We start from the raw sequence: 57,671 nt of genomic DNA, 5'->3' as shown, positions 1-57,671 counted from the left end.
TTTTCCTGAAATGGCTTTCCAAAAATCTTTTGCATGTTTTTTATTTGTAGTGACTGAGACGCTATTTATACTTTCTAGCACGTGGACTTGCTCTGAACCAACAGGAGCTTTTGGTACAGAAGTCATCGAATCTGTTTTGTTCTCATCATACTGCATGATAACCGGTACTGTTTTTTCTTTCGCATCATCGTATCCTTCGCGAAGCAATTTGGTTAGATTAAATAAATCCATGTCAATTTGGTCAGCTGCTACATATTCCATTGCTTGTTGGGGAATCACATACGTTTCATTGTTAATTGTCATAATACGTGAACGATCTTCAATGCCATTTGTAGGCTTCACATCAATCACTGTTTTGCCGTCTCCAACACCTGTGACAGTGACTACATCACCTGTTAAAAGGGTAATGGTACGAGTTTCACCCTCTGAAATAAAACCAAGTTGCGGTTCTTGTTTCAGAGTTTCCTTCACGTTTTGATTCTCTTCCTCAGTAGCTAAAACTTTAGTCTCTGGAGATGTTTCTGCATGGGAGCTGAATGGAACAGATGATAATAATAGAGCAGCAGAGATGGTTAAACCTGCAGTTTTTGAAAGCTTTACTCTTCTTTTCTTCATTTGTATGTTTCCCCTCACAATTGTTAAACCGTTCTTTTCATCGATTTAAAAAGTTTAAAATCATAGTACTTCTTTATCAACACCCCTTTCTTTTCATTTAATAAACAATCGTTATAGCAATCTACAATACTACTGGTAATTAGTTTTTAGTTATTAAATTACTATAATCTAAGAATAGTATGACATATTGAATGCACTACCACTATGAAACAAAAGGACATAAAATGATGTTAAAAAGTTCTAATTTTAGTTGAACTAAAGTTCTATTAATTCTTCTTTTTCTAGAAAATAGAAAAAGGCGAGAAATCTTAATTCCTCACCAAATCCAGCTAAAGTGTTATAGCCAAAAATTTATATGTAATTTAGTATTAATGAAGGGTCTTTCTTAAAGCGTAACAATTTGATTTTTTACTGCAACAATGATCGCTTGTGAACGACTTTTCACATTCATTTTTTTAAATATTTTGTTTATATGAATCTTTACAGTCCGTTCACTAATATAAAGTTCTTCTGCAATTTCTTTATTGCTTACACCCTTGACTAATGCGGTTAAAACTTCTTTTTCACGTTGCGTTAAATCAATTATGAATTGTTGATTCCTTTGTTGGTTTAATAGTTTTTTCGTTAGAGATGGTTGAATGATTGATTCACCACTAAATACTACACGAATTCCTTCTATAACCTTTTCACCGGGACTATCCTTTAAAAGATAACCGTCCGCTCCTGCATGAAGTGCTGACATGAAATACTCATTATGGTCGTACATTGTTAATATTAAAACTTTACAATTGGGGTTATATTCTTTTATTTCTGATGTAATATCAATACCATTTTTATTAGGTAAATTAATATCCATCAAAACAACATCTGCTTGAGTTTGTTTAATCTTTGAAATAATATCTAGTCCAGAAATCGATTCACCAGCTACTCTCATATCAGATTCTAAATTAATGATTGTCCGTATTCCATCCCTTAGTAATGGATGGTCATCAACTAAAAGTACATTAATCACACCTTTTCCTCCTTTTAATTTTGTATTTTTAGTAAAATAATGGTTCCATTTCCAGGGGAACTTTCAATATCTAACATAGCTTCAATTCTCTCTGCTTGTTCCTGCATAAGTAAAATCCCCATATGTGGTTCATTTTGACTTTTTACAATTGCATCATATAAGGAAAAGCCTATACCATTATCCTTTATTTTTAAGAGGGTATTGTCCATCTCATATGAGAGATAAATATCAATTTTTTTCGCATTCGAATGCTTTATCGCATTTTGAACACTTTCCTGAAAAATATTATAAAGAACTTTTTCAACTAAAAACGAGGATTGAACCGTTTCGCCTTTTGTTTTAAAAGAAATTGAGATTGTGTGTGTTTTGACCAATTGATCTACCTTCATTTGAATAGCTTCTATCAAACCAATTCTTTCATCTACTGTAGGTCGTAGCTCAAAAATCGATTGTCGTAAGTCTTTTAAACTAGTACGTAGTTGTTCAACTGTGTGTCCAATTAATAAATTTTCATCTTTAGTTTTTTGATGATTAGCTCGTTGCGAGACTTCAAGCTGAAGTACTAAACCTGCTAGCGTTTGCGCCATCCCATCATGAATTTCACGTGCTATTCGATTCCGTTCTTCGAGAATAAGATTTTTTTTCTGTTCTGTAATGAGTAATTTATTTTTTAATAAACTTGATAATTGGTTACTAAAAGCAGTAATTGAATGAATCTCTTCTTGAAAGAAGTTATCCATTCCACTTTTCCCAACGAGTAGCACTCCTAAATATTCACCATCAAATAGTAAAGGTGAGATTAAACATGACTGAACGTTATAATTGAAAACAAAAATATTATGATTTTTTAAAGTAAGATTAGACAGAATCTGAATGTCAAAAATATTGTTAAAGAAATCTGTTTTTAACTCTTTTTTTTCATTAATCAGCCCGTCCCCTAAGAAATAAGTTAATTGATCGTTCTTTTTTACTAAAATTTCAAATGCAGTGCATGAAAGAAAAAGCTTTATTTGTTTTCTTAACCCTTCTAAATTACTTGCAGATACGATTTTATTAAGCTCAGTTGAGATCGTAACCAATGATTTCAATCTCATTCTCTCTTCAAGTACTTTAGAATAGGAACAACTAATCATTGAAAGTGCAGCTAATGGCATAAAGAAAAGCAAAGATAGTAATTGCTCTTTCCCATTAAAGCCAACAATGGCAATAAGCTGGATTACAATAAGATAAATCATTTCAAAGAACAAAACACTCACTACTTGGATGTATTTTTGCACCCATGCCTTTTTCGTGTATTTTTCTTGTTTAAGCAATAGTAGTAAATCAACTTGTATATTGTTAACGAGAAAATAAACTGTAGAAAATATAACAACTTTCCAAATATAGATTTGTCCATTATTTGTTGGTATGTTAGAAATCGGTATGTAATAATTTGTTACTGTATAAGTTATAAATAAACTTAGCATAAGCATAGCGGTATTAAATAGAACCATACTTGCTTTTCTTCGTTGATAGATCTGTATACATAAGTAAGTAATGAACCAACAAACGATTGTTAAATTAAGATTAAACGTAAAAACCATCGTAAAAGTGATTGAACAACTCACTGTGGTCGAAATTTTACCAAAGTTCATTGGAAATAGCTCGATTAGCGTAAAAAGAATCCATAAGGAAAAGAAAAGGAAACTATTCGTTATTTTTGAGAATGACAGAATAGAAGAAAATAATACTACGTATCCAGCCATTATAATTGTATAAAAATAAAAATTTAAGCTATTCCTCCTATATATATCGTTAAACATTGTTTCACCTCGATTGATATACTACAAACAGATAAAAAAGAAAAACCGCCACCAGCAAAATAGAGTTTAACCCCACTAGCCAATGTCGGTTGTGTTCTTTTATAAGAAACACAACAAAATTATAATTTAATTCAATCAATTTCGTAATTGATCTTAAGTTTTATCTATCTAAAACTTTTGTACTATTTTTGTTCATTTATACTTTTAATTGATGATTTCACACTTATGTTTAGTTCAATCATTAACAAATCTCGTATACCTTCAGATTAATTATGTTAAAATTTAGATTTAGTTTCAACCGGGTTAATGATGACTTGATTTAATAACCCAAGTCAAACGTTTTTATAAAATACGACATAAAACGACATAAATATTGAAGTAAATAACCCGGCTTTTACTCGTACAAAAATAACGTGTTTTAATCATTTCCTAAGAAGATTTCCTTAAAGTCCTCAAATAAAAAAAGAGGAATTTTCCTCTTTTTTAAAATTTCTGCCTAATATTTAGATTGTTCTCATCACATCAATTACTTTATCAATATCATTTTTCGCAATCCAGTAATGTGTGGCAAAACGCATCATACCATCTTCTTCTGGCGCAAAAGTGATGATTCCGTTCTCTTTAAAAATTTGTTCAATTTCATCAGGACTTCTTCTCATATTTGTCAATTGGAAGAATACTAAATTGATGTGAAGTTGCGATGTGTTAACATTAATTCCTTCGATTTCACTAAGTTTATTAGCTAAATATTGAGCATTTTCATGATCTTCGTGTAATCGTTTCGTCATTTTCTCTAATGCGATTAGACCAGCGGCAGCTAAAAATCCAGATTGTCTCCAGCCTCCACCGAGTAATTTACGCTTCTTTTTTGCTTTTTCAATAAATTCTTTACTACCAGCAAGTATTGAACCCACAGGTGCACAAAGTCCTTTTGATAAACAAAACATTACTGAATCACTATATTGAGATAATTCTTTAACATCCGTTTTTAAATAAGTAGCTGCATTAAATATTCTTGCGCCATCTAAATGAACAGGAATATTTGTATCTTTTGCTATGCTATAAACTTGCTTCATATAGTCGATATCTACTACAGATCCATTTGAATAAGCATTTTCTAAACAGATTAATGAGGTTTCTGGATAATGGATGTCATCAGGTCGGATCGAATGTTTAATTCGGTTAATATCCATCTTGCCATGAGTTGTTTGTAAAGTTCTTAAGTGAACTCCTGCAATAATTGAAGCAGCTCCTACTTCATGTTCGAAAATATGACAATCCTCTCCAAGAATGACTTCAGTACCTCGATCACAATGTGTAAACAAAGCAAGCTGGTTACCAAATGTTCCACTTGGTACAAATAAAGCAGCTTCTTTTCCAATTATAGAAGCAGCTAGAATTTCTAATTTTTGTACAGTTGGATCATCGCCATAAACATCATCGCCAACTTCGGCTAAAAACATGGCTTGTCTCATTTCATCTGTAGGGTTTGTTACAGTGTCACTTCTTAAATCAATAAACTTCATTTTCATTCCCCTTTTTTTACTATTTTCAGAATTATCTAAACTAGATTGATAGACGCATTGAGATTTAGTTTCTAATACAAGTATCCATCTCATTGTCGGAAATTAGCGGATAAATTTAGTCATTAAATGCTTTGTTTTTTTCAAATTCCTTTAAACCCATAAGCAAAAGCTTCTCAGTAATATCCTCAATTCCAGTATGATGAGCTAGCGCAATTTGTTTAATCTTTTCTTTTATTGAATCTTTCACAAAAATAGTTAGTTGTTCTTGATTACTCGTAAACACAATTAAACCTGGTCTAGTAGAAAGCTTGCCATCAATTAAACAGTTTTGTAAAATTTCAAAATCTTGTTCAATGTTGGAATCAAGATATGGTAGTTTAATTGGTTTTATTTCGACCTTAATTGAGTTGTCCTTAATATAAAGATTCATATTTTGATGTCCAATGTGTTTATAAAAAGAATCGATAATGCCAAAAATGGGAGCACTAATTGACTGAGGAATTGGAAATTGAAATGAAATCATACCTCTTTTCGTACTATGACTGGCTTTCTTCATTTCATAAGCTTTTCTAAAACCACGGCTTGTAAGTTCTTCTTTATTTAAAAGTTCACCCATGTTCGTTTTTGCTACGATTTCAGAGGTATCATTAAGCTCAATGATACGGGCTTTTTCGTTCGAGTTTGGAATTTCATATAGTCCAAATAAGTAAAATTCTAAGTCCTTAGTAAAAAAAGACTTTTTTCTTGATGCATTTTTTTGTGAGAATTTTAGATTTTCAATTTCTTCTTCTGGAATAAATACAGTTAGTCTACCTTTAAAATTTACTTTACTTGCGTTAATTTTCCCAGATTTTATATACTGATGGATTGTTGCTTTCGATACTCCTAATAAATTAGCTGTTTCAAGAACAGTTAGTCCTACCGGTTTTACCGTTTGGGACTTTAACTGATTAAGATCCTCTAAATAAAACCTCATTGTCCCATCGATTTGCCAATCTTCATAAACAAGATTGAGTTTCCTAGCCTTTACATAATTGTAAATCGTTTGTTTCGATACACCTAACAGCTCTACAGCCTCATTTGTTGTAACAATCTCTTTCATTTTTTGATCTTGTTCTAACATTTGGATTCTTCCTTTTTCATTGTTTTATAGCCTCATTATATCATAATTATTTCCAACAAATTGTTAAAAAGTAATTAAACAGATACAAATAAATCTATTTATTTATAAATTAATAATTATACGTAATTTGTTTTAAGTAGAATAATAGTGTATTTTTCAACCTTATTCATTCCATGCATTTTAATATTTATAAAATATTAAAGTTAATTATTTAGCTGGAAAAAATATTCGAATTAATACTATAAATAGAATGATTTATGTATAATAGATTATGAGGTGAGTAATATGTTAGTAAAATCAAGTCTACTTATTACAAATTCAGCGCATTTACCAAGTACGAATCTAAATGAATCCAACATAATTGAGTATTTAATAGATGAAACATACTTTCCTATTCTTCTACAAACTAAGTTTGAGAATGAAAAAAATCATCGGATGATCTATGAAGGTTTTTCTGATTTGGATATGATCTACTACTTTGTCCATCAAAGAAAAGATATTCAAAAATCGAAACAACGAAAAGATAGTACAAAGATGGAATACATACGAGAGTTAATGCAGTTTTTTCGATACTTGATGAAGAGTGAAGAATTTTTGCGTCAGGATGTAGAATCTTATATAGAAACTTCATTTTTCAAAAATTTAAAACAAAGACATATCGATTCATATCAACAATGGCTATCTACTTATCAATACGGTTCGAACAAGCAACAATATCGTGTTACAACTCTTTCAAGAAAACTTGTCATATTAAAAAGCTTTTTCAAGTTTTTATTTGATAGTCATTATGTTCAAGTACCTTTATATACTCGAATTTTGAATGCAAAAATTACAAAGGATGATTTACCAAATCGCGATTTAGAAGAAAGTGAAGTTAAAGCATTATTGAATTTTTATAATGGAAATATTTTAAAAACGACTATAATCAAATTATTAGCTACAACTGGCATGCGAATTCGGGAACTAGCAGAGGCAAATTGGGGTAAAGTTACAAAGGATTCAAACGGTTATTGGCTAGAGATTATTGGAAAAGGAAATAAAAAACGTGAAGTTAAATTATTAAATCATGTATTTGTAGATTTATGTAAACTAAGGAGTCGACGTGGTCTATCAAATCTAATATCAAAAACAGATTCAAGTCCATTGTTTCCAAATAAACTGAATCAACATTATTCGTTTAAATATTTATCAAAATATGTAATAGAAATGATAAAAGATTCAGAGTTACCTTTTGTAAAAGAACATAATCGATCGAACAATATTAGTCCTCACTTCTTTCGACATCATTATGCATGTCGTTCAATTGAAAAAGGTGCGAGCATTTATCAAGTTAGTCGAAGTTTAGGTCATGAAAGTATTCAAACAACTGAACTTTATTTAGCAAAAATGATGAATCGAACTCAAAATGCAAGTAATGTTTGGGATGATGAAATTTATTAATAAGAAAAACCCCATTTTTTAAAAAAGGGGTTTATTTTTATACTTTACGTTCAGTTTACATAATATTATTATAAAAAACTTATATGAAACAATTTAGGAAGTAGAAAAATAATAATTCGTGTTAAAAAGAATCAACTTTAAAGTCTTACTACTACCTCTGTTCCATCTTTTAATTTCGTATCTACAAGGATTAGTCCATTGTTTTTTGAAAGTCCCTCTAGTAACGGCTTCAAATCCTTTCTATCAATTTCAGGAAAGTTGAATTTGCTGCCATTTTTTTTAATTGCTTTATTTATTAATCGATTAAGCAAATTTGATGTGATGATCAAACTTGCTAAATTTAAAACCGCATAAGGAACAGGAATGGAGAATCGCTTTCCTTCTATTTTCACCTTGACCTTTAACATATTCTACTCAATCACGACGAAAACTTTATCACCGTTAGATGAAGTGATGTCAACGATTTGTCCGACCATTTCGTTTTCAATTGCTTCGATTAGCAGATCAATGTTAATATCTTTAACATATTTTTCAGCTTCAGGAATTTTTTCAGCAATATTAGTTCCTACTTTTAAAACAGCCTTCACAAGATTAATCGGTACATTTACATTCACATTATCTCCTACTTCAGAGTTCACACGAATCTTTAAGATTTTATTTCCATATGATTCTTTTTTCAAAGATACGCGTTCTGGCTGATCTTTATCTTGTAAAATATTAATTAATTCACTTGCTTTATCTTTATCAATCTTTCCTTCTTCTACCAAGGTTAAGATTCTAGAAATCTCATCTTTCATTATAAGTCCCCCTCTTTTAATAATTGAATGGCTTTCTCAGCCGTAATTTCGCCTTTTTCCAATAATGTTACAATTTTAGATTTATCTATTTCTGGTTTCTTTTGAGTGGAATACCCAAGGGTAGAGATAATTTCATCTAATTTTCCCCTGACAGTCGGATAAGAAATTCCTAGTTCCTTTTCGACCTCTTTAATATTTCCACGGCATTTAAGAAAAATCTCAATAAAATGAAGTTGTTCTTGGCCTAGAGCTGCTAATCTTGATACTTCAAATTCATTTTCAATCGTAGTCTGACAATGGTTACAATGTAGTTTAGTAATTTTAAGTGCCTTGCTACAAACAGGACAATTAGTGAGTAAAGGATACGACATACTGTTCTCCTTTCTTTATTTAATCATATCATACACTATATATTTAATTTTTCAAACAAAAATTTAAAATTATTTATAAAATTTTATAATTTTATTAAATTATTTAATGTTTACATTAAATAATTTGAATCACTGAACGAAAAAGTTTAATTATTATATAAATATTTAGCTTTTTATTCAATAATTCAATTTGTATATTAAATAATTTTATTTTTAGATCATAAAAGTAAAAAAAAGACCCTTTAAGGAGTCTTTCTAAAATCTTCTATGAGCTTTAAAGCATCATATTTTTAGTCTCTCTATTCTCTTTTATCGTTGACCAATACTCTCATTTCAATTAAAAATTCTTCTTTTTGATTCGGCGAATAATTATTATGTATTAATGACTCATAAATATCACTTTTAATTGTTATTTGATGTTTGTCTATATAATTAATAAGTCTTTGTAAGTTTGTAAAATAATCATTAGATGATACGCTTTTATAAGTTATGCAAATGTATCTTCCTTCGGGGATGGTTGAAAGCTCGGTATCTGGTAATAGTAGTGTAGTTTGTTTTTTTGTTAAAACGGGTGTAAATAAATATTGATATGTTACTTCACTAACATGTGTATAAGACTTATATGGGACAATGGCTCCATAACCATTGTTCCTAAAACCTTCTGTAGATGCAGCAAATTTCTTTAATTTACTATATGAAGCATTCAAAATATTTTTCGGATCGATCCCATTCGCTTTCGTCTGAATGATTTGCATTTCTTCTTCATACGAAAAAAACACTTCACCAAATTGTGGATAATCCTTTTGTTTTTGCAATCCCTTTTTTGCATTTGCGATGATTTTTTCAATTTCGATTAAAGAATCTATTTTTTCTCTTACAATTTTTTCTTGTTCTGTTAAAAAGGAAAAAAATTCATCTCTCTGTAGTCCCTGTACTTCTTTCATCTCTTCTAATGGAGTACCAATATATTTGAGAGATTTGATTAAATCGAGAAGATGAATTTGTGAGTCTTTGTAATATCGATAATTCGTGTCTGGATCGATATACGCTGGTTTAAATAAATTGATTTTATCATAATATCGGAGTGCTTTAATTGAAATATTAACTAACTTGGATACCTCACCTATTGAATAAAGTTTTTCCTTCACTTTAATCACCTCCACATTCTTATTTTAGCAAAAGAAGCATATTCTTTATTCGTAAATATAGAATACGCTTTTTTGATATATTATGCAGTTCGATATACTGGCATTTTCCAAGCAATTGTTAAACCAACACCACTTGCTAATAAGACTGTTGCAAAATAAAATGGATAGTTTAAGTCTATATCAAATAGGATTCCACCTATTATTGGTCCTATTACATTCCCAAAACTAGTAAACATTGAGTTCATCCCACCTACAAAGCCTTGTTCATTACCTGCAATTTTAGATAAATAGGTTGTAACAGCTGGACGCATTAAATCAAAGCCTAAAAATACTGTAATCGTCACTACTAAAATCATAAAATATGAGTTCACAATTGTCATCATAAACACTAGAATTGTAGAAAGGATTAGACTATATCGGATTAATCGAATTTCTCCCATCCATTTTGTTAATCGATCAAATAATGCTATTTGAGTAATCGCACCAACAATCCCACCTCCAGTAATCATGATTGCTATGTCTTTTGGTGTAAAACTAAATTTATGATTTGTGAATAATGAAAATAATGATTCAAAAGCTGACAAACCAAATTGTGAGATCAATATAACCATAAACGATATAAAATACATTGGAGCAAAAATACGTTTAAATCCTGGTTTTTGTCCTTTCTCCTCAATACAGTCTTGATTGCGTTCTGGCTCAGGAAGGACTGTAATAGATAAAACACCGGCTAAAATCGCCAATCCTGCTGCAGAGAAAAATGGTATGCGTGGACCATATTCTGCTAAAAATCCTCCAACACCTGGTCCTACAATAAAACCTGTTGAAATTGCAGCCGACATATATCCGAGTGCTTTTGCTCTTGTTTCAACCGTTGTAACATCTGCTATAAATGCTGTTACAGCTGGCATAATGAATGCCGCACTTATTCCGCCTAGCATACGTGAAATAAAAAGAACCTCAATCGTTTTACCCATTCCGAATAAAAACTCTGAGATACTAAAGATTAATAATCCCGTTATAATCATTTTTTTACGTCCGAATTGGTCTACCCAGCGACCTGCAATTGGTGAAAAAAATAATTGTGTAATAGCAAATGCAGCTACCATATAGCCCACAATTGTACCAGATATATTTAACTCATTCATAATTGAAGGTGTGACGGGAATAATTAACCCAATTCCTAAAAAAATAATGAATAAGTTCATTAATACTAAAGATAACATTATGTTTTGTTTTTTCATCTTAACTCAACTCCTTTTAAAGCTCTACAAAACATAATGTAAAGCCTCCTCCGAGGGGAGAGTCAATTGGTTTTTTTTTATTATTTTTGATTTTTTTATGAATTTGCTTTCAATTCTTTGCAATAGAAAAAGGAGCCTCTTTTAGAGAAGCTCATAGTTATTGGTACATTGTAATCATCTATTTAAAATCATTGATAGCCTTTAAAATGTTCAGTTATCTAATGGTATTCTTATTTAGCGTGTTGAGTTTTTTGAAACATTCCGAGAATGCTCGATGTGACAAAACCAAGGATTAGAGCGAAGGTTATATGTTGGTATAACCCAACAGTACCGTTTGCTCCCATACGATGCCAAATATCGTTAGGTAGCGTTTTCCAAATAAACCACAAGCATGATGTTACGATAACTGTAATAATTGGTATCGTGAGGCGTTTCCCAAGTGATGAAGCAATAAACATCATTAAAGCTAAACCAAGGATCGGTGTACTACCAAAAAACCATTGAAGTATATGAAAATCGATGTTTTCCATCCATATCCCTCCTCATTTTAATTGTATGAGGAGATATTGCTAAAAAGTAATGTTCCTGTTAGAAATTCAAATGGCATTTCTTTATTGTAGTAAATTATCAAAACATAAATAAAGTCAAGGCCAAATGGCCTTGACTTTATTTTACGATTACTTTTCCTACCATACCTACATTAAAATGGTACTTACATGTAAGATCATATGTATTTGCTTGTTTTGGTGACACTGAAATGGTTTTTTCAGTTCTTGGTTGAACTTCTACATCAATATTGAGCATTTTCACAGTAAAAGTATGTGGCTTACTCCCTTTATTTTTCAATAATAAAGTTGTTTTTGTACCATTCGGAATCGTAATGTTTTTCGGGTTAAAGTAATCATCATTTAACTCTACTACGATTGTTTGTGCTCGATTATTTGCATCTGAAACCTCAGATTCAGCAAAAGCTTTGAAATTACCTGGTGTTGCCATCAGCAAAATCGTTGCCATAAAAACAATAATTCCTGAGAACCAATTTTTTATTAACATTTGCATTCCCTCCTTTCCTAGCAATATTCTTTTCCATTTGATGGAATATTATCACGATTTTTTTTATTTAATCGATATAAAAAAACTGTCCTCTTATAGAAAACAGCTTTTCGTTTATTTCCAGTTATTGTTTTGCTTCCCACTTTGCGATTTCATTTCGAACGATTGGTGCAACTTCCTTACCTAATAGTTCGATTGCTTTCATTACGTCTGAATGTGGCATCGAACCAACTGGTACATGAAGCATAAATCTTGTAATACCTACATTTTTTCGAAGGTGAATGATTTTTTGTGCGACAGTCTCAGAATCTCCAACATAAAGTGCACCTTCAAAGCTTCGCGCCGCATCGAATGCAGCTCGGTCATATGTTCCCCAACCGCGTTCTTTTCCAAGCTTATTCATGACTTGTTGAGTTGATGGGAAAAATTTATTTGCAGCAGTCATTGTATCTTCTGCGATGAACCCATGTGAATGGGATGCAATCTTTAGTTTGTTTACATCATGACCGGCATGTGCTGCTGCTTTTTTATATAGCTCAACAAGTGGTGCGAACTGAATTGGTCGTCCACCTATAATTGCAAGAACTAGTGGAAGTCCTAATAGTCCAGCTCGAACGACAGACTCACTGTTTCCGCCACTTCCAATCCAAATTGGCAAAGGGTCCTGAACTGGACGTGGATAAATTCCTATATTGTTAATGGCTGGTCGGTGTTTACCACTCCATGTTACGAATTCAGATTTTTGCAAGGTTAACAGTAAATCCAGTTTTTCTTCAAAAAGCTCATCATAGTCGTTTAATTTATAGCCGAATAAAGGAAATGATTCGATGAATGAACCACGTCCCGCCATGATTTCCGCTCGACCATTCGAAATACCATCAAGCGTAGCAAAATCTTGAAATACTCGTACTGGATCTGCTGATGAAAGGACAGTTACGGCACTTGTTAGTCGAATGCGATTTGTATGTGATGCAGCTGCTGCTAATACGACTGCTGGAGATGATGCTGCAAAATCATTACGATGATGTTCCCCTACTCCAAATACATCTAATCCAACTTGATCTGCTAGAATAATCTCCTCAACCACTTCACGTAATCGTTCTGCATGGCTTATTACATTACCTGTAATAGCATCAGGCATTGTTTCTGCAAAAGTACTAATTCCTATTTCCATTTAACTATTCCTCCCAATTTCTATAATGTTAAAGAAAATTTTGAGTAGATTTATAAGGTTTTCGTTGCTATATTTATTAAGCAACTTAAATATACCTCAAATTCGAGATAATTTCTAACAAAGTAGTATAAAGCAATTAAATAGATCGTATTGCCATCATAAGTATGACCAGAAAAAATACATTTTCTGAATTTTAGGAGTATAATAGAGTATTAGAATTACTTCTATGTTCACCTTCAAAAACTCTAAAAAATTTTATCCAAAGTAGTGAGAAAGGAAGTTTAAGAATGAATAAAACTAAACCAACTGAAGTAACAGTTGATGGTTTCTTTAGACGTCAATTAAATCGTTTTTCTACACCATTTGGAAATAAACCAGGAGAAATCCCTATTGAAGCAGGTCGATATCGTCTCATTTGGTCAGCTGCTTGTCCATGGGCACATCGCTCTGTTATTGTACGAAAAGTTTTAGGCTTAGAAAATGCTATCAGTTTAGGTACCGTCAGTCCAATGCGTCCAAGATTGCCTCACGTGGATTGGGAATTTTCTTTGGATTCAGGAGGAGTTGATCCAATATTAGGCGTTCGCTATATGAGTGAAATCTATCATAAATCAGATCAAAACTATTCAGGACGTCCGACAGTACCCGCTATGATCGATATAAGCTCTGGCAAGGTTGCCAATAATGACTATTTTAGGCTAACAAATTATTTCGAAACGGTTTGGAAGCCGTACCATAAAAAGAATGCACCAGATTTATACCCAGTTTCCATTCGCCAGGAAATTGATGCGCTAAACGAAATCATATTCACTGATGTAAACAATGGTGTATACAAATGTGGTTTTGCACAATCTCAGAAAGCATATGAAGATGCTTATGAAACATTATTTAATCGATTAGATAAGCTAGAGCAGCGATTATCTAAACAACGTTTTTTATTTGGTGATAAAATTACTGATACTGATGTTAGGTTATATACAACACTTGTACGGTTCGATGCTGCTTATTTTACAGCCTTTAATACGAATCGAAATTTAATACGCGAGTTTAAAAACCTATGGAGCTATGTACGAGATTTATATCAAACACCAGGTTTTGGGGATACAACTGATTTTGATGCGATTAAACGACATTACCATTTATCGATTACCATTTCAACCGATAAGGAAGAACCAAAAATTTTACCAAAAGGTCCAGAACTTACGATTTGGAATTCGAAGCACAATCGCGAAGATTTAAGTGGACAAAAAGAAAAGTTCCTCATTCATTAAGGCATAAGGAGATGCAATTTTAATGGTAAAAATAGAAATTTGTAATGCTGAAAAAGAGATGTTTCAGTCAATTCGAGAACAAAGAATTAACGCTTATTATGAATACGTTAACCTGTTACCAGATAATCATTGGAATGCTTTAAAGAAGTCCCTCTCATCGAATGTTGATGAACATGAAGGTGTGGAAATAATTGTTGCCACGGTTTTAGGAAAAATTGTCGGTAGCGTCGCTTTATTCCCAGCCAAAATAAATGCCTATGGAGACTATATCGACGAACTTGATTATCCAGAAATCCGAATGCTTGCTGTAGAGTCAGACTGCCGTGGTCAAGGAGTTGCTTCTGCGCTAATTTCAGAATGTATTAATCGAACGAAAGAAAAAGGATTCGATGCAATCGGATTACATACCGGTGAATTTATGAAAAATGCCATAAGTTTATATGAAGGAATTGGATTTAAACGTTTACCAAAGTTTGACTTCGAACCAGCAAATGATGGGATTATCGTCAGAGCTTATCAGATGAAAATTTAAACCTTATTTATTACTCATAATTAAATTTAATTTTGTTCAGTAAAAGGGCTGTCCGAAGTTTTTTTAACTTCAAACAGCCCTTTAGCGGTTATCGTGATAAGAATTTCACCTATTTAATTTGTGTTATTTAATTAGAGATATCATCTTCACTTCAGAATACTATCTTAATAGGATTCTTTTTAATATAAATTTGGAGTGTATTAATTGTCAAAAATAGATGAATCAAACATTCTAATTGAGCCTTGGAACGAAGCAGATCTTAATTTACTTCTGTCATCGAATACGAATAATATGATGAAATATCTTGGTGGTCTAGAAAGTTTAAATCAAATTATGAGTCGCCACAAACATTATCTTGAAATGAGTCGAATAGGTACAGGACAAATGTTTGTTATCGTTTTGCTTCCATTCAGAACAAAAATAGGAACTGTTGGTTATTGGGATCGCATATGGGATGGTAAACTTATTTATGAAATTGGTTGGAGCATTTTACCACAATTTCAACGAAAAGGCATAGCAACAATTGCAGTAAAAAAAGCTATTAAGAAGGCCCAAAAAGAATCGAAGCATAAATATATTCACGCATTCCCTTCCGCTAATAACATTCCATCTAATAAATTATGCGAAAAATTAAATTTCAAGTTTATTAAAAAATGTAATTTTGAATATCCAATTGGTAAATTTATGATCTGTAATAATTGGCGACTAAAGACAAAGAAGAAAAAATGAAGTTAAGCCTAAAATGCTTAACTTTCTTTTTTTAAACCTAATTCACAATCCGACTTGTTAAGTCTGTCAAAAATTCTAGTATTCTCACAATTTTTTCAATATAATAAGTAGGGGATTTGTTTACACAAAAAAAGCCGATGCCAATAGATATTGGCTCAGCTTTATGTATATTTTATTCAAAATAAAATAATGAATCGTGAGAAGTATTTGTTTGATAGTAATTTACTAAATCTTCTACAGAGATTCCTCTAATTTCAGCGATATCATTAAAACTCATATCATAATGATATGACAGTTCATGTAAAGATAATGCAGGATTATTCGCTAATAATTCATAATCAGGTAAATTGTCAAATTGTTGTGACATACTCTTCACTTCCTTTTACAGTTTCTTACTATCCTTTCCTAAAATTTACAAATTTAGTCAAGATTCGCAAAAAGATTTGAAATGAAGATAAAATGGTTAGAAGTTTTGGCGTTTTGTTTTTATCTTATATGGGTTGGCAAACCTGGAAAGCTAAATCTGCAAATGTAACTACGAATTCGGAGCATTTTTCAGTAAAAAACAAATACTTTTTGCTACATCCGTTTCACTTCTAAATCCTCATGCAATTTTGGATACTATAGGCGTAATTGGAACAAATTCACTTCAATATGATGGAACTGAAAAAATTGCTTTTTCGGTAACTTGTATTGCAGTTTCGTGGATCTGGTTCTTGTCACTTGCTATAGCAGGAAGAACGGCAGGAAAAGTAAATTTATGTTGGTTATTAATAAAATATCAGCAATTATCATTTGGTGTATTGCAATTTACCCAATTAAAGGCATAATAAAAGGATAAAAAATGCAGGTTAAAGGAATAATCCTGAATCCTGCATTTTTATTTTTTCTACTAATTAGAAAAAGTGTAATGAAGACAATGTTAGAAAAGCTTCTATTAACCTCAATAATTTCTCTTTTTCTTCATTATTTAGCATTGAATTAGCTTTACGTATGAGGTTCATACCTTCTATCCAATCATTTTCATCTATTGGTACATATCCAGCTAATTGATACAATTGAATAACAGGAACACCGAGTGGTTCTGCCAACTTTCGAATAATTTCTGTTGACGGTATACCTCTTTTGCCATTTTCAATTTGTGAAATATATGAATGGGATACATTTGCTTTTGTTGCAAGACACTTTATTGATAGATTTTTTTGTAATCGTGACTGTCTAATAAATTCAGCAAATATTCTTGAACGATCCTCAACGTTTTGCTCTTTATAGATCATATCAAATTTTAGATTACTATTCATTTCGATCTGGGAAAGATTGAATACTTCTTCTGAGATATTTCGTAAAGGAGTTTTCAATTTTTCTGGTGCATTAATAATATAAGCACACCAAATTAAGTCTTCAGCATTTCCACCTGTTACTTTTGCTATCGCTCTAGTTAATTTTTCTTCAGGTGGAGTCAATTTCGCATTTTGTAATTTGCTTAAATAGCTCTTGTCTTTTGAAAAGCCCAACTTATTTAATTCTTTGGCTATATCAGTCAAACTTAAATTTGAGTTTTTTATATATTGCTTTAATAATTTATAGTACATGCTCACACCTTTTTCTTATTTTGCTCTATTTTTATTTTTATGTGTACAACATGGACTTTGACACTGTTGTGAAATGGGTTATTTTGGGAATTTTTTTATTCATGCGGAAGTACTTTGAATCCTAACCGTTTATTAGGCAAAAAGAACTAAACCCACTCTTTTAGCTGAGTGGGTTCCTTAAAATCTGATGATGTTTACGCTTCTTTCCCAATTACCTTAAATTATTTCGGTTACTCTATTTTGGAGAATTTCAATTAATTCTTCGTCCATAAACTGATAGTCATCAGCTATATCTAGATTGACAATCTTTTTATCATTGAGTATATCTCCGAATTTATCGCGAATTCTTCTTAAATGTTTTTTCTCCATTACAAAAATAATATCTGCCCAACCAATATGTCCCTCTGTCACTTTAATCCTGGCACCAGTTTCAGTCCCCGCTGATTTTGCTTGGTTGCCATTATATAAGTGAAAAATTTTTTCTGCTGTAGGACTTCTCCATTGATTTTTGCTACAAATGAATAATAATTTTATTGTTCTTCACACCTAACTATTAATTGTTTTTCACTAAATAAATATGAGCCAAGTGGTGTTCACTATGCCAAGCATATAAAGCTAAGATGAAATCTATACTAATATTGATTTTAAGCTCTGGGTGATAACAAGTTCGATTAAACTCTTCCTCTGTTAGTGATTCAAGTAAGACTACATAACGTTCGTGAATCCCTTCGATAATTTTTAAAGAACTATGAAAATCAAAATTCGAATCACTTAGTGTAATCCATGCATTTTCATCATAGGCTTTGATCGTAGGATTATCCTCAGTTAAAGCTAATTTAACTCGAATAAGACTATTCATATGGCTATCAGCAACATGATGAATAACTTGTTTTGGTGTCCAACCACCATCACGATAAGGTGTGTTTAATTGTTCTTCTGTTAGTGATGTGATTACTACTTTAAATTTAATTGGAGCATCTTTTAGTACTTTAATAAATTCTTTACGTTGGTCAGGAGTGTAGCTTAGTGGTAAGGTAAATCTGCCAATCGGATATTTTAAATTTTCCATTTCAAATCCCCCAATTATTAGCTATTTATAAAAAAACAACAAAGCCTTTCAAAGACTTTGTTGTTAAATTACGAATTAAAGTTTATTGAATGTTTCAGTTAATACTGGAACGATTTGTTTTTTACGAGATACAACACCTTTTAATAAAGCTGTGTTGTTTTCTAACGTTACATTGTATGCTTTTTCTACTGCATTCGTAGCAGTACCTTTTGCAACTGCGATTGAGTCATTTGTTAAAATATCAGTTACAACGAATAAGAATAAGTCTAATCCTTTATTTGAAACGATGCCTTCAAGTACATTTTCTAATTCTGCTTGACGAGAAAGTACGTCATTTGTATCAACTGCGTTTACTTGTGCAATTTCTACTTTATAGTTACCCATTTGGAATTCCTTCGCATCAAGTGAAACTAAAGACTCAATTGATTTATCAGCTAGGTTTGCACCAGCTTTTAACATTTCTAGACCATATTCCTCTGCATTTACACCTGCAATTTCTGCAAGTTCTTTTGCAGCAGCAACATCTTGATCAGTACAAGTTGGAGATTTGAATAATAATGTATCAGAAATAATTGCTGAAAGCATTAGTCCAGCAACTTCTTTCTTAATTTCGATATTATTTTCTTTATACAATTTGTTTAAAATTGTAGCAGTACATCCAACTGGCTCACAACGGTAGTATAAAGGATCGCTAGTTTCAAAATTAGCAATACGGTGATGATCGATAACCTCAAGTACACGAACTTGTTCGATATCATTAGCACTTTGTTGACGCTCATTATGGTCAACTAAAATGACATTATTTGTTTCAGCTGCAACTTTTTCTACTAATCGTGGTGCTTCAGATTTAAATGTATCAAGTGCAAATTGTGTTTCTGCACTTACTTCACCTAAACGAATAGCCTCAGCATTTTCACCTAATGCCTTTTTTAATTCTGCATATGCAATTGCAGAGCAAATTGTATCTGTGTCTGGGTTCTTGTGACCAAAAACTAGTACTTTTTCCATCAAAAATTCTCCTAACTATATCTTGTTTTTCATATGTATATGTATTTTAATGCCAGGAATTGGCTTTAATATAAAACGCTTCAATAATAATACCATATCAAAATAAAAAAAAATAGCCAAAATGGCTATTCTTTACAGTTTCAAGTCAAAGTCAAAAAAGCATGCCAATGAGACTAATTGAAAACGCTTAATTTACAGGTCACTAAGCCTATTCATCCTATTGCAAACAAGTAACAAGTCTTTTCAAATTACAGTCTAATTAATCTTCAGCATTTTTATATGACATTGCTTCCGTAATCGGTTCACTCTTTGGTAACCATTCGATTGGAATATCATCTGCTTTATTAAGATCTTCAAGTAATAATTCGTCAAAATTATTTTGATTTGAATCAATTGATTTGTTCTTTTTTGATTTGCTCATCTTTTATACCTCACTTTGTCCTTGATGATTTGCTTTAGTTTGTGTAAAAGACGGCTTAGTTAATACTTATTTTATGTTTTTTATGATAATTTCAGGTATGGATATATTTTTACGTGGTTTTATATTTTCAATAATGATTTCAGCTATATCGTCTGGATTCATCATTTTTGAAGTCTTATCTTCATCAAATATACCGGCCCAAAAGTCAGTATTCATTCCACCCATATATGCTGCAAATACTGAAATTGGTGTACCTGTTAATTCAACAACCAAACTTTCAGTAAAGCCTTTAACTCCGAACTTACTTGCGCAATAAACTGATTCTGTTGCTTTTCCAATTAAACCTGCTGTAGAAACAATATTGACGATTGTTCCACTATCTTGTTTTTTCATTTGTTTTAAAACCTCTTGTGAACAGAAAATAGTTCCCTTTAGGTTAATATCGATCATATTATGTACTGCTTCATCATTTAATTCTTCTGCAAGATCAAAAATTCCAACACCTGCATTATTAAATAATAAATCAACTTTTCCATATGTTTGAATGATTGTATCGAAAACTCTTTTTACATCTTCATGTTCTGAAACATCTACAGTATGTATTGAATAATTGTTAGGTAACTGTTTACCAATTTCTCTAAGTTTATTTTCAGTTCTTCCTAATAAACAAATGTGAGCTCCATTTTCAGAATACTTTTTAGCTAATGACGCTCCTAATCCACTTCCAGCGCCTGTGATGATAACAACTTGATTTCCCAATCTAAAACCAACTTTCTTTATAAAATATTTATCCGAATAATTTCATTATAGCTATTAAACCAAAACATGATACAATTGTAAAAGTGTTTGTTTAGGAGGTCGATAAATTGAATACTACTAAAACGGATAAAATATCACGCTTTTTCAAACTACTACTTCCGATTTTAATCACTCAAGTGACATTATTTTCGATGTCATTTTTTGATACAATCATGTCTGGTAATAGTAGTCCAGGGGATTTAGCAGGGGTTGCGATCGGTGTTAGTATTTGGACTCCAATCAGTACGGGGTTAACTGGCATTTTAGTCGCAATTACAACAATGGTAGCAAATTTAAATGGTGCAAAACAGGATGAAAAAATAACGCCCCTTGTTATGCAGGCACTTTATTTGGCTGGGATTATTGCAATTGTCATAATTATTATCGGTATATTTTCAATTCATCCAATCTTAAATCATATGAATCTTGATCCGAAAGTTCACCGTGTTGCTCTTCATTTCTTATTCGCATTATCATTTGGAATTTTACCTTTATTTCTATATACAGTCATTCGTCAGTTTATTGATGGTTTAGGTAAAACAAGAACTACTATGGTTATTACAGTTATTTCAGTACCAGTTAATGTTATTTTGAACTATTTCCTTATATTCGGTAAAGCTGGTCTTCCACGTTTAGGTGGCGTAGGTTCTGGAGTAGCGTCTGCAATAACGTATTGGATTATTTTTGGAATTGCTTTCTATATTATTAAAAGTAAAAAGCCATTTAGCAGCTTCAATCTATTTAAAAAACTTACTCCAATTTCATTTGCAACTTGGAAAAGTATTTTAAAATTAGGAGTTCCAATTGGACTTAGTATCTTTTTTGAAGTAAGTGTATTCTCGGTCGTAACATTATTATTAAGTGAGTTTGATACTGAAACGATTGCTGCACATACAGTAGCAATGAATTTTGCAAGTCTACTCTATATGGTTCCATTAAGTATTTCAATGGCTTTAACAATTACTGTCGGCTATGAAGTTGGTGCAAAAGAGTTTCAAAATGCAAAAGAATATAGCAAAATTGGTTTAGTAATGGCAGTTACAATTGCTTCATTTTTTGGGATCATCATCTATTTATTCCGATATGATGTAGCTGGATGGTATACAAATGACCCATCTGTACAAATTTTGGCAGGCGGATTCTTAATTTTTGCTGTCATGTTCCAACTATTCGATGCAATTGCTGCACCAATCCAAGGTGCATTAAGAGGATATAAAGATGTGAATGCCACGCTAATTATGATGATTTTAGCTTATTGGGTAATCGCATTACCAGTTGGGTATGCACTTTCTAATACGAATCTAGGTGCAAAAGGATATTGGGTTGGATTAATTGTCGGTTTAGGAGTGTCAGCACTAACATTATCTTTCCGATTAGTACAATTACAAATAAAAAAACTAAAGTTATCTGAAGCATAATAAAAAGGATGGGAAGCACGATTGCTAAATCCATCCTTTTTTGTATTTTACTCATCTTGTATTGTTATATTTGGATGATCATCATCAAATTGGTCAAGTAATTCACTAGGAATATGTTTTGGGATTACATCGGGTGGAAGTTCTCCATCCATACCTAAATAGTAATGTCGAATAGGCTTTAATTCTTCAGTTAATTCATAAACTAAAGGAATACTTGTTGGAATATTAAGCGAAGCAATTCCGTCAGATGAGACTTGATCTAAATATTGCACGATCCCCCTCAACGTATTTCCATGTGCAGATATAATAACTTTTTTACCTTCTTTCAAAGCTGGTGCAATTTCTTCATCCCAATATGTTAATACTCTTTTTTCTGTATCCTCCAGATTTTCAGTAAGTGGAAATTCATCTTTTAACAAGTTTTTATAACGAGGTTCATTTATTTCATATCTTGGATCATCCGGTTTTAGAGCAGGTGGTCTAACATTCATCGATCTTCGCCATATATTAACCTGTTCTTCACCATATTTTTGAGCTGTTTCAGATTTATTTAGCCCCTGAAGTGAACCGTAATGTCGTTCATTTAATCTCCATGTTTTATAAACAGGAATCCACATCATATCAATCTCTTTTAATATAATCCATAATGTACGAATTGCTCTTTTAAGAACTGATGTATAGGCAACATCAAATGTAAAACCGTTTTTCCTTAAAATGATACCAGCTTCTCTTGCCTCCGAAAGTCCGCTCTTCGTTAAATCAACATCTGTCCAACCTGTGAACCGATTTTCAACATTCCATAAACTTTGCCCGTGTCTGATTAATACAAGTTTAATCATATTGCTCTCCTTTAAAAATCAATTAAATATGATTTAGTTTGCTGAAATGTTCATAATTTGATTCACAATTGATTGGAAGGGCGAATTCTTATGTAATTAAATTTCTCGACTAAAAACTGCCATACTTCACCTAGTGGTTTGCATTTCTGCAATTTTAAACTCTTTTTCCACTATTTGTTTATTCGATTTATTTTTATTGAACTTAGTTCGATTGGGATATAAATCTTATTTTTAAGTACCATATTCCCCATTGAATCATATAGGTTTTCAATGAGTAAAACGAATAAATTATTCGTTGAACGTAATTCATGGTTTGAAGAAGGAAGGACTGACTCTGTAAACTTTATTTCAATTGTTGATGAATGGATTAAATTATAAATATCTTCTTCAAGTATTTTTAGTACACCCTGCTGGTCGCCTAAGTTCATTTGATAAAGGGATGCTGTCTCACTTGGGAACATTGTATAAGCATGGGCGACAATTTTATTTTTAGACTTGTACCATCGATTAAACCTGATCATCACTGCTGAATCTTTATTAAAAATCTTTTTAACATATTCATAATCATCCGAAAAACTAACTTCTAAATAAGCATCTACATCATCGATTGTTTCTGTACAACATTGATAAACTGAGTTATCTATTTTTTCTAATCCAACACTTCTTAAATTCACATTTTGTTTTATGAAGTTACCTTGTCCATGGATTGTTTCAATATAACCGTCCTCTTTTAGTAAACCCAATCCTTGTCTTAAGGTCATTCTGCTAACATTCATCATCTTAGATAGTTCTGGTTCAGAAGGAAGCTTACTTCCAATCGGATAGACTCCCTCATTAATTAATTTAAATAATTTTTCATAAACCCCTACGTATAGAGGTAATTTTTTTTTATTTTCAACGGACATAACAACACTCCTTATCAATATTATATCGAGTTATGAATTATTCGTAAACTTGTCTGTCAAAAGTGGTAACTGCAAACCTGATTATTTTTAAATACCTAAGTACGTTTAAGTTGCTATTGATTTATCTATTATGTTGAAATATAATTTAGTTGAAATAAAATAGACAACTACTTATACAACTATACTTCGTAGTATTAATTTATCGTTTTTTTGAATATGTTGTTTTGTTTTATTTTGTAAACGGAAACAAATAGGAAGAATGATAATGTTAAGAAATATTAACATGTGAAATGAGTAAGAATATAAGTTGTATGGATTAGTTAAATAAATTATTAGAATAGAAATGGAGAGAAAATAATATGACAACGCCACATAATACAGCCAAATCAGGAGAAATAGCAAAAACAGTCTTAATGCCAGGGGATCCATTACGTGCAAAATATATTGCAGAAACATATCTAGAAAACCCAGAGCAATTTAATACAGTACGTAATATGTTTGGCTATACAGGAACTTATAAAGGAAAACAAATATCAGTAATGGGATCTGGTATGGGCATGCCAAGTATAGGAATTTATTCATACGAATTATATAAATTTTATGATGTAGAAAATATTATCCGAGTTGGAAGTGCAGGAGCTTATACAGATAAACTAAACATTCACGATATTGTGCTTGTAGATAGTGCTTGGAGTCAATCTACATTTGCAAAGACTCAAGCAGGTGTAGAAAGTGACGTACAGTATCCTTGTGAAACATTAACAAACAAAATTGAAGAAACTGCAAAGCAGATTAATACTCCTATCGTTAAAGGCAGAATTCATTCTAGTGATGTTTTTTATTATGAAAGTTCAGTTCCAAATTTTGTTCATTTTTATAAAGAACATAATTGTATAGGTGTAGAAATGGAAAGTTTCGCCCTTTTCCATAATGCGAAAGTCTTAGGAAAGAAAGCAGCTTGTTTACTTACTATTTCAGATTCTTTAGTTACTCATGAAGAGATCAGTGCTGAAGCAAGACAAACTTCATTCGATCATATGATGAAACTAGCATTAGAAGCTTGTTTGTAAAATAAATAGATTTTTATTAAAAGTCTAAAAGTAAGTTTTAAATATACAAAAAAGTCGATTTCCGTTTTTGCGAAAATCGACTTTTTTATTCTAATGTTTCTATAGCATGTGAGAATTGAATAATATTTAAATCTAAATGTTTGACCACTTTTCACTAAACGATATTACTTATACTTCTTTATTTAATTGCTTTGCTCACTTTTAATTTTTTTCCTTTAACCGTCGCATTCTCCATGGCTTGTAAAACTAGTGACCCTTTTCCATTCAAAATATCAACGTATGACATCTGATCATGAATGGTTATTATGCCGATATCTTCTACTGTTACTCCTGGGATTTTTGCGATTGTTCCAACAAAATCAACAGCACGAATTTTCTTCTTTTTTCCGCCGCTGAAGTGAAGTTTCATAATACCTTGATTAATTCGAGCTGTTTTATTATTTCTTACTACTCGCCTGCTGTTAAGTTTTTCTTCGAAGATTGCTTTTTGACTAACAACCTCTTGATGACTTGGCGCTTCAATTGTAGGTATCTCAAAGCCGATGTAATTTTCAATTGCTTTAACGAACTTTCCTTCAAATTGTGTCGAAAACGTAATTGCTTTTCCTTTATTGCCGGCACGGCCGGTTCTTCCGGTACGGTGCACATAGCTCTCTTTTTCCATAGGAACGTCATAATTGATGACTAACGTTACATTATCAATATCAATACCTCTGGCTGCTACATCGGTAGCTACTAGATAGCGGAAGTTCCCTATTTTAAATCCTTCCATTACAGCAAATCGGTCTTCTTGTTCTAATCCTCCATGGAGTCTTTCACATGAATAATTAGCTTTTTCCAGTTCACTATACACAGAATCAACATTTTCTTTCGTTCGGCAAAAAATTAGGCAGCTATCAGGGTTTTCTACAACCGTGACGTCTTTAAGGAGTGAAATCTTATCTTCCTCTTTCACTTCTATTAAAAAATGTTCAATTGTATCGGCTGTTACACCAGTTGATTCAATCTCAACATGAACAGGATCTTTCATATATTTATGGCAGAGATTTTCAACATCTTTAGGTAAGGTTGCAGAAAAAACCATCGTTACCCGGTTTAAAGGCAGCTGGTTGATGATAGCTTCTACCTCATCGATAAAACCTTTATTAAGCATTTCATCAGCTTCATCTATGATAAGATATTTTATTTGATCTAGATCGAGGGTTTCTCGTTCAAGATGGTCCATAACCCTACCAGGTGTACCAACTACTACATGTGTTTTTTGTTCCAATTCTATCTTTTGTTTAGTAAACGGTTCTTTACCATATACGGCCACCGCTTTTATCCGTTTAAATCTTCCAATATTCGTAATATCTTCACGGACTTGAGCTGCAAGCTCTCTAGTTGGAGTTAGAATTAAAGCCTGTGGTTTCTTTTCTTCCCATTCGATCATTTCGCAAACAGGAATACTATAAGCTGCCGTTTTGCCGCTTCCTGTTTGTGATTTTACGACTAAATCTTGATTTTCCATTGCCAGTGGTATTACTTCACTCTGAACTTCAGTTGGAGCTTCATATTTTAATACAGCAAGAGCTCTTTTAATTTCATCACTTAGATGATAGTCCGCATAACTTCTATTAGTCATTTCTTAACCTCGTTTTTGTTTTTTTCGATATATGTATAGAATTCTCCCTAAAAAAAATCATATTCATTAATTGAATACGATTCATTATACTTGAAAATTGTAAGATAAAACCGTTTTTATTTTCATTTTTAAAAATAATAGATTATATTGGCAGGAAATTTAAGGATTAAAGATATAAAAATAAAAAAAGAGTTACAAAATTAACTCTTTCGTTAAACTAATTATATGTAAATATCTTGCGGTTATCCCACACTATACCGGAATTAAACGTTATACAGAAAACATCATTAAACTATTGAGCTGACTGTGTAGAAACCTGCCATGTAACACCAAATTTATCGGTTACTTGTCCGTATAAAGGACTCCAAAAAGTTTCATGCAATGATATGATCACTTTTCCACCATCTTGTAATTTACCGAATACTTCTTTCGTTGTTTCAACGTCACTAATTAAAATAGCTAAAGTGGTTTGGTCACCAATTTGATAAGGTAGACCTGTAAATGTGTCAGAAATCATTAAATCTGTTGAACCAACTTTGAGATGTGCATGTAAGATACGATTTTTTTCTTCATCAGATAGATTTGTATTTTCTTCCCCTGGCATATCGCCAAATTTCTGAAGGACAAGAGTCTTTGTATTAAATGCATATTCATAAAATGAAACAGCTTCCTGTCCATTCCCATTCAATATTAAATAAGGGTTAATACCTAAAATCATTAGAAACACCTCTTTTAAATAATTTTGAACTAATCACTTCTTATCTCTAATTTAGTTTTTACAAGTTGGTCACGATTTAGCTCCCATTTAATAATTTCATCTTCAAATCATTCATTCCTTCAAATTTTAAAAAAGATTTTTTAGAAAATGACTAATCGGTTTCAATAGAGTATTTCTTATTTTATTTTTTCCAAGTTTGCTCGGTTATAAATACAAGTAAACTTATAAAATACTAGTTTTTTCAGAATATTCATTTTATAATATTAAAAATGTATTTTTAAAAATTACCCCTCTTATCATACTTAGAAATTAATTTAAATTATCAAATGGTTGAAAAAAAGTGCTATTTAATCGATTCTTTTAAAAATCTACCCATTAGTATTGTATTATAAAATCTTCCATCAGAAAGTACCTTATCGTTTTTTAAAACACCTTCAACTTCAAACCCTAATTTTTTATAAAGTTTAATTGCTTTTTCATTTGTTTCTAAAACACTCAAATTCATTTTATGGAGATCATTAGCATCTGCCCAAGAAATTGATCGTTTTAAAAGATTTTTACCGATTCCGTATCCCCAAAATTCTTTTAAGACGCAAACTCCAAACTCTACTTTATGAGAAAGTCTTTTTAATTGATTACCTTCACATCTAGAAAAACCTATTATTTTCCCTTCAACTTCAGCTACTAAAAATAAATTATTAATCGTTTCTGAATCAGAGATAATTAATTGTTCAAAGCCTTTCGGATCAATAAATGCTTCTCCTGCTTCTCGGTCTAGATTTTCTGTCTCCCCGTCAATTTGTACTCTCAAACTAGCTAGTTGTTTAGCGTCAGTTAGAACTGCATGTCTAATAATATATTGAAGGTTATTTATCGTAAATTTCTGAGATTGTATTTTCATTATATACTCCTTAAACTTGTATTCTTTATTTTAGGATTATTTGTGTACTACTTTTATTAGAGTGGATAACACTCATTAATAAGAAAGTTTATTGATTCAAACTAAAAGAGATCATCCTAATGTTAATATTAAACGTTTTTAGTCGAAACTATATTAATATGAAAGAGGTGTATCAAAAGTGGAATTTAGAAGTAGTGGAAGGCTTTCCAATTTTTTAGTTGCAATCTTATTTACGATTAGTATGATTTCTTTTATCTTTTATGTACAAAGTCATGGATTTCCTAATACGATTAAGTCATATATGATTATGACAACGGTATGCTTAATCTTTCTAGCTTATATTGGCTATACTCGTAGCATGGTTATTAGAATAAACGATCACGGTGTTACATACGAACATTGGGGTTTTAAGCGAACGATACCCGCTCATCACATAACACGTGTTAATTTACAATATCGCTATAAAGAAACACCATCACATAGTGCTTATCTAGTAATTAACCATCCTGAAGAATCTATTTTCATTCCATCTATGATGTTTCAAGGTCAAATCGAACGAATAACGAGAGAAATCCGAGATAGAATGATTTACTAATTAAATCTATTTAAAAGAACTGAAGTGAAGCTTCAGTTCTTTGTACTTAAGAAGATTTCTTAGTAAAATTATCGCTTTACTGCATCTACAATGATTGACGGAAACAGCACTTTTTCTCCGTGATTTCTAGGATCATATTTTTTTGAACGGAAAATAACACCATCCTTGCCATCCCATTCTTTAAAATGAAATTTTCCTTCTTCATCACAATATTCAAGTAGTTTTACTTCGAAACCCGCTGTTTCAAACATATTAACTAGTGTTTTATAGTTATAGACAATTTTATGGCTTGCGGCAGGGTGATCTTTTGGTCCTGGTCCACCAACTTTAACAATACTTTGATAAGTTTCGTCTTGAAAAAATGCATCTGGGACTGCACAACGAATATAGCCCGATGGTTTTAAAAAATCATAACAAATTTTAGCAGCTTTTAAACCTTCAGCATATGTAAGGTGTTCCCAAACATGTTCAGCTAATATCGCTGTAATAGAATTTTTCTCAAATTTATTTTCCCAAGTTGACTTAACTAATAAATTAAGTTCTTCTTCCTGAGTTAGAATCCATGTTGGATTATTGTTATATTCACCTGCTCCAATTACAACTTTTAATTCATCTTGTTTAATCACTAGTAGATTCACCTCATTTAAATTATGATCGATAAGTAGTGTTCTACAAAAGCTTCATGATTTCCTTCTATAAAACGTAGGAAAATGTCAAAATTTAGAAATATAGATTATTTAAGATAATCTTCTTTAATTAAGACTTCATAAATTCTATAGATTCTTCTACTTTTATCTTGGGTATAATAATTCCAGTAAATGGAGGCGATATCAAATGACTATCGATCGAATTTGTACGATTGGACCAGCAAGTTTTGATAAAAAAATACTGTCTGAATTGATTGAGCATGGCATGACAATCGCGAGACTAAATTTTTCACACGGAACACATGAAAGTCATCACAATGTGATTGAACTAATTAAATCCATTAGAAAAGAGACAGGAAAAGAAATTAAAATTTTAGGAGACCTCCAAGGTCCAAAAATTCGATTAGGAAAAATTGAAGGGGAAAAAATAAATCTTGAACCTAATCAAACATTTACTCTTGTAATTGATGAGATTACAGGTGATCGTAATCAAGCAAGTGTTGATTATAAAGGGTTAATAAATGATGTGAAACAAGGAGATCGTATTTTAATTAATGATGGTGCAGTGGAGTTATACGTTGAAAATATAGAACAAAATAAGATTGTCACTTCTGTGAAAACTGGTGGCGAAATTTCTTCACATAAAGGAGTAAATTTACCTGGAGTCGTTACAAGTTTACCTGCTATTACGGAAAAGGACCAAAAAGACATCGAATTCATTTTGCAAGAAGGTTTAGATTATATCGCCTGCTCATTTATTCGACGGGCATCGCATTTACAAGAAATCAGAAGTTTTATGGATTCAAAAAGTGATAAAACTCCACAATTAATCGCAAAAATTGAAACGATCGAAGCAATCAAAAATTTCCAAGAAATTAATAAAGAAACAGATGCAATTATGATTGCTCGTGGTGATTTAGGTGTTGAACTGCCCTATCAATGGATTCCACTCTTACAAAGAGCTATGATTCATGAGTGTAATTCAAATGGGACATTTGTGATCACAGCAACTCAAATGTTACAATCAATGGTCGATAATTCACTTCCAACAAGAGCTGAAGTAACGGATGTATTTCAAGCAGTGATGGATGGGACCAATGCAGTCATGCTATCCGCTGAAAGTGCTGCTGGCCACCATCCAATCGAAAGCATCGAAACATTAAAACTTGTATCTCAATTTGCTGAGACTGTAAAATCGAAATCTCCTTTTGATTTTGATGATATGCTTGAATTGATTAACACAACGATCAAATAAACTTGATCTTCAAGACAAAAACGCCCCAAGAGGGCGTTTCAGTGTGTAGACAAAGTACAAAAAATCTTGATTTTCAGACTGATTGCAAGCGCTTGTCTTTCGAGGCGTGAAGCCTGATGAGGAGCGGAGTTACCTTAGACGGTAATGAGCACCGCAGGCAGGCGAAGCAACGAAGAAAGCGAGCGTTTGTCAACAGTCTGAAACGCCCCAAGGGGGCGTTTTTAAATTATCACTTTTCTTTTTTATAAAATCGTTCACCTGTATCTGGATTATAGTAAACTCTTGTTTTCTCCCCTGTTACAGGATCAATATTAACTTCGCTAGTCCGCCTAAATCCTTCTGGTATTTGGTTTCCATGATTTCGATTAAATCGTTTATCGTAAATAAAATAACCTAGCAATAAACAAATAATGAGAAATAAAATTTGAATACCATAAAAACCGAAAATAAATTTTTCCATTATATTTTTTCGGCCGTTCCATAAATGACAATTTCACAAATTTTATTCTTCATTTAAACAGCCCCCCTAAAAGTTTTGTTATTACAATACTAAACAATCTACTCACTAAATTATGTCTGTCATTTTGTTTGTTAAATAGTAATAAAATTTTTAAAAAATATTCGAAATGACCTATTTGGACGTTCACAATCACAACTTTCAAGAGTCACCAAAATATAAAATCAAAGTTTGATCAGTATCCTCCTTAATTACCTGATCACCTTATGTTTTTAATTATATCATTTATTTTAGAGAGATTTACTCACTAAAGGTAGGGGATTTAATAATAATTTGATTTTTTATTTCATTTAATGCTGATTGTGCATTTCGTGAAGTATATGCAATATGCAGAGGTATTAGAGAACTTAATTATGTGATAGTCTATTATCTATTTAATCTACATTACATACACTTTGGATCACTTCGTATAACATAGGGATTTTTCGTAATATTATGGATGATTTTTAAATAGAATAAGAGAGCTCTGACACTATAAAATTGTCAGAGCTTATCTAATTAATTCGTAGTATTTATTTCGTGATTCTGTTTTTTGGAGTAAATGCTTACAAAGATAAATGATGCTACTAAGAAAATGAAAAGAATGACTCCCACGATTTCGAAATCTATTTCTGCCCAAGGGTTAAAAAAAGCAAATGCCAGATAGAAGGAAACCCCGTATGCCAAGACGACAATCACCCAACCCATTAGTCTTGAAGCAGCTTGACCGATTTTGCTGGACTGGTTCGCCATTTTAAAGATAATCATCGAATCAATTGTATCCGTAATCATCATCCCAAACATAAAAACTAGCCCTAAAAATATAGGGGTATATTCACTTACATTTCCTGCCGCCAAAGACCAGACGGCAGTTTGACTTACTGTCTCGGCAGCCAAGGCAAACAAAGCCCCTACTAAAATAATGAGAAAAGGATTTGTAGTCCCCTTCGCAATTTTTGGAATAAATTTTCCCTTTAGGCCGCTAAGTTGAAACTCTTCGTGATTGTTTCTAGTGCGTAACAGATTATATGTATTTAACGTTCCAATAAGGAATAAAGAAAAAATCGACACCCATGATGCAATATTATCAAAATAAGTTGGGAATGAAAAATTCTCTATTACCATTCCTAAAATACCTGCTGTTAATGCTACCATTCCTCCGTGACCCAATGAAAATAATGTCCCCACCCAACGTGCAAACGAACTGCCCATTCTCCAATTATAACGGGTTTGTCCATCAATAAAGGCAAGATGATCAGCATCCAAACCATGCCGAAGCCCCAATACAAAAACAAGTAAAAACAGTGATACAGTTTCCATTTAAAAACTCCTCCCTTTTAAAAACAGTTGCTACATAAAAAATCAATCCTAAACCTTTGACAGATTGAGGATTTTTAAGGCCCTGCAAATAGTCGACAAACTAGGGTGTCTGTAATCATCACCCCAAGCATAAAGATAATCCCTAATACAATTGGCATAAAACTGGCCGTATTACCTGCATCAATCGCCAAAATCGATGTTTGACTAACCGTTCCCACCAATCAGTATCACAAAAAAGAGATTCGTTGTTTCTTACAACATCTTTTGCAGGAACATTCCCTTAATTCCTCTAACTTTTAAATTTTTTCCTGATTTCCCCATTCTTCAAAAAATATTAGATTCTGAAGAGTTCTTCTTTTCTCCCAATTCGCTTGCTCTAGAATGGGGGCGGATGGATATTCATTGGTGTATCCAATCGAAATTAAGGCGATTGGATCAATATGAGGCGGAATCTGCAAGATATCCCTGATATCATTTTTCTTATAAAAACTTACCCAGCCCATCGCTAATCCCTCTACATATGTCGTAAGCCACATGTTTTGGATTGCACAGGCTACCGATAGAATATCCGTTTCCGGGATCGAGTTTCTTCCTAATACATGGGAGCCCCCACGTGTGGAATCACAGGTGACACAAATAATTAAAGGTGCCTGTTTGATGCCCTCAACTTTCAGTTCTAAAAATTTTGTTTTTCGTTCATCCTCATAGTGGATGGCCAATGCTTTTCGTTCCTTTTCTGCAGCCCAGGCCAATCGTTCTTTTATTTCGTCTGAAGAAACGATTATAAAATTCCAGGGTTGCATAAACCCTACGGATGGCGCATGATGGGCCGCTTGAAGAACACGTTGAATCACCTCAGGACTTACCGGATCCGGGAGAAAAGTGCGGACATCTCTCCTTTTATAAATGACATCGTAAATCAATTCTCGTGCCTCTTGACTAAACATGTTAACCCCCTTTTGAAATCAAACTTTGTGAATCTTTCAAATCATTATCTATTCCTTGCTTTCATAATGAAATAAATTTATAGGTACACCCTTGTATGCGAGTGACATTTCCCTAATTAAGTGTGAAACCACCAATTCACTATTTGGAAGATTTCCATCTAGTAAAATACCCGCGACTGTTCCACTGTGTGCGACAACGATTCCACCGTGATAGCGATGGGCCAACTGATCTAATAGAGGGAAAAAAGGCTTTGGCAATATTTTTTGATTCACCCGTGCACTGAGGGTTGCTGCCTCCCCAATATAAGTAATATTTTTTTCCTTAAACCCTTTTGTAACCAAATCAAAAGCTTTAATAAATTGCTGTTGGTCGTCCTGGCTGTACACTTTCGGAACTTCATTAAATTCAATTGTGTTGATCATACCTCCAAGATCGATACCAACGAGGATGAATGGGGGTAAGGCGCCAAAGCTTGTAATCAGCTGACCGCGAATATATTCATAGACTACGACCTCCTCATACATTACTCCATCGGTTGGTTCCACTTTTGCGGCAATCATCGAGATCATTTCATTTGTGAGCGGAATACTATAGCTGTCAGCGATTGCTCTTAATGAAGCTACAATATCCGCCGAACTGCTAGCCATCCCCTTGCCGGGAGGGATATTGGAATGTATTTCGAGACACCCGCCTCCTCTTATTCCAAAAAGTTGGAGTAACGATTCACCCGCTTTCTTCGCTTTCATTTTGGAATTTACGACCCTTATCCGGGACACGGCTGTGTCTGGAACAAATCTAGCCTCACTTCGTAAACTCCGGATGGGCAAAGTGATTAAAAACGGACGCTCTTCCATGATACCTTGGACCAATTCTCCAAATGTGCCATTGCAGCTTCCTTTTCCTATTTTCATTGTTAAGGCTCCTATCCCCCTACTTCTTGCCTAGTTCCACTAATATCGAAAGGACCATAAATAACACGACACAGATAATGGAGGTAGTTTTCATAACCGCTACTGTAAGTAAAATATCATCTGCTTTGATCTTCCGTAATGGTTCACCCATCTTTGCCCGTTCAGAGACTTTACCGAAATAATAATTCGTTCCTCCAAGTTGTATCTGAAGTGCTCCTGCGATTGTCGCCTCAGGGTAACCGCTATTTGGACTCGGATGAAGTCTGGCATCCCGTTTCATCATTTTCAAAGCGCCTCGTACATCGAGATGTTTAATCCAACAAGCAAGCAGCAGCATTCCAAACGTTAACCGGGCAGGCAAATAGTTTAGTAGATCATCTAGTCGGGCCGAGGCCCAGCCTAAGTTTTGATATTTTTCATTCTTATATCCTACCATCGAATCTAACGTATTAACTGCTCGGTACAACATTGCAAGCGGTGCACCCCCGATAAGGGCAAAGCATAAGGGTGAAATAATGGCATCGACGATGTTTTCGGCTACGGTTTCCACAGCCCCACGCGAAATTTCACTTTCCTCTAGGTTTTCCGTATCTCTTCCGACAATCATTCCTAGACTTTTTCGTGCAGCCCTTAAATCCTGATTTTTCAAGTGTCGGAATACTTCCAACCCTGCATCAGCCAATCCTTTTGTCGCGATGGTCGTTGAAATTAACCAGATTTCCGCAATGACAGCAAGAACGTGATTCAGCTGATTGAGGCCGTAAAGCAGCAAAGCAACCATTAAATAGCTGCCTCCAGCAATCAGAATAGGAAATAAGAGTCCTGCCAGCTTCAAATACCTTTCCTTTACGGTGAAAAAACGAATCGCTTTTTCCAAACGACTAATAGACTTCCCAATGATGACCACCGGATGTAGCAGCTTTCGGGGGTCACCAATGATTCGATCAATAAGATAAGCAATAACAATATAAATGGCATGAACTAACATCGAATTCTCAGTCCTCCTGATTCCTTACTGCTTCACATGTGGCCTCATAAACAAGGCAGCCAATCGTATTCCCAATGGTAGTGGCGGTACCGGCAAAAAGATGGCTTGGAAGATTCTCTGCTTGACTGGTAGCCAAGACAACTGAATCTGTGGTCGTTCCAGTCGCAAACTCTCCAGAATCCACTTTTATTTGTAAATCTTGCATCGCTGTGGCCTTTGCCTCCGTTGCGGTGATAATCCCGTTAATCATCGCAGCCTCTGTCAGTCGGCCATCAATAAACAAAAAGGTGTTAATCGTTCCGCATTGGTAAGCTGAATAGGTCTTTCGCTTTCTTCCTGCCCTTTCTCGATTTCCTACACCTGCGGTGACACAACAAACAATCCGAAACTCATCACCATGTTCCTCTTGGATGGAGGCACAATGAATTTTAGCTGCTGTTTGTAATCCTGCGGTCTGTTCCAACGGGTATTCCCATTCGATGATTTTTTGTTTCATTAGTAGAATAGGGTCATTGGAGTCATAGTCCAATGGGACCTGCCAATTGACAAAATGGCTGATCTGTTGGAAGCCCCCACCATGAACGGCACTACTGAAAGCAGCCAATCTCCGTGGGAACTGAAATAAGAGATGGTCCTCTTTTTTCACTATCGTTATTTCCGGCCATATTCTCGATGTATACTGATTCTGTTTGCGAAATGGCTGCACATTTTTTCTCCTCACTTTTATCACTAATTTGATATCGTAAACAACTTCGTTTGGTCATACCAATCCATCACCATAGCTTTTCCGTGTCTGAGGTTTAATCATGTTCCCAAATAGCTAATACCCAAAATCAAAACCAGATGGATCAACATAATAGGGTACGATAAAAAGGCTGATAGACCGGATCCAAGTCCTGCCTCGTTTCGATACGGCCAGAATTTGATTGCACAAATCAGCAAAAATCGCGCCATCTATGGACTTAATACAAGAATCACCGGCTCACGAAGTTTAACTACTTCATACACTGCAACGATTTTTCCTGCAATTAAACAGATCGCAGCAATAACACCCTTCGTACCCACGCGGCTATCCTTCATAATTTTTTAGCATTTGCTCACGGCTTCGATTGCTGCCAAATCCATCCAGCCATCGATATGTAAACCACCTGTGATCCATATCCAGACGAGAACAATTAAAAATGCACTGACCGGAGTTAGAAACAACTTTCCAACTCCGGTCACAGCCAACCATAACAAGCCGCCAATCAACAAACTGATCAACGGAAAATAAACGGGACTTTTTTTCCAATCGGTATTTGAAACCTCTATCTTCGGAACGGGAATGCGAGTGAGGAACATCAGGTCTGCTAGGAACGCCTTCATTATTTCAGCCTTAATGGCAGACCGGAAAAGACTGTATAAGCTTCATCTGCTTCGGCTGCCAATAATTGATTGATTTTTCCTAGAACATCCTGAAAAAAACGCCCCAACGACGATAACGCGACACCACCTAGACCTACCTCATTAGAAACAACAATCACATGCTGATGATTTTCTTGTATCACCTTAATCCAACGATCCACTTCCTCTATTAAACTGGTTTTCTTGTTTTCTTCCTTGAGTTCCTGTTCCGTTAACCACATACAATGATTGGACAGCCAGGAAGAAATACAATCAACTAGAATAACATCGTAGCCTTGATAGACCGTTTGAACAGAAGTTAGTTCGTTCGGTTCTTCTAATAACTCCCATTCACTTGGGCGCCGCTTCTTATGGCTATCAATTCTTTTCTCCATTTCTTGATCGGCTTGAACTCCGAACGCAACATAAAGGACTCTACCTGCATGACTGATAGCCAAGCGTTCCGCAAATTCACTCTTCCCGGAGCGAATTCCTCCAGTGACATAAGTTAAGGTCATGATAGATTCACCTCTTTACTTACTTCAATTAAGGCTTGGATTAAGCTTTGATTTTCTTCTTCGGTTCGAATCGCAATCCTAAAATCCTGATTCGTTAGCCCCGGGTACATGTTACAGGAGCGTATTAAGATTCCTTTATGACCCATGCACCACTGTAATTCAGCCACCTTGATGCCATCTGTTATCCTAACTAACAGAAAATTCGCTTGTCCCGGAAAAACCTTCCACCCAAGCTTCTCTTCAATGGCTAGTTTAACAAAGCTTCTTTGCTCCTGAATTAGGGTAATCGTTGCTTCCTCGTATATCTTTTCGTTTAGGACCGCTTCACCAGCCAATAGGGCCATTTGGTTGACACTCCAAGTTACTTGTTTTGCCTGAAGCTTTACTATTAGGGTTGGATCGGCCACCATATACCCCAGCCGGAGACCAGGGATCGCATAAAACTTTGTCATTGAGCGAACAAGGATTACCTGTTTCCAACGTTGCAAATCCTCAAGCAGCGTGATTCGTGTTTCGATTGGAAGAAAATCTATAAATGCCTCGTCTATTATCAAATATGTATTTGTCTTCTCTGCCTGTTCTGCCAGCTCGACAAGTTCTTCCTTCGAATATGTGACACCAGTGGGATTGTTGGGATGTCCAACAAAAACAAGATCGGTTTTCGCTATTAATTGAAGGAATTCCGATCGATCAGGCTTAAAATCATTTTCTGCTCTGCCGACCAATGAATTGATGGTAGCACCATAAGCTCTAGCAAGCTGTGCGTATTCCGAGAAGCAAGGATAGACAACTCCCACTGTCTCAGGTTGCAAGCCTAAAATTGCAAGGGCGATACACTCTGCTGCTCCATTTCCTATCAAAATCTGTTCTGGTGAAACGGAGTGTTTTTCCGCCAGCTTTTGTTTAAGAACACGATGGGCGGGATCGGGATAATGGATGATCGACTCCAGTTGCTCCTTTATCAACTCAATTACACTAGCAGGTGGACCGAGTGGATTGATATTCGCACTGAAATCTAACAGATGCGATGAATCTTTACCAAACAATTGCCTTGCCGTCAGTAAATCGCCACCATGTCCATATTTTTCAATATAGACCATTAAAACTCAATTCCCTTCACGGCAGGAATTCCTTCGTTATAATAATGCTTAACGGGCTTCATTTCGGTTACTAAATCCGCACAAGCGATGATTTCCTCTTTGGCTGACCGTCCGGTAATCACCAGATGTATCCCCTTAGGGCGCTGCTGAATCAACTCAATAACTTCTGTTAACGGAAGGACATCGTCAACCGGGAATTTATCAATCGCGAGCGCATTATTTAGTTCATCTAAAATGACAACATCATAGCCGCCAAACTGGACCTTTTCTTTTGTAAAAGACCACGCGGATTTTAGCGCTACTCGATGTTCCTCTGGTGTTTTCGTCCACGTAAAGCCGATTCCTGTCTGCACGATTTCAATCCCTAATTTTTCGAACGTAATTTTTTCCCCGTACGTTCGATCAGGCGATTTAATAAATTGAATCATAAGCACCCGTTTTCCCCGTCCGGCGGCACGAACTGCGAGCCCAAGGGCTGACGTCGTTTTCCCTTTTCCATCACCGGTGTAAACTAGTGTAAGACCGCGCTTTGCTTTGTTTTCAGTTACCTCTTCCATCCGCTTCACTCCTTGTTACAGCCAGACTGTCTTTTCTTCAAAGGATGTCCGTGCCGGCACCTTCGCCTTTTTTAATACTTCTAGATCGGGATAACCGATAAACAAATTTCCGATGATTTTCTTGTTTTCGGGCGAGCCAATAAACTCATACATTCGTTGGTCACGAACAAGTCCGACTCCCCTTGTCCGCCAGACCAGACCTAATCCTAATTCTTTGGCGGAAAGCCACATCGAATGGATTGCACAGCATACGGCATACTCATTATCGGCTGATGCCTCTTCATCGTCTGGGACGATATCAGCGGTAACGACAATATGGACCGGTGTTGTTTTTAGTACCTTTAAGGAGCTTTCGATTAAATTTGGTTTGGTTGGAAAGCGTTCCTGTAGGTATTCATAAGCCAACGCTTCATAGCGCTTTTTTGCTTCGCCTTTAATCACATAAAAGCTCCATGGTTCACGCATCCGGTCATTCGGTGCCCATGTCGCTGCTTCTAATAAGGTATGAATCTTTTCGTCCTCTACCTCTCGAGCCGTATAATCACGGATTGCTCTTCGGCTTTTGATTTCTGCTAAAATTGACATCTTAGACCCTCCCTATTCCAACTAATTGTTTTTCTTCCGCTTCTTGAAACCAGCGTAATTTCTCGCGAAGACCGACCACATCACCCACGAGAACAATCGCAGGATGAGTAATCCCGGCTTCTAGAACCCGGACTTCGATTTCCTTTAAACTCCCGGTCACCGTTTTCTGCTTGGCCGTGGTCCCCCATTGGATAACGGCTGCTTTCGTATCAGGGCTTTTTCCGTTCTCTATTAATCTCGAAACAATATAAGGTAAATTCCCAATTCCCATATAAAAGGCAATTGTATCGATTCCCCCTGCGAGAGCTGACCAATTTAATTGATCCTCACCCTTTTCTGCGCGGCCGTGGCCTGTGACGATCGCGAAGGTGGAAGCATAATCGCGGTGGGTAACCGGAATTCCGGCATAAGCAGGCGCTGCAATACCAGCTGTAATCCCCGGTACTATTTCATAGTGAATCCCATGTTCTGCAAGAATTTCCGCTTCTTCACCGACACGGCCGAAAACGCAAGGATCGCCTCCTTTTAATCTGGTGACAGTTTTGCCCTGACTGGCTTTTTCTATTAACAACTGGTGAATTTGATCTTGAATGATCTGATGTTTCCCTGGTAATTTTCCGCAAAATATCAACTCTGCCTCCGCCTTTGCATACTTGAGCAGTTCCTCATTTACTAAACGGTCATATAAAATCACATCGGCCTGTTGGATACACTCCATCCCGTAAACCGTGATTAGCTTAGGGTCTCCCGGTCCAGCACCAACAAGATACACTTTTCCATTTATCATCTTCTAGCTCCTTCTTAAATTACTCATTTGAAATTCCAGCCGATTCAAAAGTGGCCATTTCTTTTAACATTAAAGTTGCTGATTGTAAGATTGGAAAGGCCACTGCTGCTCCACTTCCTTCTCCTAGCCGCAAATCTAAATCAAGAAGTGGCTTTTTGCCTAATAACTGTAGTGCAATTTCATGTCCAGGCTCGACGGAACGATGGCCGACAATCATATACTCCGCTGCTGTCTCACAGATTTCCCTTGCCAAAAGAGCTGCAATCGTGCAAATAAACCCATCTACCAATATAGGAATCCGGTTTTGAGCGGCGGAGAGCATTGCACCTGTCATTCCGGCAATTTCCAAACCGCCAATTTTTGCTAAGATATCGATGGGATCCTTCCGGTCAGGGTTCCTTTCCTTTATCGCCCTTGTGATGACCTCTTGTTTATGACGAATTTTTTCTTGTGCAATCCCTGTTCCTCGGCCGACGAGGACATCGATGTCCTGCCCGCTTAAAACCGCTGCAATCGCACTGCTTGACGTCGTATTACCGATCCCCATTTCCCCAACAATTAGGCATTTGATTCCCTGTTTAATCATCTGTTCCGCCCGTTCATAGCCAACGGCGATGGCTTGTTCGGCCTCTGCTCTTGTAATTGCATCTTGTTGGCAAAAATTGTTGGTTCCATAGCGAATTTTTCGATTCACAAACCCGTCAGCCTCAATATCTGCTGCCACACCGATATCGACGACTTCAAACATGGCTCCGATTTGCCGGCTAAAAACATTGATGGCCGCACCGCTGTTTAAAAAGTTTATGACCATTTGCACGGTAACTTCCTGCGGGAAAGCGGAAACCCCTTCTTCGACTACACCATGATCAGCTGCAAAAACTATCACACCGGGCGGTGATACGACTGGGAATGATTCAGATGTCATTTCCGACAGATGAATGGCTAATTCCTCTAATTTCCCCAAACTTCCCAGAGGTTTGGTTAACGTTTTGATATACTCACGAACTTGCTGTCCCATTTCTCTATCAAGAGACTGGATTCCTGTTATTACGCTATTCATTGGATGATCTCCTTTTTTGATAATCCTTCATTAATTGATCAATGACATTCAGTTTAACGTGTCCCCTTACATGTTCTGCCAGCCGGTCAAACGCTTCTTCCCGCAATTGGTTAAAAGATGGTCGCATGTGGATGGGCTCCAATCCCTTTTTACGGCGGAGCTGATTAAGTAATTCCTCACGAAATTCATCATTATGGAATATCCCATGAAAATAAGTGCCAATGATGGTTTCGTCTGGGGAATGACAACCATCCCATTTTTCATTTGTAAAAATAAGCCCTTGGGACGCTCCTGTCGCCACGGTTTCACCCATATGAATCTCGTAACCTGTCACATGAAAGTTTTTTCCGAAAAGATGCAACCTCCCATTTGATAAAATCGTCGTCTTTTCTTTCGTAATGGTAGTTTCAATTGGTAGAAACTGAAGGCCTTCGATTTCTTTATGGAGAGACTCGATCGCCAACGGATCCTCAATTTTATCACCGAGCATTTGATAACCACCGCAGATCCCGAAAAGAACGGAGTGTTTCTTTTTATGTAATTCTGCTATTTTTTGAGCGATGCCACTCTTTCGTAAAAACAGTAAATCTTCAATTGTATTCTTGCTGCCCGGAAGAATGACTAAATCCGGATGGAGCAATTGATCCGCTCTCGTTATAAAACGGACATGACAATCCGGCTCAGCAAAAAACGGGTCGACATCGGTGAAATTTGAGATTTTCGGATACTGAATCACCGCGATATCCAATTCTTTTTCAGTATTTTGAGTATATGTATATTGATTTAAAATCACTGAATCCTCGGCATCAATATTTAGATTCTCCAAGTAAGGAATCACGCCGAGAATGGGTTTTCCTGAATACTCCTCAAACCACGTTAATCCAGATTCTAGCAGGCGGAGATCGCCGCGGAATTTATTGATGATTACACCAATTACTCGATCGCGGTCCTCGGGTTCCATCAGCTGAAGGGTTCCTACTAAACTAGCAAACACTCCGCCTTTTTCGATATCCCCAATTAAAATCACGGGGGCATCCGCCATTTTGGCGACCCGCATATTAACCATTTCCCGGTCATTCAGATTAATCTCGGCCGGACTACCAGCCCCTTCAATGACAATTCGTTCATATTTTTGGGACAGGTTGGACAGTGATTGTTGAATAAGTTCCAATCCAGTTTGAAAGAATTCCCGGCGGTACCTTCCTGCTTCCATATTTTTATATGGTTTACCATGGACGACAATTTGGGATTGGTTATCCCGGTTCGGCTTTAGTAAAATCGGGTTCATATCGGTGGTTGCCTGAATACATGCTGCTTCGGCCTGAACACCTTGTGCTCTGCCGATTTCTTTTCCATCAACTGTAATATAGGAATTTAATGCCATATTTTGTGATTTAAATGGAACCGTTTTATATCCGTCCTGGGTGAAAATCCGGCAAAATGCGGTCACGACAACACTTTTGCCGACATCCGAATTGGTACCTTGAAACATAAGTGGTAGGGCTTTAGTCATTTTGTTTATACTCCTTACATTTCTTCACCCAATTTTCGACAAGCTCAGGGCATGAGCCAAAATGAAAATGGGTATAACCTGCAATTAAATTCCCTTTCCGATAGCCCTCCTGCTTAAACCCGCGCATTCCTTTCGTTTGGTAGGCCGGTTCAAAAACCGTCCTCGGATGAAAGGTGGAGTAGTGAAATTCATGACCTCTTGCACTCAGATTTCCCGCTAACAAGAAATTTTCTTCTTCTGCAGTGATTTCCCGGTATCCCAAAGCAGCTAGTTTTGTTTGCATTTTCACCTTTCCAGGAATGATCCCGACCATTTTGTAACTCGTTTCATCCGTTGTTTCCAATGATTCAGTTAAGTACATAAAACCGCCGCATTCCGCCAAGGTTGGTAGTCCTTTTTCAATGGCCGTTCGAATCGAGTTGTTTACCTTTGTCTGTTTGGTCAGCTCCTCCGCAAATTCCTCTGGGAAACCGCCACCGATATACAAGCCATCGACTTGTTCCGGCAGGCATTCACCTTTTAATGGAGAGAACTCGATTAGCTCGGCTCCGGCGGCTACTAACATGTCGAGGTTTTCCTGATAGTAAAAATTAAAAGCAGCATCTCGTGCGACTGCAATTTTTACAGTTGCCTGCTCCGCTCTTTTAAACTGGGATTCTTTTATTTTTAAAAGCGGGGCTTGTGCCAAGTCATATATAGAATCTACATCAACGGTTTTAAGGACTAAATCACCTAGTTGCTCAAAAAATGGATTCAATTCTCCCCGTTCAACGGAGGGAATCAACCCTAAATGCCGTTCCGGAATCGAGAGTTCCTCGTTTCTTTTCAAATAGCCAAGGACGGGAATACCGCATTCTTGCTCAATCGCGGTTTGAACGATTTTAAAATGGCCTTCGCTACCCACCCGATTGGCGATCACCCCGACAATATTGGCTTCCTTCAGAAACGTTTGAAATCCCTTCACAATGGCCGCCGCACTACGGGCCATGCTGGCACAATTCACGACCAAAATGACCGGACTTTCGGTGACGAGACTGATTTCGGCAGTTGATCCTATATTATTTAGAGGATTTTTCCCATCAAAGAATCCCATTACCCCCTCGATGACGGAAATATCCGCGCCATTACTTGCACGGTTGACAATTTCTTTGACCATCTCGTGGTTGAGCATCCAGCTGTCAATGTTTCTTGACGTTCTCCCCGTGACCGCCGTATGATAGGTCGGATCAATATAATCTGGACCGCATTTAAAGCCCTGGACTGTATAACCCTTTTTCCTTAAAGCAGACATCAGCCCGATTGTCAGCGTCGTTTTTCCGACACCGCTGCCTGTCCCTGCAATCACAAGTCTACGTGTAGACATTCTATTTCCCTCCTCTCTCAATAGGGAATCACCGCTACTGATATGGTGACATTACCTGATTTCTTCTTTATCAACGTTAGATGTTCCGCTGCGCTGTACAATAAAGCAGCCGGCTCACTGACGCCGTATGCACCGGTAAATTTAAAGACTGTTTCAGAAGGGTTCTGAAGTTTAATCGAATTCAATTCAGACGGGCTGTAATAAATAAACTCCCATTGGTTTTTTTTCGTCACTTCAAGCAGTCCCAATTCATCCTTTTTTAGATCAATCGTGCAAACCGCTTTGACACTTTTTTTTGAAAACCCTAATTCCTCAAGCGTTTCGTCGATTACTGCTTCGATTTCCTCTGCAGTGGTCCCGCGGTTGCAGCCCAATCCAAGGACGATCACCTTTGGTCGATATAATACACCATTATGTAAAATCTCCGTTTCGTCTTCGGATAAATTCCGATGGGTTACTACTAAGGCAGCATCTGGCTTTGCGGCCACCGCTTCTTGGATCGATGAATACGGCTGAATATTTCTTGGTAGCGGCCGGTCATATGGCCACCAGTCTTTTTCGCCTGACTCCTGAACCACGGCGATTTTTTCTTCGTTCACAACCGAAGCGCTAACAGGAGTTAGCTTATCAGCCGAGTCCCAAATCCAGCCAAACCGTTTTCCGAACAAATCAACCGCAATTGTTTCCTGTACATCAGAAGCTGTGGTAATAATGGGAAGTGCCTGTAGAGAGGCCGCCACTTCTTTCGTTAGTTCATTTGCACCGCCGATATGGCCTGACAGCACGCTGATCACATGTTCGCCCTTATCGTCGATAACGACAACTGCAGGATCTGTTTTTTTATCCTTTAAAATAGGTGCAATCATTCGTACCACGGCTCCAAGGGAAATGATGATGATCAGCCCCTTATAGGCCTCGAAAAGAGAAGGCAGAAGAAGGCGAACGCTTCCGGTAAATAACTGGATGTCCTTAATCCTCTCATCTCCTTTTTCAAACTTCGCCATATAATAAACATCGGCATTTTGAAACGAATGTCCCAGCTTGCGGGCCAGTTCGACCCCATGCTTTGTAATGGCGACAACCGCATAGTCCCCCTTTTGCTGGATGACCGCCCTTTGCGCTTCTTGGAGCTCGATCATTACGACTACACCCCCCTGCGGAATCCGTGTGTAAACGTTTTGTCATACAGCTTGGAACGATAATCTTGTTCGTGGATGTTTTCATCCAGCGCCCATCCTGCTAAAATCATCGCTTGTTTACGAATTCCGTTTATCCGCATATCCTCGTCTAATCGTTCCAGTGTGGTCCGGACAATTTTTTGATCTGGCCATGACGCTTTATAAACAACCGCAACAGGAGTGTCCTTGCTCCATCCTACCCCGGTCAATTCCTTGACAAGTTTCTTCGTTAACGTCGCACTTAAGAAAAGTGCAATCGTGCAATGATGTTTTGCTAAATCAGCCAGCTTTTCAAATTCTGGCACAGGTGTCCTACCCTCGGCTCTTGTCAGGATCACGGTTTGGGTTAAATCAGGAATCGTCAGCTCAGCTTGAGCGGCCGCGGCCGCCGCAAACACAGAGCTCACACCTGGAACAATCTCTATTTCGATTCCTTTCTTTTTTAACAAGACGATTTGTTCCATAATCGCCCCATAGACAGCCGGATCGCCCGTATGTACACGAACAACCTTTTTCCCTTGTAGGATTCGGTCAGCCATGACGTCAACCATTTCTTCTAAGTGCATCCCGGCGGTTTTCAATATTTCGGCGGAAGGTTTTGCTTTTGCAATTAAGTCTTCGTTTACAAGAGAATCCGCATATAGAATAACATCTGCTTCCTGAAGATGCTGAAGACCTTTTACCGTGATTAAATCAGGATCGCCCGGTCCGGCACCAATGATATAAAGCTTCATTTTCTCACCACCATTAATGTTAAATATTCAAGCTCCGCTCCTTCGAGCTCATCTGCCCTCCAAATAATTTCTTCATTCGATGTTACCTTTGTGACGACTGAAGCCTTGTCAAGCAAATCTAAATCACGTAATACTTCTAGCATTAAATCAATCACTTTCGCTACTTTTATAAAAATGACACAATCATTGTCTTGAATGACTTTTTTCATGGTTTCATAGTCATCCCGTGCTGGAACAATCGCCACATGCTCATCTCCATCTGCCAATGGAATTCCCAGCCTAGAAGCCGCCCCATTGATGGACGAAATCCCCGGAACAACTTCAATCGGAACTTGCGGATACTTCTCCTGCATCAAACGCATCATATGAATAAACGTGCTGTATAAAAGAGGGTCCCCTTCAGTTACAAAAGCGACATCCTTTCCCTCCTGCAGCTTTGCCCATACATTTTCCACAGTTTCCGTCCATTTTCTTTCCAATGTGGCTGGATCCTTTGTCATCGGAAAGACAAGGCCCAGCATTTCTTTTTCGTTCGGCTGAAAATAGACATCAATGATTCGATGGGCATAACTTTTGCTGCCCTTTTGTTTTTTCGGATAAGCAATCACTGGTGATTCCTTTAATTTACGAAACGCCTTAACGGTAATGAGCTCTGGATCCCCCGGGCCAACCCCAAGGCCGTATAATGTACCTAACATGTTTATTCCCCTTCCTTGCGCCATGCTTCGATTATGTAAATCGGATTTAATGCATCAAATCTTGTCAAATTCAATATGGGCTTACTTCTGGATATTTGAGCTAGAGTAATGTTCGTCTCATATCCCCGCTCTTTAAACACAAGCATCGCTTCTGAAAGATTTTCAATTGTGACGGCATTTAAGACAATGCGTCCACACGCTTTCAAGCGGCTACAGCAAATATCCAAAATGTCTTCCATCCCACCTGCCGTCCCGCCAATAAAAACCGCATCCGGATCCGGGAAGGTTTCTAGTCCCTCTGGTGCTTTCCCATGGACGAGTGTTGCATCCACACGAAACTTTGCTAAATTTTGCTTACAGTTTTCTAAGTCGCCATCGTTCTTTTCGATGGCAAACACTTGTCCTTCCCTGGCGATTTTCGCAGCCTCAATCGCAACAGAACCTGTGCATGTCCCAATATCCCAAACTGTGCTATCTTCTTTTAACCTTAGGCCACTAATGCTTAGTGTCCTAATTTCCTTTTTTGTAATTAAGCCCTTATCTGGTTTACGCTGTAAAAATTCCGAATCGTCAATGCCAATCGGCCAATGTGGGCTTTCCCCCTTTTTCTTAAGAATTACTACATTGAGCGGTGAAAACTCTTCATCCTTCATTTCAGAAAGGGTAAACCAGCGGCATCGTTCCTTGTCACTGCCAAGGTTCTCGCCCACAAACGCCTCATATTCAGTCATGCCAAAGGAAAGCAAATACTGAGCGATTTTATTTGGGGAATTTTCTGTGTCGGTTAAGATTGCGACTGTTTTTTTTCCATCCACTCGCTGTGCCAACCCTTTTATACTCCTGCCGTGAACACTAGTAAAATAAGCATCCTGCCATCTTTCTTTCATTCTGGCAAAAGCAAGCTGGATTGAACTTATATATGGATAAATATCCAAATCGATTTTAGAAGATAAATAGCTTCCAATTCCATAGAACATCGGGTCTCCTGAAGCTAGAATCACTACGTTTCTAGTCTCCGTCTGCAACCGTTCCACTAGAGAATAAAGCCCGCCTTCAATCGGCATTTTTTCGCCGGCGAATTCAGAAAAAAAAGCAAGCTGTCTTTTTCCTCCTATTAATAGGTCACTTTCATTAATCCACTTTTCGTACATCGGGAGTAGGCTGACTTTCCCTTCGTCCCCAATGCCGATCATTTTAATTGATGCCACTCTTACGCACCGCCTTTCCTAACAATTGACCCTTCATGGTATATAGTGTCGTATCTATGTCGATCCCACCATCGACTTCCTTTAACGCAGCGTCGCAGCAATAGTCGCTAAGCATTTCGAAAAAGGATAAGTGGCCCTGTGCTGTCATCAAATCACCAACCAGTGATGCTGTATTGGCAGTTCGAATTTCCTCGACCAGGGTAGTATCAGCACCAGTACGGCTTGCCACCTCAGCTAAAAAATCAAAATCTATCGGGGCACTTTTTGAGTGGACCATCATGATCCCCATAGCCACTTTTGAGAATTTCCCCATCATGCCGACCATCGAAACTCTCTTTACCTCTTGCTTTTTGCATTGTTTAAGGGTAAACCCGACAAAGTCACCCATTTCGATAAAAGCTTCTTCAGGCAGCTCGGGGAATTGCTTCATGGCATTTTTCTCGCTCCGTCCGCCTGTTGTAATGACAACGTGCTCGCAGCCACTTGCCCGGGCAACACTAATAGCCTGGATGATACTGGCTTTATAAGCGGCTGTGGAAAAAGGAACGACAATCCCACGGGTTCCGAGAATAGAAATCCCGCCAATGATTCCTAAGCGTCCATTGAGTGTTTTTTTAGCGATTTCTTCACCAGCTGGTACGGAAATGACAATTTTAATTCCTCTTGTAATCCCGAATTCTTTTAATACCCCTTCGGCTGTCTCGTGGATCATCCTGCGAGGAACGGGGTTAATCGCGGCCTCGCCGACAGGAACGGGCAAGCCGTCCTTTGTAACGCGGCCAACTCCAATTCCACCATCAAGCACAATGCCTGGTTCATCGAGCCATGACACAGTGGAAACAATCAAGGCCCCATGGGTGGCATCTGGGTCATCCCCCGCGTCTTTTATCGTACTGGCGGTAGCCATTTGTTCCGTTACTTCACAGCTTTCTACATGGAAGGTTGCAAACCGCTTAACGGGCAAGTATATCGTTGATTCTGTTTGCGGTTCACCGGTAATTAATGCTGTCAACGCTGCTTTGGTGGTTGCTGTTGCACAAGCCCCAGTCGTATATCCTTCCCGCAGCTTTCCTTTTGGTACTTCCTGCATGGGTTATCCCCGTTCAGCCATAATGGAAATGGCATTTAATGCAGCAACGGTCACTGTACTGCCACCTTTCCGGCCAATATTGGTGATGAATGGGATATCGAGCTTAGCTAGTTCTTCTTTTGACTCAGCCGCAGAAACAAACCCAACAGGCAATCCAATGACAAGACCAGGTTTTACTTCTCCTTCTTTAATCAGGCGGATAAGTTCGAGTAAGGCGGTTGGGGCATTCCCAATGGCAAAAATACCGCCATCTGCTTCTTTAATCGCCTTCCGCATCGAAATAATCGCCCTTGTTGTATTCAGCCGTTTGGCTTCCTGGATGACATCTGGGTCGGAAATATAGACTTTAATTTCTCCTCCGAATTTTTGAATTCGTGCTTTATTTGCCCCACTTTGAATCATTTGAACATCTGCAACTACCATTTTCCCGCTCCGAATCGCCCGAATACCGGACTGAATTGCGTCAGGATGGAAGAGGACGCTTTGCCCAAGTTCAAAATCAGCGGATGCATGGATGATACGCTGGACAACTGGATACTGATCCTCAGTAAAAGGGTGCTCCCCAATTTCTTCATTAATCATTTCAAAACTTCTACCTTCAATCTGTTCCGGTTGGACGGTTAACGGTTTAAATTCAGTACGAAAATCCATTTATCTCACTCCTGTATTAAAATGATTGTTCTGTTGTGACAATTGGTGTGGAACCAATCTTTTTATGTAATTCTGTGATGACATCGATAAAATTAGCATAGACGGTACCATAATTCAGTTTTGGGCGGCCAATAAGGATAACCTCAATCCCCAGTTCCTTGGCTGCTTCCACCTTTTCATCGACCGATCCGACTTTCCCACTCTCTTTAGTCACCATTAAGGTGACGCCATATTGCTTATATAGGGCTTTGTCGAACTCTTTTGAAAATGGGCCCTGGATCGCAATAATATTTTTCTGTGGCAGCCCAAGTTGCTCACATTTTTCCATATTATCCATACGAGGCAGCATCCTGGCGATCAAGCGAATGTCCGGGTTACCTAATAGTTTTTCTGTGAAAATTTTAAGCGTCTTGCTGCCTGTTGTCAGCATCACCACGCCTTTATTGGCCATTGCAAGCTCCGCAGCTTCCTCGTAGCTTTCGACGACTTTCATTTTGTCATATTGGAAATTTTGTGACTCCCGTTCATATCGAATATAGTGGATTCCCGCTTTTTCGGACGCCTTGATAGCGTTTTTCGAAGCTTCTTCCGCAAACGGATGACTGGCATCGACAACCGCTAGAATACCTTTTGTGTGAATCAACTCCACCATGTCCTCATCCGTTAATCTGCCTACTTGTACACATATACCTGACTCCCTTAATTCAACCGCTGCATTTTCTGTGACTACTGAGGCCAGAAGATCGAAGCCTTCCTTTTTTATTTCTAAAGTAAGGGCTCTTGCATCACTTGTACCAGCTAATACGAAAATCATCCTCTATCTCCAGCCTTTTGCACCGCATGTTTGTGATCATGGTCATGATGTTCATGGTTATGGCCGTGATGATGATCGTGGTCATGATGGTGGTGGTGATCGATATGTTCCATCACATTAAGACGGTATTGGCAGGTATCACAGTTCATCTTCACTTCATCACGAAGGGCTTCTTCCACCCGATCGATTAAAATTGTCTGTAATTTTGGATGATAACCAAAATAGTCAGCCAACTTAATTTCAACCGCGGAATATTGATTTTGAATAGGTACCATCATATCTTCTAACCGTTTAATCAGGATGCCAGTGAATAGAAAGTAAGGCAGGATTACTACTTTTTTTGCTCCAAGCTTAATACAGCGCTCAATCCCTTCGTTAACTAAAGGATTGGTCACCCCCATAAAAGCAGGTTCGACGATTTTATAGTTTGTTTTTTCCCATAGTAATCTAGCAATTTTATATAAATCACTATTCGCATCAGGGTCGCTTCCGCCACGTCCTAACAAAAGGACAGCCGTATCGTCTTCGATGGTTTCTACATTCTCGCCAATTTCCATTAATCTAGTTTTTAGAATTTCAAATGTTTCCTCATGAACACCAATTGGTCGGCCATAAGTAAATTGAACAAACGGATATTTATTCTTTGCCTCATCAATAGCTGCTGGAATATGAATTTTGGAGTGTCCTGCCTGTAAGAGCATGATCGGAATCAAGACAACATGGTCGGCCCCTTTCTCCACACATAGATCGATGCCTTGATTCACTGTTGGTTGTTCAAATTCTAAAAAACACGTCTCGAGCAGGAAAGAATCTTCCCAAGTCTTTCTCATCTCACGGATGAACTCTCGAACCTGCTGATTTCCTTCTTGATCTCTACTTCCATGCCCCACAAATAAAATTGCTCTCAAAATATTTCCTCCCCTTTGTTTGTAAATGCCTTACCTGCCAATTATCGCTAGACTTCTCTCCTTTATTCCCCGCAAACAGCTGCTTCGATTTTAAGATTTGGTGTGATATCCTGGTACACAAAACCTTGAACTTCTTTGACCCGTTTAAAAAATTTATAGAAACGTTCATTTGGATACGCTTTTTGTTGGTACTCTTGAACAATTCCCTCTATGACCCCGACAATTTTTTCCGGTGCGATTCCTTCAGCTACGATTTGGCCATTATGGGCGGTTCTTCCAGCTGTCTTGGCTCCTAAAAACAAATCAAACGCTCCTTTACGGTAGACAATGCCAATATCTTCTTTTACGGCTCCATAACATGCCATGCCGCAGCCATTCACACCAAGTTTCAGTTCTTTTGGGAGTTCCATGCCGCCAAGCCTTACTTGTAGCTCATCGGCATAAGGGATAGAATCCTTCTTTTCTCCGTCACAAAAATCACAGGCTTTTACGGTTAATACGTCGCCAACAGGAGCAATTAAAAAGTTGGCTGCAGTTAGTTTTTCAATAATCTCATCAGGCTTAGAGGTTAAAATTTGCAGCTTCATAAAATGGTCTTGTGTGTATTCCATGACTCCTTCTTCTCCGATAATTTCGGAAAGAATGACCATCTGATGCGCGGTAAATTTTTTATTGGCGACACCAGGGCTGACCGCTACCTCAAAAATAGATTGAAAGTCTTGCTTCACAATTAAACCTTGGGTTTGTCCATAGGTCTCACCTAGGATCATTTGCAAGGCTTCCTCAGCCAACTCTCTTGGCGACTCTTTCACAGAGGTTGGGGTGACTAGTTTCTTGTTTACCGGCATACCATCTTCCATTTGCTCCAGTGCCCATGGTTCGGCTTCCTTTTGCAGACGCTGATGCGGTTTCAAAGGTTGAATTGCCTGATTTAATGTATACTTCCGCTGATAACCGCGCGGGGTGATCATCAATTCATCGTAGAAAAATGTTGATGAGTTGCCAATTAAAACGGTGGTTAACATGCCAATTTCATGATCTAACATCTCTTGTAAATTGGTTAAGACGATCTTTTGACTATCACGGAAGGCGCTCTTTACCAATCCTACAGGGGTGTCTGGCGAGCGATATTTTAATAGAATTTTTTGTGCTTCCATGATCTGCCGTGTTCTTCTCCCGCTTTTTGGATTGTATAGGGCAATCACAAAATCAGCTTGAGCGGCCGCTTCGATTCGTTGCTCGATCAAGCTCCAAGGTGTTAAATGGTCACTTAAGCTAATCGTACAGGCATCATGCATGACCGGCGCGCCTAATAAAGCAGCACAGGAGTTGATGGCAGAAATGCCAGGGACCACCTCCACTTTTACCCCTGAGTCTTTTTTCCAGCCTTTTTCAATTAGCACTTCGTAAACAAGTCCTGCCATTCCATATACACCGGCATCACCGCTCGAAATGACAGCTACCGTGTAACCGAGCTCAGCTTGTTTCACAGCCTCCTGCGCACGGCTCACTTCTTCTGTCATTCCTGTGCTGATGATTTGCTTTCCAGCTATTAATCCCTTGATTAAATCCACGTAGGTTTTGTAGCCGATAATGATATCACTTTCTTGGATGGCTTCCTTTGCCCGTCCGGTAATATGTTTTTCATCACCTGGGCCAAAACCAATAACCAATAATTTACCTTTCACACTATTACGCCACCTTCCACAATTTCAAACTAGAATCCAGCTACTATCCGCTGTTAAATCTTTTCTTTAACCGCTTTTTGTATTCCTTCGATGCATTCCGACCCTTCTGGATGTATGAATCCAGCTTCGGAATATTGATAGATCGAATGCTCCTGAAGGCAATGACCTTCAGCCAGATGACGCTTTACAATCGTAGTTCCCACTTCTGGGGTTACGTTTTTATACCAAGTCCCTGAAGGATAGACGATGGCAACAGGTGCATCCTTACATCTCCCGTTGCATCTCGTTCTTGTAGTATGTATGATTGAATCTAAGCTTAAATTGGTGATTTCATTCCGTATTGCTTGTGTCGCTTCCTCCCCACCCTTTCTCATACAGCTGCTGCCGTTACAAATGAGGACATGATGTTTCGTCCCTTGTAAATTCCAAGTAGTCATGTAACATACTCCCTTTCGTTTTTTCATAAAAAAAGCACCCCTATGGACATAGGGGTGCAGAATAAATACACACAAAAAAATAGCGATGTAAGTTCAGCACTTCTACCTATGTTCCCGTAGGTTGATTGAAGCTATTAGGTAAAGGCAGGTCTCCTGACTTAGGTTCATCATTCTATTGCGTCTTCCCAAATTCCTTCAGTGACATCTGCAATGAACTCCCCTTACAGTGGCGGGTACCGTGACGGATTTAAACCGTACTTCCCTTTTAAGCACTAATTTTCATAGTGCACCAATCCTAATCTATTCAATTTTTAAAAAGACTTGTTTCTTCTAGAGGCATAATATAGGCATAAAAAATGATTTAGAATCATTAAAACGAAAAAATCCGTTCAACAAAAGTTGAACGGATAAAACGCCAGCACAAAGAAAGTTAAAAAATAATCCTTTTTGTCCAAACGTTTCATCTTCTCAACACCCGAAGAAATCGAAACTTTAAAAGCTAAGACAGGTCTCCTGACTTGTGTATCTTCCTACTTTAGACCCTTCCCGTAACGTCCATATAAACGTTTCAGTGGTTTGTCTATTTCGTCCACACTTACAGTTGCGGGGACAGTTCTGGTAATGCTCCAGATTCCCTATTAAGCCCTAAGGCATCTTAACTAATTGTTAACAAATTAGTATTTAATTTATTAGATAATATTATTCTAGTCTATCAGATTTAATATTTCAAGAGTTTTTAAACTACTTTAAGGAAAACGCTACCCTCCAATAACTTCATCTTGGTTAAGTAATTGAATGTAATATAGAAATAGCAGAAATTAAATATCGACATTTCTTTTTTTAAAACTTTTTGTTATTAAGGACAAGTAAAAAGTGAACTCTTCGTGTGGTTTTCTTGTAAACTTGTCCGTGAAATTGTCCGCACTTTTATTTATTTTTAATTCTATAAAAAAGGAAATAAAAAAAACCTTGAAATTACAAGGTTTTTTTATTATATTTTTTCGACTAAAACAGCCGTTCCATGAGCGACTATTTCATTGTTACTCTATTACATCTTATCAACCCAATACATTTTCACATCACAAATCCTATCGGATCTGTCCCGAGTACTGGCCCCACCTACGCCAAATACGATGATAGCCACACATGCCATCCAACCTACTATTTAGTATAACAGAAAACGCTTACATTTTCAATATTTAGAATATTCGTTAAAAATATTTTAATAACTCAAGAATAACTGACTTTTCTTTCCCTTCAGATACCATCAATCACTTTGTAATTTTTATGTGATACAACTGTTCTGTTTCCTTCAAACACCAATTCCGTTTTATTATCGATTATATTTACAATAACTGTATTTTCATTGACCTTTTCAACAATCCCTTTAATTTCATTCTTAAATAAGACATGTTCCCCTATTTCAGCTATCTTTTTTGCCTTGAATTTCATCTTCTTCTCCCCAATCATCATCTTTATTTTTCTTAGTTTTACTTCATTGTTATATTTTGATTTTTCTTATTCACAATTGAAAACGTCTTCATCAATATGTAGATGAACATTAATTCGTACCAAGTTAGCTAGATCCTTTATGAGTAATACGACTAAATTCTTTTTCTAATTCTAACTTATACAAATAACCTAGTGGACATTTTTTTATCCGTTTCATACAATGATGAAAGATTAAGAAGTAATGATTTTAATTACTTTTTCTTTCAAACTACTTTTTTATTATATTACCAAAATTTTAGATATAAATAAAGTATTTATTTTGAATACTGAAATTTTAGGAGTGTAGTATTGTCTTTTCATTTTTAACCAGCAGTTCATCCGAAAATTAATATTCTATTACTAGAAATTTTTTTAAAAATACTGTTAGGGAAATTCTACACCATCTAGGATAATAACAAAACAAATAATTCACTTTGGCATCTGCATCTTCATTTAATGTTATGATCAGAAAGTAACGAATGAATCTTCATTAGAACCTTTGCATATCTCTGAATAATTTCATTTGGATTTTTACTAGATTCACTATCGATAAAAATACAATATTCTTCTATGTATTCAATAAAAAGTTGATCTGTTCACCAAAACAGAATAACTTTTTATTGAATTATTATATAATAGACAGATTATTACCATAAAATTTTTATTAAAATATTATTTTGCATCAGTTATTATCTAATAGAAGTATTTTTTTTAATGAATTAGCTTTGGAGGAAAATTTGAGTAGTAATTTTGGATTTTTAAATACATGGCTTGATTTATCTCTCCTATACCAGGTTATAAAAAATAAAAAAAGATGCTACACATAACATATAACCTCTTATACATAACATAATAATGGTTAATTTATGAGGGTTTAGAGGATAATTCATGACCATATAAAGCTTATTTTTAGAGGTGATATAAGGGTATGGATAATGAACAAATCGTATATAGTCCAAGTGAAGCGGCCAAACAACTTAACCTTAAAGAAGTACTTTTAGTCATTATGTTAGTATCCTCGAAAATGAAGGTTTTGACATCGAGAGAGATAGTAAAGAAACATAGAACTTTTTTAACTCAATACCTTCTAGCCATTGAAAATATGCTTGAGTATAGAAGATTACTATAAACTACAATAAAGACCAATCTCTTTTATAAAAGTACTGGGACTATCTTTAGTGTATTTGCATTTTCGAGCTACTATATAAACTGGGAAAACACATTGCTCGTATCAATTTTCACTTATTAAAACTAACAATTTTTTAAACTAATAAAAAAGTGCAAGAAATTTTCACATCCCTACACTTTTCTTAATTTAATAATTATTTTTGTAATACAGTTATTGTTTTTGGACTTGTCGTAACTTTAAAGCCTTGTTTACTAATCACTTCTGCTGATACTGTGTTCGTATTATTAAGGTGGTATTGTAAAAGGTTTCCTTTTTTTACACATATTAAGCTTTTACTTTTGAAGAAGATTCATATAAATCTACCGCTTCATTTACTGTGAATCCTTTGTGAACGATGGAATGTATCGCTTGGATCATTGCAAGAGGATGCTGAGATTGCCAAATATTTCTTCCCATATCCACCCCAGCTGCACCTTGCTCCATAGCATTATACGTAATTTCTAGTGCTTCACGAATTGTATCAAATTTTGGGCCACCTGCAATAACTATAGGAACCGGGCACTTACTCGTTACCTGTTCAAAGTTGTCGCAGTAATAAGTCTTAACAATATCGGTTCCCATTTCAGCAAGAACTCTTGAAGCTAATGCTAAGAACCTGGCATCCCGTTTTTCAAGCTCTTTTCCGACGGCAGTAATTCCAAGTACGGGTATTCCGTAATCATGAGCATCAGTTACAACATGGGCTAGATTTGTTACTGTTTGAGTTTCATAGTCAGATCCGATAAAAACCGAAACCCCTACACCAACAACATTATGGCGAATTGCTTCTTTTATTGATGTAACGATCGTTTCATTCGCTAGATTCTTCCCTAACGTTGTAGGACCACCTGAAACACGAAGAACCATTGGTTTTTCCGTATTTTTCGGAATACACGCTGCAAGTGTACCTCTTGTTAAATATAGCGAATCCGTGTATGGAAGTAATTCTCTGACAGTTTCCTCAGGCTTTTCTAAACCTCTTATTGGCCCTAAAAAATAACCATGATCTATCGCAAGCATTACTGCCCTCTTATTTGGTAATATTTTGTTTAATCGATTTTGAAATCCCCAGCTCACTATCTATTCACTCCTTAACTTGATTTCTGGATTCTTTATATTCACAACATCTCTTTCCAAAATATGCGGAGATTTAATGAAGAGCGCTTTAAAGGTTTTGTCAGTTTGATTGATAAGGTAATGAGCATCGCCTGGGCGGCATTGAATCATATCACCTGGTATTGTTGGAACCTTATTTCCATTAATATAGAAATCTATCTGCCCTTCTAGGATATAGAAAATTTCTTCGCAAACTGTATGATAATGGTTTTGGAAGTCTTGACCTGGTTTCAATACAACCACACCAATATCTACGTTCGGACC

The 57,671-nt window shown here is 36.2% G+C and carries 62 protein-coding genes, 1 pseudogene and 2 riboswitches (1 of these 65 running past the window's edge); of the genes and pseudogenes, 9 read left to right on the top strand and 54 right to left on the bottom strand.

The features are described 5' to 3' along the window. The 5 genes from ACFVRR_RS13910 to ACFVRR_RS13890 all read right to left on the bottom strand — a co-directional run. Positions 1-615, bottom strand: partial view of a S8 family peptidase gene (locus ACFVRR_RS13910; protein WP_387329405.1) — the start only. Its footprint begins 3,192 nt before the window's first position; the window shows 615 of its 3,807 coding nt (coding positions 1-615); the start codon lies at positions 613-615; the stop codon falls past the left edge of the window. A 385-nt stretch (positions 616-1,000) separates the two neighbouring features. Further along, the gene (locus ACFVRR_RS13905) at positions 1,001-1,627 is read right to left on the bottom strand and encodes a response regulator (protein WP_387329402.1); all 627 of its coding nucleotides are present in this window, start codon (positions 1,625-1,627) and stop codon (positions 1,001-1,003) included. Positions 1,628-1,641: 14 nt separating this feature from the next. Next, positions 1,642-3,261 (bottom strand): sensor histidine kinase, encoded by a 1,620-nt coding sequence (locus ACFVRR_RS13900; RefSeq protein WP_387329399.1) that lies wholly within the window; start codon positions 3,259-3,261, stop codon positions 1,642-1,644. A 671-nt stretch (positions 3,262-3,932) separates the two neighbouring features. Then, positions 3,933-4,955, bottom strand: coding sequence for a low-specificity L-threonine aldolase (gene ltaE / locus ACFVRR_RS13895; RefSeq protein WP_387329396.1), 1,023 nt, complete (start codon positions 4,953-4,955; stop codon positions 3,933-3,935). A gap of 115 nt (positions 4,956-5,070) precedes the next feature. Next, positions 5,071-6,078 carry a helix-turn-helix domain-containing protein gene (locus ACFVRR_RS13890; RefSeq protein WP_387329393.1) on the bottom strand — a complete coding sequence of 336 codons (1,008 nt, stop codon included), beginning with the start codon at positions 6,076-6,078 and terminating at the stop codon, positions 5,071-5,073. Positions 6,079-6,363: 285 nt separating this feature from the next. Between ACFVRR_RS13890 and ACFVRR_RS13885 the strand changes: the two genes are divergently transcribed. Then, the gene (locus tag ACFVRR_RS13885; protein WP_387329389.1) at positions 6,364-7,518 is read left to right on the top strand and encodes a tyrosine-type recombinase/integrase; all 1,155 of its coding nucleotides are present in this window, start codon (positions 6,364-6,366) and stop codon (positions 7,516-7,518) included. Positions 7,519-7,655: 137 nt separating this feature from the next. Here the strand turns inward: ACFVRR_RS13885 and ACFVRR_RS13880 are convergent, their stop codons facing one another. The 8 genes from ACFVRR_RS13880 to ACFVRR_RS13845 form a co-directional block, all read right to left on the bottom strand. Next, positions 7,656-7,925 (bottom strand): hypothetical protein, encoded by a 270-nt coding sequence (locus tag ACFVRR_RS13880; protein WP_387329387.1) that lies wholly within the window; start codon positions 7,923-7,925, stop codon positions 7,656-7,658. 3 nt (positions 7,926-7,928) lie between these two features. Next, complete coding sequence (locus tag ACFVRR_RS13875) at positions 7,929-8,315, bottom strand: SHOCT-like domain-containing protein (protein WP_097977375.1); 387 nt, start codon at positions 8,313-8,315, stop codon at positions 7,929-7,931. Next, positions 8,315-8,686, bottom strand: coding sequence for a DUF2089 domain-containing protein (locus ACFVRR_RS13870; RefSeq protein ID WP_098565640.1), 372 nt, complete (start codon positions 8,684-8,686; stop codon positions 8,315-8,317). Before ACFVRR_RS13870 ends, ACFVRR_RS13875 begins: the two co-directional genes overlap by 1 nt. A 299-nt stretch (positions 8,687-8,985) precedes the next feature. Further along, positions 8,986-9,834, bottom strand: a complete 849-nt coding sequence (locus tag ACFVRR_RS13865) for a MerR family transcriptional regulator (RefSeq protein ID WP_387329382.1) — start codon at positions 9,832-9,834, stop codon at positions 8,986-8,988. Between the two features lie 80 nt (positions 9,835-9,914). Continuing rightward, on the bottom strand, positions 9,915-11,078 hold the full coding sequence (locus tag ACFVRR_RS13860; protein ID WP_387329379.1) for an MFS transporter: 1,164 nt from the start codon (positions 11,076-11,078) through the stop codon (positions 9,915-9,917). A gap of 230 nt (positions 11,079-11,308) precedes the next feature. Continuing rightward, entirely contained in the window at positions 11,309-11,608 is a 300-nt protein-coding gene (locus ACFVRR_RS13855; protein ID WP_387329378.1) for a hypothetical protein, read from the bottom strand. A gap of 136 nt (positions 11,609-11,744) precedes the next feature. Further along, positions 11,745-12,131 carry a cupredoxin domain-containing protein gene (locus tag ACFVRR_RS13850; protein WP_387329375.1) on the bottom strand — a complete coding sequence of 129 codons (387 nt, stop codon included), beginning with the start codon at positions 12,129-12,131 and terminating at the stop codon, positions 11,745-11,747. Positions 12,132-12,255: 124 nt separating this feature from the next. After that, positions 12,256-13,305 carry an LLM class flavin-dependent oxidoreductase gene (locus tag ACFVRR_RS13845; RefSeq protein ID WP_387329372.1) on the bottom strand — a complete coding sequence of 350 codons (1,050 nt, stop codon included), beginning with the start codon at positions 13,303-13,305 and terminating at the stop codon, positions 12,256-12,258. Positions 13,306-13,592: 287 nt separating this feature from the next. Between ACFVRR_RS13845 and ACFVRR_RS13840 the strand changes: the two genes are divergently transcribed. From ACFVRR_RS13840 to ACFVRR_RS13830, 3 genes are all read left to right on the top strand, one after another. Then, positions 13,593-14,576 (top strand): glutathione S-transferase family protein, encoded by a 984-nt coding sequence (locus ACFVRR_RS13840; RefSeq protein ID WP_387329369.1) that lies wholly within the window; start codon positions 13,593-13,595, stop codon positions 14,574-14,576. A gap of 22 nt (positions 14,577-14,598) precedes the next feature. Then, on the top strand, positions 14,599-15,108 hold the full coding sequence (locus tag ACFVRR_RS13835; protein WP_387329367.1) for a GNAT family N-acetyltransferase: 510 nt from the start codon (positions 14,599-14,601) through the stop codon (positions 15,106-15,108). 204 nt (positions 15,109-15,312) lie between these two features. After that, the gene (locus tag ACFVRR_RS13830; protein WP_387329364.1) at positions 15,313-15,837 is read left to right on the top strand and encodes a GNAT family N-acetyltransferase; all 525 of its coding nucleotides are present in this window, start codon (positions 15,313-15,315) and stop codon (positions 15,835-15,837) included. 172 nt (positions 15,838-16,009) lie between these two features. Here the strand turns inward: ACFVRR_RS13830 and ACFVRR_RS13825 are convergent, their stop codons facing one another. Continuing rightward, on the bottom strand, positions 16,010-16,204 hold the full coding sequence (locus ACFVRR_RS13825; protein ID WP_025569137.1) for a hypothetical protein: 195 nt from the start codon (positions 16,202-16,204) through the stop codon (positions 16,010-16,012). Positions 16,205-16,451: 247 nt separating this feature from the next. Here ACFVRR_RS13825 and ACFVRR_RS13820 point away from each other — a divergent pair, with 247 nt between their 5' ends. Further along, the gene (locus ACFVRR_RS13820) at positions 16,452-16,667 is read left to right on the top strand and encodes a hypothetical protein (RefSeq protein WP_387329360.1); all 216 of its coding nucleotides are present in this window, start codon (positions 16,452-16,454) and stop codon (positions 16,665-16,667) included. 66 nt (positions 16,668-16,733) lie between these two features. Here the strand turns inward: ACFVRR_RS13820 and ACFVRR_RS13815 are convergent, their stop codons facing one another. From ACFVRR_RS13815 to ACFVRR_RS13790, 6 genes are all read right to left on the bottom strand, one after another. Next, positions 16,734-17,429: a helix-turn-helix transcriptional regulator gene (locus ACFVRR_RS13815; RefSeq protein ID WP_387329357.1), complete on the bottom strand. Its 696-nt coding sequence runs from the start codon at positions 17,427-17,429 to the stop codon at positions 16,734-16,736. 216 nt (positions 17,430-17,645) lie between these two features. Continuing rightward, the gene (locus tag ACFVRR_RS13810) at positions 17,646-17,963 is read right to left on the bottom strand and encodes a low molecular weight protein tyrosine phosphatase family protein (protein WP_387329695.1); all 318 of its coding nucleotides are present in this window, start codon (positions 17,961-17,963) and stop codon (positions 17,646-17,648) included. 19 nt (positions 17,964-17,982) lie between these two features. Beyond that, the gene (locus ACFVRR_RS13805; protein WP_387329354.1) at positions 17,983-18,498 is read right to left on the bottom strand and encodes a YfiT family bacillithiol transferase; all 516 of its coding nucleotides are present in this window, start codon (positions 18,496-18,498) and stop codon (positions 17,983-17,985) included. Between the two features lie 75 nt (positions 18,499-18,573). Further along, complete coding sequence (locus ACFVRR_RS13800) at positions 18,574-19,506, bottom strand: manganese-dependent inorganic pyrophosphatase (RefSeq protein WP_387329351.1); 933 nt, start codon at positions 19,504-19,506, stop codon at positions 18,574-18,576. A 259-nt stretch (positions 19,507-19,765) separates the two neighbouring features. Then, positions 19,766-19,927, bottom strand: a complete 162-nt coding sequence (locus ACFVRR_RS13795) for a hypothetical protein (RefSeq protein ID WP_387329348.1) — start codon at positions 19,925-19,927, stop codon at positions 19,766-19,768. Positions 19,928-19,993: 66 nt separating this feature from the next. After that, positions 19,994-20,686 carry an SDR family oxidoreductase gene (locus ACFVRR_RS13790; protein WP_387329345.1) on the bottom strand — a complete coding sequence of 231 codons (693 nt, stop codon included), beginning with the start codon at positions 20,684-20,686 and terminating at the stop codon, positions 19,994-19,996. A gap of 107 nt (positions 20,687-20,793) precedes the next feature. On the opposite strand from ACFVRR_RS13790, the gene ACFVRR_RS13785 reads away from it, so the two are divergent. Further along, entirely contained in the window at positions 20,794-22,143 is a 1,350-nt protein-coding gene (locus ACFVRR_RS13785; RefSeq protein WP_387329342.1) for an MATE family efflux transporter, read from the top strand. A gap of 47 nt (positions 22,144-22,190) precedes the next feature. Here the strand turns inward: ACFVRR_RS13785 and gpmA are convergent, their stop codons facing one another. Both gpmA and ACFVRR_RS13775 read right to left on the bottom strand, forming a co-directional pair. Next, positions 22,191-22,982, bottom strand: coding sequence for a 2,3-diphosphoglycerate-dependent phosphoglycerate mutase (gene gpmA, locus ACFVRR_RS13780; protein WP_387329339.1), 792 nt, complete (start codon positions 22,980-22,982; stop codon positions 22,191-22,193). A gap of 170 nt (positions 22,983-23,152) precedes the next feature. After that, entirely contained in the window at positions 23,153-23,887 is a 735-nt protein-coding gene (locus tag ACFVRR_RS13775) for a GntR family transcriptional regulator (RefSeq protein WP_387329336.1), read from the bottom strand. 359 nt (positions 23,888-24,246) lie between these two features. Here ACFVRR_RS13775 and deoD point away from each other — a divergent pair, with 359 nt between their 5' ends. Further along, positions 24,247-24,957, top strand: a complete 711-nt coding sequence (deoD, locus tag ACFVRR_RS13770) for a purine-nucleoside phosphorylase (RefSeq protein ID WP_387329335.1) — start codon at positions 24,247-24,249, stop codon at positions 24,955-24,957. A gap of 178 nt (positions 24,958-25,135) precedes the next feature. Here deoD and ACFVRR_RS13765 read toward each other — a convergent pair whose 3' ends face one another. The 3 genes from ACFVRR_RS13765 to ACFVRR_RS13755 form a co-directional block, all read right to left on the bottom strand. Then, positions 25,136-26,581 carry a DEAD/DEAH box helicase gene (locus tag ACFVRR_RS13765; RefSeq protein WP_387329332.1) on the bottom strand — a complete coding sequence of 482 codons (1,446 nt, stop codon included), beginning with the start codon at positions 26,579-26,581 and terminating at the stop codon, positions 25,136-25,138. 292 nt (positions 26,582-26,873) lie between these two features. Then, entirely contained in the window at positions 26,874-27,299 is a 426-nt protein-coding gene (locus ACFVRR_RS13760; RefSeq protein ID WP_387329329.1) for a VOC family protein, read from the bottom strand. A 343-nt stretch (positions 27,300-27,642) separates the two neighbouring features. After that, entirely contained in the window at positions 27,643-28,200 is a 558-nt protein-coding gene (locus tag ACFVRR_RS13755) for a GNAT family N-acetyltransferase (RefSeq protein WP_387329326.1), read from the bottom strand. Positions 28,201-28,378: 178 nt separating this feature from the next. Between ACFVRR_RS13755 and ACFVRR_RS13750 the strand changes: the two genes are divergently transcribed. Further along, positions 28,379-28,795 (top strand): hypothetical protein, encoded by a 417-nt coding sequence (locus ACFVRR_RS13750; protein ID WP_387329325.1) that lies wholly within the window; start codon positions 28,379-28,381, stop codon positions 28,793-28,795. Between the two features lie 68 nt (positions 28,796-28,863). Here the strand turns inward: ACFVRR_RS13750 and ACFVRR_RS13745 are convergent, their stop codons facing one another. Further along, entirely contained in the window at positions 28,864-29,433 is a 570-nt protein-coding gene (locus ACFVRR_RS13745) for a class I SAM-dependent methyltransferase (RefSeq protein WP_387329322.1), read from the bottom strand. A gap of 196 nt (positions 29,434-29,629) precedes the next feature. Between ACFVRR_RS13745 and ACFVRR_RS13740 the strand changes: the two genes are divergently transcribed. Beyond that, positions 29,630-30,697, top strand: coding sequence for a pyruvate kinase (locus ACFVRR_RS13740; RefSeq protein WP_387329319.1), 1,068 nt, complete (start codon positions 29,630-29,632; stop codon positions 30,695-30,697). 229 nt (positions 30,698-30,926) lie between these two features. Here the strand turns inward: ACFVRR_RS13740 and ACFVRR_RS13735 are convergent, their stop codons facing one another. From ACFVRR_RS13735 to ACFVRR_RS13600, 28 genes and pseudogenes are all read right to left on the bottom strand, one after another. Further along, the gene (locus ACFVRR_RS13735) at positions 30,927-31,157 is read right to left on the bottom strand and encodes a hypothetical protein (protein ID WP_387329316.1); all 231 of its coding nucleotides are present in this window, start codon (positions 31,155-31,157) and stop codon (positions 30,927-30,929) included. 555 nt (positions 31,158-31,712) lie between these two features. After that, complete coding sequence (locus ACFVRR_RS13730; protein WP_387329313.1) at positions 31,713-32,513, bottom strand: HoxN/HupN/NixA family nickel/cobalt transporter; 801 nt, start codon at positions 32,511-32,513, stop codon at positions 31,713-31,715. A gap of 296 nt (positions 32,514-32,809) precedes the next feature. After that, positions 32,810-33,460 carry a 5,6-dimethylbenzimidazole synthase gene (gene bluB / locus ACFVRR_RS13725; RefSeq protein ID WP_387329310.1) on the bottom strand — a complete coding sequence of 217 codons (651 nt, stop codon included), beginning with the start codon at positions 33,458-33,460 and terminating at the stop codon, positions 32,810-32,812. A gap of 48 nt (positions 33,461-33,508) precedes the next feature. Beyond that, positions 33,509-34,372 carry a GHMP family kinase ATP-binding protein gene (locus ACFVRR_RS13720; protein ID WP_387329307.1) on the bottom strand — a complete coding sequence of 288 codons (864 nt, stop codon included), beginning with the start codon at positions 34,370-34,372 and terminating at the stop codon, positions 33,509-33,511. 19 nt (positions 34,373-34,391) lie between these two features. Then, positions 34,392-35,360: an adenosylcobinamide-phosphate synthase CbiB gene (cbiB, locus tag ACFVRR_RS13715; RefSeq protein WP_387329304.1), complete on the bottom strand. Its 969-nt coding sequence runs from the start codon at positions 35,358-35,360 to the stop codon at positions 34,392-34,394. Between the two features lie 7 nt (positions 35,361-35,367). Further along, a complete protein-coding gene (locus ACFVRR_RS13710; protein ID WP_387329301.1) occupies positions 35,368-36,066 on the bottom strand; it encodes an adenosylcobinamide amidohydrolase in 699 nt (232 codons plus the stop codon). A gap of 248 nt (positions 36,067-36,314) precedes the next feature. Further along, positions 36,315-36,701: pseudogene (locus ACFVRR_RS13705) on the bottom strand (adenosylcobinamide-GDP ribazoletransferase). 23 nt (positions 36,702-36,724) lie between these two features. Then, entirely contained in the window at positions 36,725-37,261 is a 537-nt protein-coding gene (cobU, locus tag ACFVRR_RS13700; RefSeq protein WP_387329298.1) for a bifunctional adenosylcobinamide kinase/adenosylcobinamide-phosphate guanylyltransferase, read from the bottom strand. Then, on the bottom strand, positions 37,258-38,361 hold the full coding sequence (cobD, locus tag ACFVRR_RS13695) for a threonine-phosphate decarboxylase CobD (protein ID WP_387329295.1): 1,104 nt from the start codon (positions 38,359-38,361) through the stop codon (positions 37,258-37,260). The genes cobU and cobD overlap by 4 nt, the downstream gene beginning before the upstream one ends. Next, complete coding sequence (gene cobO / locus ACFVRR_RS13690) at positions 38,361-38,918, bottom strand: cob(I)yrinic acid a,c-diamide adenosyltransferase (protein WP_387329292.1); 558 nt, start codon at positions 38,916-38,918, stop codon at positions 38,361-38,363. Before cobO ends, cobD begins: the two co-directional genes overlap by 1 nt. A 15-nt stretch (positions 38,919-38,933) precedes the next feature. Further along, positions 38,934-39,503: a nitroreductase family protein gene (locus tag ACFVRR_RS13685; RefSeq protein ID WP_387329290.1), complete on the bottom strand. Its 570-nt coding sequence runs from the start codon at positions 39,501-39,503 to the stop codon at positions 38,934-38,936. 1 nt (position 39,504) lies between these two features. Next, positions 39,505-40,290 carry a uroporphyrinogen-III C-methyltransferase gene (gene cobA, locus ACFVRR_RS13680; protein ID WP_387329287.1) on the bottom strand — a complete coding sequence of 262 codons (786 nt, stop codon included), beginning with the start codon at positions 40,288-40,290 and terminating at the stop codon, positions 39,505-39,507. A gap of 19 nt (positions 40,291-40,309) precedes the next feature. Next, positions 40,310-41,350 carry a nicotinate-nucleotide--dimethylbenzimidazole phosphoribosyltransferase gene (cobT, locus tag ACFVRR_RS13675; RefSeq protein WP_387329284.1) on the bottom strand — a complete coding sequence of 347 codons (1,041 nt, stop codon included), beginning with the start codon at positions 41,348-41,350 and terminating at the stop codon, positions 40,310-40,312. After that, a complete protein-coding gene (locus ACFVRR_RS13670; RefSeq protein WP_387329281.1) occupies positions 41,343-42,863 on the bottom strand; it encodes a cobyric acid synthase in 1,521 nt (506 codons plus the stop codon). Before ACFVRR_RS13670 ends, cobT begins: the two co-directional genes overlap by 8 nt. After that, positions 42,856-44,226 carry a cobyrinic acid a,c-diamide synthase CobB gene (locus tag ACFVRR_RS13665; protein WP_387329278.1) on the bottom strand — a complete coding sequence of 457 codons (1,371 nt, stop codon included), beginning with the start codon at positions 44,224-44,226 and terminating at the stop codon, positions 42,856-42,858. Before ACFVRR_RS13665 ends, ACFVRR_RS13670 begins: the two co-directional genes overlap by 8 nt. Before the next feature lie 17 nt (positions 44,227-44,243). Next, positions 44,244-45,365, bottom strand: coding sequence for a cobalt-precorrin 5A hydrolase (locus ACFVRR_RS13660; protein WP_387329275.1), 1,122 nt, complete (start codon positions 45,363-45,365; stop codon positions 44,244-44,246). Between the two features lie 5 nt (positions 45,366-45,370). Further along, entirely contained in the window at positions 45,371-46,138 is a 768-nt protein-coding gene (cobM, locus tag ACFVRR_RS13655; RefSeq protein WP_387329272.1) for a precorrin-4 C(11)-methyltransferase, read from the bottom strand. Continuing rightward, the gene (gene cobI / locus ACFVRR_RS13650) at positions 46,135-46,836 is read right to left on the bottom strand and encodes a precorrin-2 C(20)-methyltransferase (protein ID WP_098231743.1); all 702 of its coding nucleotides are present in this window, start codon (positions 46,834-46,836) and stop codon (positions 46,135-46,137) included. Before cobI ends, cobM begins: the two co-directional genes overlap by 4 nt. 2 nt (positions 46,837-46,838) lie before the next feature. Continuing rightward, positions 46,839-48,044, bottom strand: coding sequence for a precorrin-6y C5,15-methyltransferase (decarboxylating) subunit CbiE (gene cbiE, locus ACFVRR_RS13645; RefSeq protein WP_387329269.1), 1,206 nt, complete (start codon positions 48,042-48,044; stop codon positions 46,839-46,841). Beyond that, complete coding sequence (locus ACFVRR_RS13640) at positions 48,031-49,134, bottom strand: cobalt-precorrin-5B (C(1))-methyltransferase (protein ID WP_387329267.1); 1,104 nt, start codon at positions 49,132-49,134, stop codon at positions 48,031-48,033. Before ACFVRR_RS13640 ends, cbiE begins: the two co-directional genes overlap by 14 nt. A 3-nt stretch (positions 49,135-49,137) precedes the next feature. Next, positions 49,138-49,785 carry a precorrin-8X methylmutase gene (locus ACFVRR_RS13635; protein ID WP_387329264.1) on the bottom strand — a complete coding sequence of 216 codons (648 nt, stop codon included), beginning with the start codon at positions 49,783-49,785 and terminating at the stop codon, positions 49,138-49,140. A 16-nt stretch (positions 49,786-49,801) separates the two neighbouring features. Further along, positions 49,802-50,599: a precorrin-6A reductase gene (gene cobK, locus ACFVRR_RS13630; RefSeq protein WP_387329261.1), complete on the bottom strand. Its 798-nt coding sequence runs from the start codon at positions 50,597-50,599 to the stop codon at positions 49,802-49,804. Next, on the bottom strand, positions 50,596-51,507 hold the full coding sequence (locus ACFVRR_RS13625) for a sirohydrochlorin chelatase (RefSeq protein WP_387329258.1): 912 nt from the start codon (positions 51,505-51,507) through the stop codon (positions 50,596-50,598). The genes cobK and ACFVRR_RS13625 overlap by 4 nt, the downstream gene beginning before the upstream one ends. A gap of 62 nt (positions 51,508-51,569) precedes the next feature. Then, on the bottom strand, positions 51,570-53,195 hold the full coding sequence (gene cobJ, locus ACFVRR_RS13620; protein WP_387329255.1) for a precorrin-3B C(17)-methyltransferase: 1,626 nt from the start codon (positions 53,193-53,195) through the stop codon (positions 51,570-51,572). Between the two features lie 53 nt (positions 53,196-53,248). Beyond that, the gene (locus ACFVRR_RS13615; RefSeq protein ID WP_097977940.1) at positions 53,249-53,632 is read right to left on the bottom strand and encodes a (2Fe-2S) ferredoxin domain-containing protein; all 384 of its coding nucleotides are present in this window, start codon (positions 53,630-53,632) and stop codon (positions 53,249-53,251) included. 126 nt (positions 53,633-53,758) lie between these two features. Continuing rightward, positions 53,759-53,941, bottom strand: a riboswitch (cobalamin riboswitch). Positions 53,942-54,118: 177 nt separating this feature from the next. Further along, a riboswitch (cobalamin riboswitch) is annotated at positions 54,119-54,305 on the bottom strand. Between the two features lie 584 nt (positions 54,306-54,889). Beyond that, the gene (locus tag ACFVRR_RS13610; protein WP_387329253.1) at positions 54,890-55,084 is read right to left on the bottom strand and encodes a DUF2187 family protein; all 195 of its coding nucleotides are present in this window, start codon (positions 55,082-55,084) and stop codon (positions 54,890-54,892) included. Between the two features lie 1,492 nt (positions 55,085-56,576). Beyond that, positions 56,577-57,368, bottom strand: coding sequence for a 3-hydroxy-5-phosphonooxypentane-2,4-dione thiolase (gene lsrF / locus ACFVRR_RS13605; protein WP_387329250.1), 792 nt, complete (start codon positions 57,366-57,368; stop codon positions 56,577-56,579). 3 nt (positions 57,369-57,371) lie between these two features. Next, positions 57,372-57,671 (bottom strand): cupin domain-containing protein (locus tag ACFVRR_RS13600; RefSeq protein WP_387329247.1); only part of this gene is annotated, 300 nt, incomplete at its 5' end.

Source organism: Gottfriedia sp. NPDC057948, assembly GCF_042887255.1.
Lineage (GTDB): Bacteria > Bacillota > Bacilli > Bacillales > Bacillaceae_G > Gottfriedia.
Note: the sequence above shows the minus strand (reverse complement) of the source record. Positions and strands in the feature narration are given on the sequence as shown.

What these genes read in the sequence shown, in the direction of transcription:
- ACFVRR_RS13900 (WP_387329399.1), bottom strand. Translation starts at nt 3,261, where the DNA reads ATGAACTTTGGTAAAATTTCGACCACAGTGAGTTGTTCAATCACTTTT.
- ltaE (WP_387329396.1), bottom strand. Translation starts at nt 4,955, where the DNA reads ATGAAGTTTATTGATTTAAGAAGTGACACTGTAACAAACCCTACAGAT.
- ACFVRR_RS13890 (WP_387329393.1), bottom strand. Translation starts at nt 6,078, where the DNA reads ATGTTAGAACAAGATCAAAAAATGAAAGAGATTGTTACAACAAATGAG.
- ACFVRR_RS13885 (WP_387329389.1), top strand. Translation starts at nt 6,364, where the DNA reads ATGTTAGTAAAATCAAGTCTACTTATTACAAATTCAGCGCATTTACCA.
- ACFVRR_RS13880 (WP_387329387.1), bottom strand. Translation starts at nt 7,925, where the DNA reads ATGTTAAAGGTCAAGGTGAAAATAGAAGGAAAGCGATTCTCCATTCCT.
- ACFVRR_RS13875 (WP_097977375.1), bottom strand. Translation starts at nt 8,315, where the DNA reads ATGAAAGATGAGATTTCTAGAATCTTAACCTTGGTAGAAGAAGGAAAG.
- ACFVRR_RS13870 (WP_098565640.1), bottom strand. Translation starts at nt 8,686, where the DNA reads ATGTCGTATCCTTTACTCACTAATTGTCCTGTTTGTAGCAAGGCACTT.
- ACFVRR_RS13860 (WP_387329379.1), bottom strand. Translation starts at nt 11,078, where the DNA reads ATGAAAAAACAAAACATAATGTTATCTTTAGTATTAATGAACTTATTC.
- ACFVRR_RS13855 (WP_387329378.1), bottom strand. Translation starts at nt 11,608, where the DNA reads ATGGAAAACATCGATTTTCATATACTTCAATGGTTTTTTGGTAGTACA.
- ACFVRR_RS13850 (WP_387329375.1), bottom strand. Translation starts at nt 12,131, where the DNA reads ATGTTAATAAAAAATTGGTTCTCAGGAATTATTGTTTTTATGGCAACG.
- ACFVRR_RS13845 (WP_387329372.1), bottom strand. Translation starts at nt 13,305, where the DNA reads ATGGAAATAGGAATTAGTACTTTTGCAGAAACAATGCCTGATGCTATT.
- ACFVRR_RS13840 (WP_387329369.1), top strand. Translation starts at nt 13,593, where the DNA reads ATGAATAAAACTAAACCAACTGAAGTAACAGTTGATGGTTTCTTTAGA.
- ACFVRR_RS13835 (WP_387329367.1), top strand. Translation starts at nt 14,599, where the DNA reads ATGGTAAAAATAGAAATTTGTAATGCTGAAAAAGAGATGTTTCAGTCA.
- ACFVRR_RS13825 (WP_025569137.1), bottom strand. Translation starts at nt 16,204, where the DNA reads ATGTCACAACAATTTGACAATTTACCTGATTATGAATTATTAGCGAAT.
- ACFVRR_RS13815 (WP_387329357.1), bottom strand. Translation starts at nt 17,429, where the DNA reads ATGTACTATAAATTATTAAAGCAATATATAAAAAACTCAAATTTAAGT.
- ACFVRR_RS13805 (WP_387329354.1), bottom strand. Translation starts at nt 18,498, where the DNA reads ATGGAAAATTTAAAATATCCGATTGGCAGATTTACCTTACCACTAAGC.
- ACFVRR_RS13800 (WP_387329351.1), bottom strand. Translation starts at nt 19,506, where the DNA reads ATGGAAAAAGTACTAGTTTTTGGTCACAAGAACCCAGACACAGATACA.
- ACFVRR_RS13795 (WP_387329348.1), bottom strand. Translation starts at nt 19,927, where the DNA reads ATGAGCAAATCAAAAAAGAACAAATCAATTGATTCAAATCAAAATAAT.
- gpmA (WP_387329339.1), bottom strand. Translation starts at nt 22,982, where the DNA reads ATGATTAAACTTGTATTAATCAGACACGGGCAAAGTTTATGGAATGTT.
- ACFVRR_RS13775 (WP_387329336.1), bottom strand. Translation starts at nt 23,887, where the DNA reads ATGTCCGTTGAAAATAAAAAAAAATTACCTCTATACGTAGGGGTTTAT.
- deoD (WP_387329335.1), top strand. Translation starts at nt 24,247, where the DNA reads ATGACAACGCCACATAATACAGCCAAATCAGGAGAAATAGCAAAAACA.
- ACFVRR_RS13765 (WP_387329332.1), bottom strand. Translation starts at nt 26,581, where the DNA reads ATGACTAATAGAAGTTATGCGGACTATCATCTAAGTGATGAAATTAAA.
- ACFVRR_RS13760 (WP_387329329.1), bottom strand. Translation starts at nt 27,299, where the DNA reads ATGATTTTAGGTATTAACCCTTATTTAATATTGAATGGGAATGGACAG.
- ACFVRR_RS13755 (WP_387329326.1), bottom strand. Translation starts at nt 28,200, where the DNA reads ATGAAAATACAATCTCAGAAATTTACGATAAATAACCTTCAATATATT.
- ACFVRR_RS13740 (WP_387329319.1), top strand. Translation starts at nt 29,630, where the DNA reads ATGACTATCGATCGAATTTGTACGATTGGACCAGCAAGTTTTGATAAA.
- ACFVRR_RS13735 (WP_387329316.1), bottom strand. Translation starts at nt 31,157, where the DNA reads ATGGAAAAATTTATTTTCGGTTTTTATGGTATTCAAATTTTATTTCTC.
- ACFVRR_RS13730 (WP_387329313.1), bottom strand. Translation starts at nt 32,513, where the DNA reads ATGGAAACTGTATCACTGTTTTTACTTGTTTTTGTATTGGGGCTTCGG.
- bluB (WP_387329310.1), bottom strand. Translation starts at nt 33,460, where the DNA reads ATGTTTAGTCAAGAGGCACGAGAATTGATTTACGATGTCATTTATAAA.
- ACFVRR_RS13720 (WP_387329307.1), bottom strand. Translation starts at nt 34,372, where the DNA reads ATGAAAATAGGAAAAGGAAGCTGCAATGGCACATTTGGAGAATTGGTC.
- cbiB (WP_387329304.1), bottom strand. Translation starts at nt 35,360, where the DNA reads ATGTTAGTTCATGCCATTTATATTGTTATTGCTTATCTTATTGATCGA.
- cobU (WP_387329298.1), bottom strand. Translation starts at nt 37,261, where the DNA reads ATGACCTTAACTTATGTCACTGGAGGAATTCGCTCCGGGAAGAGTGAA.
- cobD (WP_387329295.1), bottom strand. Translation starts at nt 38,361, where the DNA reads ATGGTCTATATTGAAAAATATGGACATGGTGGCGATTTACTGACGGCA.
- cobO (WP_387329292.1), bottom strand. Translation starts at nt 38,918, where the DNA reads ATGGAAGAGGTAACTGAAAACAAAGCAAAGCGCGGTCTTACACTAGTT.
- ACFVRR_RS13685 (WP_387329290.1), bottom strand. Translation starts at nt 39,503, where the DNA reads ATGTCAATTTTAGCAGAAATCAAAAGCCGAAGAGCAATCCGTGATTAT.
- cobA (WP_387329287.1), bottom strand. Translation starts at nt 40,290, where the DNA reads ATGATAAATGGAAAAGTGTATCTTGTTGGTGCTGGACCGGGAGACCCT.
- cobT (WP_387329284.1), bottom strand. Translation starts at nt 41,350, where the DNA reads ATGAATAGCGTAATAACAGGAATCCAGTCTCTTGATAGAGAAATGGGA.
- ACFVRR_RS13670 (WP_387329281.1), bottom strand. Translation starts at nt 42,863, where the DNA reads ATGACTAAAGCCCTACCACTTATGTTTCAAGGTACCAATTCGGATGTC.
- ACFVRR_RS13665 (WP_387329278.1), bottom strand. Translation starts at nt 44,226, where the DNA reads ATGTCTACACGTAGACTTGTGATTGCAGGGACAGGCAGCGGTGTCGGA.
- ACFVRR_RS13660 (WP_387329275.1), bottom strand. Translation starts at nt 45,365, where the DNA reads ATGATCGAGCTCCAAGAAGCGCAAAGGGCGGTCATCCAGCAAAAGGGG.
- cobM (WP_387329272.1), bottom strand. Translation starts at nt 46,138, where the DNA reads ATGAAGCTTTATATCATTGGTGCCGGACCGGGCGATCCTGATTTAATC.
- cobI (WP_098231743.1), bottom strand. Translation starts at nt 46,836, where the DNA reads ATGTTAGGTACATTATACGGCCTTGGGGTTGGCCCGGGGGATCCAGAG.
- ACFVRR_RS13640 (WP_387329267.1), bottom strand. Translation starts at nt 49,134, where the DNA reads ATGCAGGAAGTACCAAAAGGAAAGCTGCGGGAAGGATATACGACTGGG.
- ACFVRR_RS13635 (WP_387329264.1), bottom strand. Translation starts at nt 49,785, where the DNA reads ATGGATTTTCGTACTGAATTTAAACCGTTAACCGTCCAACCGGAACAG.
- cobK (WP_387329261.1), bottom strand. Translation starts at nt 50,599, where the DNA reads ATGATTTTCGTATTAGCTGGTACAAGTGATGCAAGAGCCCTTACTTTA.
- ACFVRR_RS13615 (WP_097977940.1), bottom strand. Translation starts at nt 53,632, where the DNA reads ATGACTACTTGGAATTTACAAGGGACGAAACATCATGTCCTCATTTGT.
- ACFVRR_RS13610 (WP_387329253.1), bottom strand. Translation starts at nt 55,084, where the DNA reads ATGAAATTCAAGGCAAAAAAGATAGCTGAAATAGGGGAACATGTCTTA.